The sequence below is a fragment of the Streptomyces sp. 1-11 genome (assembly GCF_007176755.1).
Classification (GTDB): domain Bacteria; phylum Actinomycetota; class Actinomycetes; order Streptomycetales; family Streptomycetaceae; genus Streptomyces.
In genome coordinates this window covers 170,856-227,509 of record NZ_BJTV01000013.1, presented here as the reverse complement: position 1 = coordinate 227,509, position 56,654 = coordinate 170,856, and the positions used below count along the sequence as shown (strand labels likewise).

The following is a 56,654-nucleotide window of genomic DNA, read 5'->3' as shown; positions in this document are numbered from 1 at the left end:
GCGCCGAGACCGAACGGCTGCGCGCCGAGGCGGAGTCGGCGAAGCGGGAGGCGGAGTCCCTGCACCGCAAGCTGCGTGCCGCGCTCAGCGACGTCAAGCGCGGTGAGGCCGCGCTGCGCAAGTCGCGGGGCGAGACCGAGACCGTGCGCGCCGAGGGGCAGGCACAGCTCTCGGCCGCCGAGAGCGAGTCGCGGCGGCTCAAGGCGCGCCTCGGTGAGGTCGAGGCGGCGCTGGAGGCCACCCGGCGGGCGGCCCGCGAGGGCCGCAGCGTCGAGGACATGCGGGTGCGGCTGCTGCTGGACACCCTGCTGGACGCCGCCCAGGGCCTGCGGCGCGAGCTCGCCCTGCCGCCGGTCTCGGTGCGGCCGGCCGAGACCGTGGACGCGGTCGAACCGGGGCGGATGACCCCGAAGGACATCGCGGCCCGGGCGCTGTCCGAGAACGACCCGGCGATCCTCGACCAGTTGCTGGCGCTGCCGCAGGCGCATCTGGTGGTCGACGGCTACAACGTCACCAAGACCGGTTATCCGCAGATGCCGCTGGAGAAGCAGCGGCTGCGCCTGCTGGGCCAGCTCTCCGCGCTCGCCGCGCAGACCGGCGCCGAGGTGACCTGCGTCTTCGACGGCGCCGAACTGGCCGCGCCGGTGCTGCTCGCGCCGCCGCGCGGGGTGCGGGTGCTGTTCTCCAAGCCGGGCGTCACGGCGGACGAGCTGATCCGGCAGCTCGTGCGCGCCGAGCCGCCGGGCCGTCCGGTCATCGTCGCCTCCACCGACCGGGAGGTGGCCGACGGGGTCGCCCGCGCCGGTGCCCGTCCGGTGGCCTCTGCGGTACTTCTGAAGCGACTGTCCTGAACGTGCAATGCGCATATGCATTGCCCGAATTGGACGTATCGTCACGCAACGTAGTGTCAATCCGGCATCACCGCACGTGAGTTGTGTGCAAAGAATGCGTTGCGTCACCGGGTTTTTCGCCGCAGGGATTTGAACTGATCACAACTGGGTCACTAGGGTCTGGCTCGAACCTCCGAACGGGTGATCACTCACAAGAAGGAGATCGTCCCTCGTGGCGTCCCACCGTCGACCCAAGCAGCCCAGCCGCACGCGTGTCACCGTGCTGACCACCGCGGCCGCGGCCGCCGTCGTGCTGAGCGCGAACGCCGCCAACGCCGCCCCGAGTGAGAAGCTCGGCAAGGACGAGGTCAAGGCGAAGGTCGACACGCTCTACGAGCAGGCCGAGCAGGCCACCGAGAAGTACAACGGGGCCAAGGAGAAGCAGCAGAAGCTGCAGAAGGAAATCTCCACCATCCAGGACAACGTGGCCCGGGGCCAGGAGGAGCTGAACAAGCTCCGCGACGGCCTGGGTTCGCTGGCCACCGCGCAGTACCGCTCCGGCGGCATCGACCCCTCGGTCCAGCTCTTCCTGTCCGCCGATCCGGACGACTACCTCGACAAGGCCTCCACGCTCGACCAGTTGAGCGGTCAGCAGGTCGAGGCGCTGAAGAAGATCCAGGACAAGCAGCGCCAACTCGCCCAGGAGCGGGCCGAGGCCACCGAGAAGCTCAAGGACCTGGCCGCCACCCGCACCGAGCTGGGCAACAAGAAGAAGGAAGTCCAGGGCAAGCTCGCCGAGGCGCAGAAGCTGCTCAACACCCTGACCGCCAAGGAGAAGGCGGCCCTCGCCGCCGAGCAGCAGCGCGCCAACCGCTCCTCCACCGACCGTGTGGACCTGGGCAACGACACCTCCGCCTCCGGCCGGGCCGCCGCCGCCTTCTCCGCCGCGCAGAGCAAGATCGGCACCCCGTACGTCTACGGCGCCTCCGGTCCGTCCTCCTTCGACTGCTCGGGTCTGACCTCCTGGGCCTACGCCCAGGCCGGCGTCTCCATACCGCGCACCTCCGAGGCCCAGGCGGGCTACGGCGCCCACCTGTCGATGAGCCAGCTCCAGGTCGGCGACCTGGTCTTCTTCTACGGCGACCTGCACCACGTCGGCCTCTACGCCGGCAACGGCCAGGTGCTGCACGCCCCGCACACCGGCGCCGTGGTCCGCTACGAGTCGATCAACAACATGCCCTTCCAGTTCGGCGTCCGCGTCTGACCCCGTCCGGCGCCTGCTCCAAGACGCCCGAAAGGGCGAATCCCGAGTACCGCGACTGACCCCCCGCCCCGCCCTGACCTGCGTCAGCGGCGGGGCGCGGTGGTCACGGGGCCGTTGACGCCCTTTGGCCGCCGTCCTCCCGCACGGTTACTGTCTGCCGCGTTTCCCCGGCGCGGGGGCCTCCCCGTCCCCCGCGCCGGGGGACCGCTCCTGTCCGCCAGCAGAAGGACCGCCGTGGGTTCCCATCGCCGTCTCGCACCGTCCGGGTTCGACCGGGGCGCATCGACCGCCCTGTGCGCGTTGTCGGCGGCGGTCGCCGCCCTCGGGGCCGTACCGGCCGACGCGGCGCCGCACCGGAACACGCGCGCCGAGGTGGACCGCCTCTACGAGGAGGCCGAGAAGGCGACCCAGGCCTACGACAAGGCCGACGAGCGGGCCGACGCGCTGCGCCGCGAGGTCCGGGTCGCGCAGGAGCACATCGCGCGCCGCCAGCAGCGCGTCAACACCATGCGGGAGCGGCTGGGCTCGCTGGCCGGCGCCCAGTACCGCTCCGGCGGCCTCGACCCGGCCGTCGCCCTGCTCCTGTCCGACGACCCGGACGACTACCTCGACCGCGCCTCCACCCTCGACCGCATCGGCGCCCAGCAGGCCGGGCAGCTCAGGGAGTTGCGGACGCAGCTGCGGCAACTCGCCCAGGAACGCGCCGAGGCCGCCGGGAAGCTCGCGGAACTCCAGCGCGACCGCAGGGCCGTCGACACCCACAAGCGGATCGTGGAGCGCAAGCTGGCCCGGGCCCGCCAACTGCTCAACTCCCTGCCCGCCGCCGAACGCGCCGCCTACGGCCGGGCCTCCCGCGACGGCCGAATCGACCTGCCCGGGCTCTCGGACCTGGCCGGCGCCGTCGCCCCCGACGCCCGCGCCGCGGCCGCCGTCGCCGCCGCCCGGTCCGCGCTCGGCCGCCCCTACGTGTGGGGCGCCAGCGGGCCGTCCGGCTTCGACTGCTCGGGGCTGATGCAGTGGGCGTACGCGCGGGCCGGCGTCCATCTGCCGCGCACCTCCCAGGACCAGCGGCACGCCGGCCGGCAGGTCCCGCTGTCCGAGGCGCGCCCCGGCGACCTGGTCGTCTACCGCTCCGACGCCAGCCACGTCGGCATGTACGTCGGCGGCGGCCGGGTGATCCACGCGCCCCACCCGGGGGCGCCGGTGCGCTACGACCCGGTCGGGATGATGCCGATCGCCTCCGTCACCCGCCCCTGACCTCCGCCGGCGCGCCGTACGATCGGCGGGTGACTGTTCGTGGACGGGCGCCGCGGACCTGGCGCGCCGCGGCGGCGGGGCTCTGCCTGCTGTTCCTGCCGCCACTGGCCGGGTGCGCCGGGCGGACCGCCGCCGACCCGGTCACCGCCGAGGTGCAGCGGGTCCTCGACCGGCGCTCCGCGGCCCTGCTCGGGCACGACGAGACGGCCTTCGGCGCCACCGGCGCCCGCACCGCCTACGTCCGGCTGCGGGCCCTGCCGCTGGCCTCCTGGGCGTACCGGGTGACGGCACTGCGCCACGCCGGCTCCGGCGCGACCGCCGACACCGAGCTGCGCTACCGGGTCGCCGGCTACGACAGCGCGCCGGTCACCGTCCGCCGCACCCTCACCCTGCGCCGCGACGGCGGCCGCTGGTACGTCACCGGGGACCGGCCCGCCGCGAAGACCGGGCAGCAGCTCTGGGACCAGGGCCGGGTCACCGCCGTCAGCGGCGCGCACAGCCTGGTCCTGGGAACCGGCCGCAGCGCCGCCGAGCTGCGCCGCTACGCCCGGCTCGCCGACCGCGCCGTACCGGCCGTCTCCGCGGCGTGGGGGACGGCCTGGACGCGGCGGCTCGTCGTGCTGGTCCCGCGGAGCCTCGCGGGCATGGCCGGCCTGCTCGGCTCGCCCGCCTCCGGCTACCGGGGCATCGCCGCGGTCACCACCGGCGAGGCGGGCAGCCCGGGGCGGACGCCCGCGGACCGGGTGGTGGTCAACCCGGAGGCGTACGCCGTGCTGGGCGAGGTCGGCAAGCAGGTGGTGCTCACCCACGAGACCACCCACGTGGCCACCCGGGCGCAGACCACCGCGGCCACCCCGCTCTGGCTCTCCGAGGGATACGCCGACTGGATCGGCTACCTCGGCACCGGACGCACCCCGGCCGAGGCCGCGCCGGAACTGGCCCGCGCGGTCCGGGACGGCAAGGCGCCGGCGGCCCTGCCCACCGACCGGGACTTCGCCTTCAGCGGCGATCCCACCCGCCTCGCCCAGGCCTACGAGGGCGGCTGGCTGGCCTGCCGGATGATCGCCGCCCACTGGGGCGAGAGCCGCCTCGGCGCCTTCTACCGGGCCGTCGGCGCGCACGGCGAACGCGCGGGCGCCCTCGCCGACGCCCTGCACAGGGTCCTCGGCACCACCCCGGAGGCGTTCACCGCCCGGTGGCGCGCGTACGTGCGGGATCAGCTGGGCTGAGCGGCACGGGACCGGCGGGCGCCGGGACGGTGGCGCGCCACAGGGCCCGGGCCGCGGTGAGGGCGGCGGCGAGCAGCAGGCCGTTGCGCAGGAGCAGCAGGGCGACGCCGTAGGTGTCGCTCACGATGACGTGCGCGAAGCCGATCGGGAACTCCAGCAGCGTCACGAAGGCGGCCGCCAGGACCAGTGCGGCGGGCCTGCCGGTCCGGCTCGCCCGGTGGCACCCGCACACGGCGGCCAGGCCGACCAGCCACACCAGGTACTGCGGGCTGATCACCCGGCTGGTGACGGTGAAGAGCAGTACCGCGGTGAACGCCGCGTCCGCGGGCGTGTGCGGCTCGAACCGGGTCGCCCGCACCCGCCACAGCAGCAGCCAGCCGAAGGCGCCGGCGCTGAGCACCACGGCCGCCTTGCCGACCGCCCCGACATACGGGCCGAGGAACTCCACCGAGCCGTAGTTCAGCACCACCTCGCCCGGCCAGCCGAAGCGCCGGGCCACATGCAGGACCAGGCCGCCCAGCGACTCCACCTCGGTGCCCCGGTCGCGCTGGAAGGCCAGGAAGGCGAAGGCGCCCGGCATCGCCACCGCGAACAGGGCCGCGCCGCCGCCCGCGGTCACCGCCGCCGCGCACCACGTCCGCAGCCGTGCGGCGCCCACCAGCAGCAGGGCGGGCCACACCTTCAGCAGGGCCCCGAACGCCGCCAGCGCGCCCATCAGCCGGGGGTGGCGGGTCCCGGCGGACAGGGCCGCCACGGCCACCGCGGTCACCATCAGGTCGTAGCGGGCGTACGCCGTCGGGCCGAGCAGCGGCAGACCCGCCACCCAGATCCAGGCGCCGCGCGAGGACCGCCCCGGGCCCCGGCCCGCGTGCGCCAGCAGCCCGAACACCACCAGGTCGGCCAGGCAGCTCAGGACGAAGAAGGCGGCCGCGTAGCCGAGGAACGGCAGCAGGTCGGGGGAGAGCACCGCGAGCGCGGCGGCGGGCGGGTACTGCCAGGTCACGTCGTCCAGCGGGAACGTGCCCCGGCGCAGCACCCCGGCCCAGCCCTGGTAGATCACCGACACGTCGGTGGTGACATCGGCACCGGGCAGCGAGAACACCCGGAAGACCAGGAGCAGCAGCACCAGCCGGGTCGCGCACCAGGCCCACGGCAGCGCCGCCCGCCGTCCGCCCGTCGTCCTCACGCGTGCTCCCGTCCGTCCGCGGCCCCTGGCCGGCCGGCCACGGCCGCCCGGCCCGTCACGGGCGCGCGGTAGGGTCGGCGGCGATGCACAAGACCCTCATCGTCACCAACGACTTCCCGCCCCGGCCGGGCGGCATCCAGGCGTTCCTGCACAACATGGCCCTCCGGCTGGACCCCGAGCGGCTGGTCGTCTACGCCTCCACCTGGAAGCGCGGACAGGAGGGGGCCCGGGCCACGGCCGCCTTCGACGAGGACCAGCCCTTCACCGTCGTACGCGACCGTACGACCATGCTGCTGCCGACGCCCGTGGCGACCCGCCGGGCGGCCGGCCTTCTGCGGGAGCACGGCTGCACCTCGGTGTGGTTCGGGGCGGCCGCGCCGCTCGGTCTGATGGCGCCGGCCCTCCGCAGGGCCGGCGCCGAGCGGCTGGTGGCGACCACCCACGGCCACGAGGCGGGCTGGGCCCAGCTCCCCGCGGCGCGGCGGCTGCTGCGCCGGATCGGCGAGTCCACGGACACCCTCACCTACCTCGGCGAGTACACCCGCTCCCGGATCGCGGCCGCCCTCACCGAGGACGCGGCCCGGCGCATGACGCAACTGCCGCCCGGGGTCGACGAGAAGACCTTCCACCCGGACTCCGGCGGCGCCGAGGTACGGGCGCGGCTCGGGCTCACCGAGCGGCCGGTGGTGGTGTGCGTCTCCCGGCTGGTGCCGCGCAAGGGCCAGGACACCCTCATCCGCGCCATGCCCCGCATCCTGGCCGCCGAGCCGGACGCCGTGCTGCTGATCGTCGGCGGCGGCCCCTACGAGCGGGACCTGCGCCGGCTGGCCCGGGAGACCGGCGTCGACGCCTCGGTGCGCTTCACCGGCGCCGTGCCCTGGTCCGAACTGCCCGCGCACTACGGCGCCGGCGACGTCTTCGCCATGCCGTGCCGCACCCGGCGCGGCGGGCTGGACGTGGAGGGCCTCGGCATCGTCTACCTGGAGGCCTCCGCCACCGGGCTGCCGGTCGTCGCCGGGGACTCCGGCGGCGCGCCGGACGCGGTGCTGGACGGCGAGACCGGCTGGGTCGTACGCGGCGGCGAACCGGCCGAGGCGGCCGAGCGGATCACCGCCCTGCTCGGCGACGCCGGGCTGCGCCGCCGGATGGGCGAGCGCGGCCGCCAGTGGGTCGAGGAGCGGTGGCGCTGGGACCTGCTGGCGGACAGGCTCAAGGACCTGCTCCAGGCCTGAGACGACGGCGGCCTGCCTCCGGCGGCGAGGCCGCTCTCGCGGCGGGCCCTGGACGGACGCGGGCCGGCGGGCGCCTGCCGGCCGGCTGTGGGCACGGACGCCGTCGGCGCGGGGCCCCGCCGGGGACCCGCGCCGTGACGCGCTCTCAGCAGGCGGCCTACTTGGCGTAGATCGCCTCGATCTCGTCCGCGTAGTCCTTCGCCACCACGTTCCGCTTGAGCTTCAGGGACGGGGTGAGGTGGCCCGACTCCTCCGTGAACTGCTCGGTCAGGACGCGGAACTTGCGCACCGACTCCGCCTTGGACACCGCCGCGTTGCCGTCGTCGATCGCCGACTGGATCGCCGCCCGCAGCTCGGGGTCCTTACGCAGCGACGCGGCGGTGGAGCCGGCCGGCTTGCCGTGCTCCTCGGCCCAGCGGCCGAGGAACTCCTCGTCGAGGGTGACCAGCGCGCCGACGAACGGCCGCCCGTCGCCCACCACCATGCACTCGGCGACGAGCGCGTGCGCCCGGATCCGGTCCTCGATCACGGCCGGGGCCACGTTCTTGCCGCCCGCCGTGACGATGATCTCCTTCTTCCGGCCGGTGATGCGCAGGTAGCCGTCCTCGTCCAGGGTCCCTATGTCGCCGGTGTGGAACCAGCCGTCGGCCAGCGCCTCGGCGGTCGCGCCCGGGTTGTTCCAGTACTCCTTGAACAGGTGCTCGCCGTGCAGCAGCACCTCGCCGTCGTCCGCTATCCGGATCACCGAGCCGGGCAGCGGCTGGCCGACCGTGCCGATCTTCTGCCGGTCCCAGGGGTTGAACGCGGTCGCCGCGCAGGACTCGGTCAGGCCGTAGCCCTCCAGCACCGTGAAGCCGATGCCGCGGAAGAAGTGGCCGAGCCGCTCGCCCAGCGGGGCGCCGCCGGAGATCGCGTACTCGCCGCGGCCGCCGAGGACCGCGCGCAGCTTGCTGTAGACCAGCCGGTCGAAGACCTTGTGCTTGATCCGCAGGCCGAGGGCCGGGCCGGAAGCGGTGTCCAGCGCCTTGCTGTAGGCGATCGCGGTGTCCGCCGCCTTGTCGAAGATCGCGCCCTTGCCGTCCGCCTGCGCCTTGGCGCGGGCGGTGTTGTAGACCTTCTCGAAGACGCGCGGCACACCGAGGACCAGGGTCGGCCGGAACGCGGCCAGTTCGTCGGTGAGGTTCTTGATGTCCGGCACGCAGCCCAGCTTGATGGGCGCCATCATCGGGGCGATCTGCACCAGCCGGCCGAAGACGTGCGCCAGCGGCAGGAAGAGCAGCACCGAGCACTCGCCGGTGCGGAACAGCGGGCGCAGCCGCTCGACGATGTTGCCGCACTCGGCGAAGAAGCTGCGGTGGGTGAGCACACAGCCCTTGGGGCGGCCCGTCGTGCCGGAGGTGTAGACGATCGTCGCCGGGTCGTCGGCGCGGGCGAGCGAGCCGCGCTCCTCCACGGTCGCGTCCGCGACGTCCTGGCCGAGCCGGGCCAGTTCCTCCAGGCCGCCGGCCTCGATCTGCCAGACGTGCTTCAGCGCGGGCAGCGAGGCGCGCACCGACTCCACGGCGGCCGCGTGGCCGTCCAGCTCCACGACACAGGCGGTCGCGCCCGAGTCGGACAGGATCCACTGCACCTGCTCCGGCGAACTGGTCTCGTACACCGGCACGGTCACCGCGCCCGCGCTCCAGATCGCGAAGTCCATCAGCGTCCACTCGTACCGGGTGCGGGACATCAGCCCCACCCGGTCGCCCGGCTGCACACCGGCGGCGATGAGGCCCTTGGCGGCGGTGCGCACCTCGGCGAGGAACCGGGTCGCCGTCACGTCCTGCCAGACACCGCCCACGTTGCGGGCGATCACGGCGACGTCGGGATGCTGCGCGGCGTTTCTGCGGACGATGTCGGTCAGGTTGCCGTCGGCAGGGACCTCGTACAAAGCCGGAAGGCTGAACTCGCGCAAGACTGCTGCTCCTCATAGGGCGCCGGCGCCACGACTCTGTGTGATGCGACGGTGCGGTCCAAGGCTCGGGAGTGCTCCGGGAACCACATGCCGATTCACATGTTGAAATCCAGAGCACGACTGGACGGCCCGGACGTTACCCGCCGGTATGGCCTCTACGACAGGGGGTCCCGGTGAGATGTTCGCTGCGTCACACAGGTTGGCGTTCCTTCGCGCACAGTAGTCCACGGCACAACCGACCGGCGAGTAACCGCAGGCCGGACCGGCACTGTTCACAAGGGCCGCGCGCCGCCTACCCTTGATCACCATGGCAACCACACCGGCCGGCGGCCGACGCACCCGCGTCCACGTGGTCAGCGACGTGCACGGCAACGCCCGTGACCTCGCCCGGGCCGGCGAGGGGGCGGACGCCCTGATCTGCCTCGGCGACCTCGTCCTCTTCCTCGACTACGCCGACCACTCGCGCGGCATCTTCCCCGACCTGTTCGGCGAGGAGAACGCGGACCGCATCGTCGAGCTGCGCACCGCCCGCCGGTTCGAGGAGGCGCGCGCCTTCGGGGCCCGGCTGTGGGCCGGGATCGGCACCGACCGGGCCGCCGCGATCGAGCGTGCGGTGCGCAAGCAGTACGCCGAGCTGTTCGCCGCGTTCCCGACGCCGACGTACGCCACCTACGGCAATGTCGACATGCCGCCTCTGTGGCGGGAGTACGCCCGGCCCGGCACCACGGTGCTGGACGGCGAGCGGGTGGAGATCGCCGGCCGGACCTTCGGCTTCGTCGGCGGCGGACTGCGGACGCCGATGCGCACGCCGTACGAGATCGACGACGAGGAGTACGCGGCGAAGATCGAGGCGGTCGGCGAGGTGGACGTGCTGTGCACCCACATCCCGCCGGAGGTGCCCGAACTGGTCTACGACACGGTCGCGCGCCGCTTCGAGCGGGGGAGCAGGGCGCTGCTGGACGCCATCCGCCGCACCAGACCGCGGTTCGCCCTGTTCGGGCACGTCCACCAGCCGCTGGCGCGCCGGATGCGGATCGGCGCGACCGAGTGCGTGAACGTGGGGCACTTCGCGGGCACCGGCCGGCCGTGGGCCCTGGAATGGTGACGGAACGCCGACGCGGACGGGGTGAAGGCGGCTGGTCGGGGGCGCGGTAGCCTTCACGCTGCACACACGTGCGCGGTCCGCGCACGGCAAGAGTCTCTTCGGTCCGCATCTGGAGGAGCCACGGCGATGGCGGAACACACCAGTTCGAGCATCACGATCGAGGCGGCTCCGGCCGACGTCATGGCGGTGATCGCCGACTTCGCCCGCTACCCGGACTGGACCGGCGAGGTCAAGGAGGCCGAGGTGCTCGCGACCGACGGCCGGGGCCGGGCCGAGCAGGTCCGCCTCGTCATGGACGCCGGCGCCATCAAGGACGACCAGACGCTGGCCTACACCTGGACCGGGGAGCACGAGGTCTCCTGGACGCTGGTGAAGTCCCAGATGCTGCGTTCGCTGGACGGCTCCTACCTGCTGAAGCCGGCCGGGCAGGGCGCCACCGAGGTGACCTACCGGCTCACCGTCGACGTCAAGATCCCGATGCTCGGCATGATCAAGCGCAAGGCCGAGAAGGTCATCATCGACCGCGCCCTGGCGGGCCTGAAGAAGCGCGTGGAGTCGGACCGCTGAGCGCCGGCGCGGGTCCCGCCGAGGCCGCCCGCGGACCCGGGGCGGAGGCCTCCCGCCGCCCGCGGCTCCGGCGCCCCCGGGGACGCCGCCCGGCCGCGGCACCGGCAGCCGCCGCCGCGCCCTTCCGTTACCGTTCACCCTCATGCGCACCCTCCTGATCACGGGCCCGGGCGGCGGCGGCCGTACGACCGTCGCGGCCGCCACCGCACGGCGCGCCGCGGCCGCAGGCACCCGCACCGTCCTGCTCGGCGCGGACCACACCGACACCCTCGGCGCGGCGCTGGGCACCGGGACAGGACCGGTCCCCGCCGAGGCCGCCGGGAACCTCACCGTCTGGCGCCCCGACGCGGCCGACCGCTTCCGGCAGGACCTCACCGCCTTCCAGACCCGCGCCGCGAACGTCCTGGACCTGCTCGGCGCCGCCCGGCTGGACGCCGAGGAGGTGACCCCGCTGCCCGGCGCCCAGGAACTCTCCTTCCTGCGCGCCCTGCGGGACGCCGCCCTCTCCGAGCGCTACGACCTCCTCGTCGTCGACCTCCCGCCCCTGCCGCAGGCCCTCCCGCTGCTCGCCCTCCCGGAGGAACTGCGCCGCTACCTGCGCCGGCTGCTCCCGCCCGAGCGGCAGGCGGCCCGCGCCCTGCGCCCGGTCCTCGGCCGGCTGGCCGGCGTCCCGATGCCCGCGCAGTGGCTGTACGAGACGGCGGCCCGCTGGGACACCGAACTCGCCGCGGTGGAGGCCGTGCTCACCGACCGGCACACCACCGTGCGCCTGGTCGCCGAACCCGGTCCGGCCGGCGCCGACGCGGTCCGCACCGCCCGCCTCGGCCTCGCCCTGCGCGGACTGCGCACCGAGAGCCTGGTCGCCAACCGGGTGCTGCCCGACACCGTGCCCGACACCTGGCTCGCCGGGCTCCTGGCGCAGCAGCGCAAGACGCTCGCCGAGTGGCAGGCGGAGCACGACGTCCACTGCGTGCCGCACCTCGGCCGCGACCCGCACGGCGCCGACGACCTCGACGCCCTCGCCGTCCCGGGCGTCAACCAGGCGCCCGCCCCGGTCGAGTGGCCCGTCACCGACTCCCTCGCCGTCGACGGGGTGCTGGTCTGGCACATCCCGCTGCCCGGCGCCGTACGGGAGGACCTGGACCTGATCCGGCGCGGCGACGAACTCGTGGTGAGCGCCGGCCCCTTCCGGCGGATCGTGCCGCTGCCCTCCGCCCTGCGCCGCTGCACCGTCGCCGGCGCCGGGCTGCGCGAGGGCGAGCTGCGCGTCCGGTTCGCGCCCGACCCCGGGCTGTGGCCCGCGGCGGACCGGTGAACGGGTGGGCCGTTCGGGTAACGTCGTAGGGGCGAACCGTAGTCAGGAGTCCGCCATGAGCGAAGAGCGCCCCACATCCGACCCCGCCGCGGAGGTCCACGAGGAGGGGGCGACCGACGCCGACGCCTGGGCCACGGCCTGCGCCGAGGACCTCGCCGCCGAGAAGGCCCGCCGCCACTCCGATCAGGGCCCGCCCCCGGGCTCCGCCGCCGATGAGCTGCGCAGACTCGTGGACACCGTGGCCGACAGGCTGTCCGGCCTGCAGTCCCCGCTCCTCGGGGGCCTCGCCGGCCCCGCCGCCCAGCAGGCGGTACGGCAGGTCGTCCAGCAGGCGAAGGCCGCCGTGGAGCCCGTCCTGGAGCGCAACCCGGACGTGTTCGACCACCTCGCCGCGGCCGGCAACGAACTGCTGGCCGCGTACCGGTCCGCCGTCCACAACCAGGAACGCCGCTGGACCACCGGCGCCTCCGGCCCGAAGGGCGAGGGGACCGACGGCCCCGGCCGGGGCGAGGACGGCGGCCCGGGGGAGCGCATCGACCTGGACTGAAGCCCTCCCACGGCGGGGCCTCGGGTACGGTTGGCCGTAGCGGGGCTCGACCGAACTGAGGGATTCATGGGACTCACCATCGGCGTCGACATCGGCGGCACCAAGATCGCGGCCGGCGTGGTCGACGAGGAAGGCAACATCCTCTCGACGTTCAAGGTGCCGACCCCCACCACGCCCGAGGCCATCGTGGACGCCATCGCCTCGGCGGTGGAGGGCGCGCGCGCCGGGCACGAGATCGTCGGCGTGGGCATCGGTGCGGCCGGTTACGTGAACCGGCAGCGCTCCACGGTCTACTTCGCGCCCAACATCGACTGGCGCAACGAACCGCTCAAGGAGAAGGTCGAGGCCCGCGTGGGCCTGCCCGTCGTGGTCGAGAACGACGCCAACGCCGCAGCCTGGGGCGAGTACAGGTTCGGCGCGGGCAAGGGCCACCGCAACGTCATCTGCATCACCCTCGGCACCGGCCTCGGCGGCGGCATCATCATCGGCAACAAGCTGCGCCGCGGCCACTTCGGCGTCGCCGCCGAGTTCGGCCACATCCGCATGGTGCCGGACGGCCTGCTGTGCGGCTGTGGTTCGCAGGGCTGCTGGGAGCAGTACGCATCCGGCCGCGCCCTGGTGCGCTACGCCAAGCAGCGCGCCAACGCCACCCCCGAGCGCGCCGAGGTGCTGCTCTCCCTCGGCGACGGCACCCCCGACGGCATCGAGGGCAAGCACATCTCCATGGCCGCCCGGCAGGGCGACCCGGTGGCCGTCGACTCCTACCGCGAGCTGGCCCGCTGGGCCGGCGCCGGACTGGCCGACCTGGCCTCGCTCTTCGACCCCTCGGCGTTCATCGTCGGCGGCGGGCTCTCGGACGAGGGCGACCTGGTCCTGGACCCGATCCGCAAGTCCTACAAGCGCTGGCTGGTCGGCGGCAACTGGCGTCCGGTGGCCGACGTGATCGCCGCTCAGCTCGGCAACAAGGCGGGCCTGGTGGGCGCCGCCGACCTGGCCCGGGAGCCCGACCCGATCATGTGACGAGCGTGTACGGCAGTGCCCGCCGATCCTGTCCCGGGACGGCGGGCACCGTCGTATGTTGATCACCATGGCAACCCCGACGCTTCCCGACTCCCGCACCGAACCGGACGGTTCCGCCGTCATCCGGGTCCTCGCCTACAACGTCCGCTCGATGCGCGACGACACCGACGCGCTCGCCCGGGTGATCACCGCCTGCGCCCCCGACCTGGTCCTGGTCCAGGAGGCCCCGCGCTTCTTCCGCTGGCGCAAGAAGCTGGCCCGGCTCGCGGCCGCCTCCGGCCAGGTCGTCCTCACCGGGGGCGCGACGGCCGCGGGCCCGGCGGTCCTGTGCTCGCTGCGCGCTACGGTCGAGCGCACCGAGGACGTGCTCCTGCCGCTCACCCCGGGACTGCACCGGCGCGGCTTCGCCACCGCCGTCGTGACGTTCGGCGCCGCCCGCCTCGGAGTCCTGAGCTGCCACCTGAGCCTGCGGCAGGACGAGCGGCAGGCACAGGGCGGGATGCTCCTGGACCGGCTCGCCGCACTGGGCGTGGAGCACGCCGTCGCGGGCGGTGATCTCAACGAGCGTCCCGACGGCCGCACCTTCCGGCGTCTCGCGGCCGCCCTCCAGGACTGCCGGGCCGTCAGCCCCTGGGGCGGCGAGTTCACCTCCACCGCCGCCGACCCGCACCAGCGCATCGACGCCCTCTTCGCGACCGGGGGCGTCGAGGTCCTCGGCTGCGGGGTGCCCCTGGGCCTGCCGGGCGTGCGCGAGGACGACCTGAGGGCGGCCACCGACCACCTGCCGGTCCTGGCCGCCCTCAGGATCCCGGCCTCCTGACGCGGGGCCGGCGGGCAGTGGGTCAGACCACGGCCCCGCGCCCCGGGTCGTCGTCGCCGTCCTCGTCCGTCCGCATCCGCGTCACCAGCGTCACGAAGCCGCCGAGGAAACCGCCGATGCCCAGGGTCGCCAGGTACCAGGTCATCTGCCAGCCGAGCAGCACGGCCAGCAGGAGCAGCACCGGCCCGCCGACGACCCCCAGCCAGGCGAACCTGGCGGTCGTGTCGGCGGTCGGCAGCGGCGGCGGCTCGGGCGGCACGAAGTGGCCCTCGTCGTCCTCGCCGAGGTCGTCGTCGGACGGCTCGGCCACCCGGTAGTCGCGCGGGCCCACCCCGGGCGCGAACGCCACCGAGCTGCCCAGCGGCCGGTCGGAGCGCGGCTCACCGGGCCCCTCGGCGCCGTCGGCGCCCCCGTCCGGGGCTTCTTCCTTCTCGAGCAGCGCGAGATCCTCGACCGGCTTGAAGGGGCGGCTGCCCGGCGGGTCCGGCGGCTCGGCGCCGTAGCCCGCGACGATCGCCTGCCAGGCGGCCTCCTCGTCGAAGGGCACCCCCTTCTCGTCCGGCTCGCGGTCCCCGCGGTCGGAGTCGTGCTCAGCCAACTGCGGCCGTCCCTTCCTTGCCGGTACTGGGTGCGAGCCGGCCGATGAAGGCGAGGCTCTCCTCGAAGACCCGGTCCGCGTCCTGGTCCAACGTCGCGACGTGGCGACTGTGTTCCAGCACGGTCTCGGTGACGTCCCGGGAGGACACCCGGCTCAGCACGCGCGCCGAGTCGGCCGCCGGGACCACGGGGTCGTGGGCGCTGCGCAGCAGCAGCAGCGGCTGGGTCACCTGGGGCAGCTCGCCGTCCAGCCGGCGCAGGAACACCCGCAGGGAGTCCGCCGCGTGCAGCGGCACCCGGTGGTAGGCCTGCTCCGCCGCGGCTTGAGGGGCCGTGTCACCGGCGACGCGCCTCGCCGAGCGCACCAGGTGCCGGGCCACCGGAAGGGCGTACGCGGACAGGCCGTGCACCCGGTTCGCCGGGTTGACGGCCACGACGCCCGCGACCGCGTCGCCGTGCTTCGCGGCGAGCCGCAGCGCCAGCGCGGCGCCCGTCGAGAGGCCGCCGACGAACACCCGGGAGCAGCGGCCGGCGAGCAGCCGCAGCTCCCGGTCCACCTCCGCGTACCAGTCCTGCCAGCCCGTGACCCGCAGGTCCTCCCAGCGGGTGCCGTGCCCGGGCAGCAGCGGCAGCGACACGGTCAGACCGTGCGCCGCGTGGTGCTCCGCCCAGGGGCGCAGCGACTGGGGCGAGCCGGTGAAGCCGTGGCAGAGGAGGAGTCCCACCTCCCCGCCCTCGTGGCGGTACGGCTCGGCTCCGGGGAGAACCGGCACCTTTCGGGCTCCTGTTCCTGGGAAAAGGCGTGAAGAACTGGCGGATGTGGTTCACCGTACGCGACCGCACCGACACCGACCAGGGTCGTCGGGCCCATTGGCGGCACTCCGGGTTATGGTCTGACCCACGGAAACAGGAGGCACGCGGGTGTTGTACGGCACGATGAAGGTCGCCATCGGAGGGCCGCTGAAGGTCGCCTTCAGGCCCTGGGTGGAGGGCCTGGAGAACATTCCGCCCGTGGGCGCCGCCATCCTGGCGAGCAATCACCTCTCGTTCTCGGACTCGTTCTTCCTGCCCGCGGTCCTCGACCGCAAGGTCACCTTCATCGCCAAGGCCGAGTACTTCACCACCCCCGGCGTCAAGGGCCGCCTCACCGCGGCCTTCTTCAAGGGCGTCGGACAGCTCCCGGTGGACCGGTCCGGGGCGCGCGGCGCCGGCGAGGCGGCGATCAAGAGCGGCATAGAGGTCCTGGAGCGCGGAGAGCTGTTCGGCATCTACCCCGAGGGCACCCGCTCGCCCGACGGCCGGCTCTACCGGGGCAAGCCCGGCGGCCTCGCGCGCGTGGCGCTCGCCACCGGCGCCCCGGTCATCCCGGTCGCCATGATCGACACCGAGAAGATCCAGCCGCCCGGCCAGGTGATGCCCAAGCTGATGCGCCCGGGCATCCGCATCGGCAAGCCCCTGGACTTCAGCCGCTACGCCGGCATGGAGCACGACCGGTTCGTGCTGCGGGCGGTGACCGACGAGGTCATGTACGAGATCATGAAGCTCTCCGGCCAGGAATACGTCGACATCTACGCGACCGCCGCCAAGCGGCAGATCGCGGAGGCGGCGAAGGCGGCCAAGGAGGCGGAGAAGGCGGAGAAGAAGCAGACCGGGAGCTAGCGGGGGATCGGGGGGCGGCGCCATGCCCAGGCGCGAGCGGGTCATGAGGATGTCGGTCGAACTGCCGCTGTGGCGCGCGCTGACCGGCTACCGGGTGCTGACGACGCTGTACGCCATCGGCCTGTGCGCCACCGCGTACGACCACTTCGTGCGCCCCTGGATCGCCGTCGGCTACTACGCGGTCCTGGTCGTGTGGACCCTCGCCACCCTGCCCAGGGTGGCGAACGCGGCGAGCTGCACCCGGGGCTTCCTGGCCGCCGACCTGACCGTCGCGCTCACCGGCATCCTGCTCACCCCGCTCGCCGACAACCACGAGCGGATCGCGGGCGGCGGCCCGACCCTGCCGTCGATATGGACCGCGGGCGCGGTGCTGGCCTACGCGCTCAAGGGCGGCTGGCGCTGGGCCGCCGTGGCGTCCACGGCCGTCGCCGCCGCGAACCTGGTGGAACGCGGCGGCCCGGCCCGGGACACCGTGCACAACGTGATCCTGGTCTGGGTGGCCGCCATCGCCATCGGCTACGTCGTGGAGGTCGCCCGCGCCTCCGAGCGCACCCTCGCCCGCGCCCTGGAGATCGAGGCGGCGACCCGGGAGCGCGAGCGGCTCGCGCGGGACATCCACGACGGCGTGCTCCAGGTGCTGGCGATGGTGCAGCGGCGCGGCGCCGACCTCGGCGGTGAGGCCGCCGAACTCGGGCGGCTGGCCGGGGAGCAGGAGGCGGCGCTGCGCACGCTGGTCTCCGGCGGCCTGCTGCCGGTGTCCCGGGTCTCGGAGGACGCCGCCGACGGAGCCGTCGTACGCGCCGTCGAGGAGCCGTACGACGGTGAACCGGACGGCCCGGTCGACCTGCGCCCGCTGCTCGCCCGCCACGCGGGCGCACGGACCGGCCTCGCCGAGCCCGGCGCCCCGGTCGAACTGCCGGGACCGGCCGCGCGGGAACTGGCGGCGGCGGTCGGCGCGGCCCTGGACAACGTGCGCCGGCACGCCGGAACCGGGGCCCGCGCCTGGATCCTGGTCGAGGACGAGCCGGACGAGATCGTCGTGACCGTACGGGACGACGGCCCCGGCATCCCCGAGGGCCGGCTGGCCCAGGCCGAGGGCGAGGGCCGGCTGGGCGTGGCCCAGTCGATCCGCGGCCGGCTGCGCGACCTCGGCGGCAGCGCCGAGCTGATCTCGGTGCCCGGACAGGGCACGGAAGTCGAACTGAAGGTACCGAAGGGCGCCCTGCGGGCGCCGGGGGAGGCGGAGCGGCGATGACGCAGCAGCAGGACCCGATCCGGGTCATGGTGGTCGACGACCACCCGATGTGGCGCGACGCGGTGGCCCGGGACCTGACCGAGTCCGGCTTCGAGGTGGTCGCCACCGCCGGCGACGGCGAACAGGCGGTCCGCCGGGCCAGGGCCGCGGCCCCGGACGTCCTCGTGCTGGACCTCAACCTGCCCGCCAAACCCGGTGTGACGGTGTGCAAGGAACTGGTCGCCCACAATCCCGCGCTGCGCGTCCTGGTGCTCTCCGCCAGCGGCGAGCACGCCGACGTGCTGGAGGCGGTGAAGTCCGGCGCCACGGGCTACCTGCTGAAGTCGGCCTCGACCGGGGAGCTGCTGGACGCGGTGCGCCGTACCGCGGCCGGCGACCCGGTGTTCACCCCGGGCCTGGCCGGACTGGTCCTCGGCGAGTACCGGCGCCTGGCCGCCGAGCCCGCGCCCGCGCCGGACGGCGACGGCCGGCCCGGCGCGCCCCGGCTCACCGACCGGGAGACCGAGGTGCTGCGGCTGGTCGCCAAGGGCCTGAGCTACAAGCAGATCGCCGAACGCCTCGTCATCTCCCACCGCACCGTGCAGAACCACGTCCAGAACACCCTCGGCAAGCTCCAGTTGCACAACCGGGTCGAGCTGGTGCGGTACGCGATCGAGCGCGGCCTCGACGAGGAGTGACACCGGCCGGCCGCGCGGCCCGCCGACAATTCACCGGAATCGCCCTCCCCGCCTCTCGCCGTGTGACGCGCATCACCATTACCGTGAGTGAGCGTCAGGTAACCGCGGTGAAGGGACGTGTGGCATGCGGGTCGGAGTGCTGACCGGAGGCGGTGACTGCCCGGGACTCAACGCCGTCATCCGGGGCGTCGTCCGCAAGGGCGTGCAGGAGTACGGCTACGAGTTCGTCGGTTTCCGGGACGGCTGGCGGGGACCGCTGGAGAACTACACGGTGCGCCTCGACATCCCCGCGGTGCGCGGCATCCTGCCCCGCGGCGGCACCGTCCTCGGCTCCTCGCGGACCAACCCCCTCAAGGTGGAGGGCGGTATCCGCCGCATCAAGGAGAACCTGGCCAAGCAGGAGGTCGAGGCGCTCATCGCGATCGGCGGCGAGGACACCCTCGGCGTCGCCGCCCGGCTCTCCGACGAGTACGGAGTGCCCTGCGTCGGTGTGCCGAAGACCATCGACAACGACCTGTCCGCCACCGACTACACCTTCGGCTTCGACACCGCCGTCGGCATCGCCACCGAGGCCATCGACCGCCTGCACACCACCGCCGAGTCCCACATGCGGGTGCTGGTCTGCGAGGTGATGGGCCGTCACGCCGGCTGGATCGCCCTGCACTCCGGGCTGGCCGGCGGCGCCAACGTCATCCTCATCCCCGAGCAGCGCTTCGACCTCGACCAGGTGTGCGCCTGGATCACCTCCCGCTTCAAGGCCTCGTACGCCCCGATCGTCGTCGTCGCCGAGGGCGCCATGCCCAAGGACGGGGAGATGGTCCTCAAGGACGGGTCGACGGACTCCTTCGGGCACGTGCGGCTGTCCGGGGTCGGCGAGTGGCTGGCGAAGGAGATCGAGAAGCGCACCGGCAAGGAGGCCCGGACGACCGTGCTCGGGCACATCCAGCGCGGCGGCACGCCCAGCGCCTTCGACCGCTGGCTCGCCACCCGCTTCGGCCTGCACGCCATCGAGTGCGTGCGCGACGGCGACTTCGGCAAGATGGTCGCCCTGCGCGGCACCGACATCGTGCGCGTCCCCATCGCCGAGGCCACGGCCCGGCTCAAGACGGTGGACCCGAAGCTCTACGAGGAGGCCGGGGTGTTCTTCGGCTGACGGCGCGCCGGCGCCCGCGCCGGGGGCCCGGGGGCCGGACCGCGGTCCCCGGGCCCCCGGCCGTCAGCCCGCCCTGCTCGCCCCGCGCAGCCCGCCGACCAGCTCCCGCACGACCGCCGCGCCGTTCAGCGTCAGCACCGACTCCGGGTGGAACTGCACCCCGGCGAACCCCGGGCCGCGGACCGCGTGCACCTCGCCGTTCTCGGCCCGGCTCACCTCCACGTGGTGCGCGGCCAGTTCCCGGGCGGCCTCGTCGTCGCAGCGGGCCGTGAAGCTGTTGTAGAAGCCGACCGTCTCCGGCCGCCCGAACAGGTCGATCGTGGTCTGCGCCCCCTGGTGGGGGACCTCCTTGCGGACGATCTCGAGACCCAGCTCGGCCGCGATCAGCTCGTGCCCCAGGCAGACCCCGAGCACGCCGTGCCGGTGCTCCCCGATCAGGGCGGCGGTCAGGTCCCGCAGGAAGCGCATCTTCGGGTCGGCCGGGTCGGACGGGTCGCCCGGGCCCGGCCCCAGCACCACGGGGCCCTCGTGCGCGAGCACGGCCTGCCGCAGCCCCGGCTCGTCATAGCGCCGGACGGTCACCTCGAGCCCGGCGGAGCGCAGCACGTGCGCGAGCATCGCCGTGAAGGTGTCCTCGCCGTCGACCACGAACGCGTGCCCGGTGAGGGTCCCGGTCCGCTCCTGCATCCGCAGCCAGAACGGGGCGAGCGAGGCCCGGCGCCCGTCCAGCGCGGCCCGCACCCGGGGATCGTCGGCCAGCCGGGGGCGGGTGCCGGGCGTGCGCGGCGCCGACGGCCGCACCCCGAGGGCCGCGAGCACCCCCGCCGCCTTGGCGTGCGTCTCCGCCACCTCGCCCGCCGGGTCCGAGCCGCGCACCAGCGTGGCGCCGACCGGGACGCGCAGCCGCCCGCCGGCGGCGATGTCGGCGGTGCGGATCAGAATGGGGGAGTCCAGCGTCTGGGCGCCGCCGGAGTCCCGCCCGAGCAGGGCCAGCGCGCCCGCGTAGTAGCCGCGCCCGCCGGCCTCGTGCCGTTCGACGACCCGGCACGCGTTCTGCACCGGCGACCCGGTGACCGTGGCCGCGAACATGGTCTCCCGCAGCACCTCCCGGACGTCGAGGGAGGACTTGCCGCGCAGCTCGTACTCGGTGTGCGCGAGGTGCGCCATCTCCTTCAGGCGCGGCCCGACGACCACCCCGCCCATGTCGCCGACGGTGCACATCATCTTCAGTTCCTCGTCGACGACCATGGACAGCTCCTCGATCTCCTTGCCGTCGGCGAGGAAGTCCAGCAGATGCTCCGGGGTGGGCCCGCCGGCCGGGTAGCGGTAGGTCCCGCTGATCGGGTTCATCACGACCGTCCCGCCCGACATCCGCACGTGCACCTCGGGGCTGGCGCCGACCAGCGTCCGCTCCGGGGTGTGCACCAGGAACGTCCAGTACGCGCCCCGCTCGCCCTCCAGCAGCCGCCGGAACAGCGCCAGCGCGTCCGCCCGCCCGAACCCGGGGATCTCTCCCTCGTACGTCCGGCGGATCACGAAGTTGGCGCCCTCGCCCCGGCCGATCTCCTCGCGCAGCACCCGCCCGACGATCTCGCCGTACTCCTCGTCGCCGACGTCGAAGCCCCCGCCCTCGACCCGCACCTCGTGGCGCGGCAGCGAGCGCAGGGCCTCGTCGAGCGGGATCTCGTACGACTCCTCCGGGGTCAGCACCAGCAGCGGGGTGCCGTCGTCCCGGACGTCGAAGCCGCGCTCGCGGATCTGCCGGAACGGCACGAGCGCGAGACCCTCGTCGGGCAGGTCGGCCAGCCGGTCCCGGGCGGTGACGGGGCCGAGCAGCAGTTCCACCGGGTGCTCCTCGCGCCCGGGAGTGCGCCGGCGCAGCAGGGCGAAGGGGCGGGGTTCGGACAACAGGTCCTGCAGGTTCACGGGTGGGGCTCCTTCTCGGTCGTCTGTCGGACGGAGAGGAACGGCCCCGGAAAACGCCGAAGGCCGCCCCTCGGGCGGCCTTCGCGAAGTCTTGCGTACGCGCAGTCAGTGGGCCGCCGGAGAAGCGGTCCACCACCAGTTCTGGGTCGAATGCGCGAACATGCCGGGAACCCTACCGCACCGGGCGGACGCGCACGGCGCGATCGGCGTCCACGGGGCGATCAATGCGTCTCATCTTTCGAGCCGGACGAAGAACATGGGACACGACCCCGTAATGTTTAGAAGGTGACCGTGAACGCTAAGACCAGCGCGAGCGCTGGCAACACCTGGCGAGACCTGCCCGCGGCGCAGCAGCCCGAGTACCCCGACCCCGAGGCTCTGCGCGCAGTGATCGCGGACCTCGAGTCGTATCCGCCGCTCGTCTTCGCGGGCGAGTGCGACCAGCTGCGCGCCCGGATGGCGGCCGTCGCCAAGGGAGAGGCGTTCCTCCTCCAGGGCGGCGACTGCGCCGAGGCCTTCGACGCGGTGTCCGCCGACCACATCCGCAACAAGCTCAAGACGCTGCTCCAGATGGGCGCCGTCCTGACCTACGCCGCCTCCGTGCCCGTGGTGAAGGTGGGCCGGATCGCCGGCCAGTACTCCAAGCCGCGCTCCAAGCCGACCGAGACCCGGGACGGCGTGACGCTGCCGACCTACCGCGGCGACTCCGTCAACGGCTTCGACTTCACCGAGGAAGCCCGCGTCCCGGACCCCGAGCGGCTGAAGCGCATGTACAACGCCTCGGCCTCCACGCTGAACCTGGTGCGCGCCTTCACCACCGGCGGTTACGCCGACCTGCGCCAGGTGCACGCCTGGAACCAGGACTTCGTGCGGTCCTCCCCGTCCGGGCAGCGCTACGAGCAGCTCGCGCGGGAGATCGACAGCGCGCTGAACTTCATGCGGGCCTGCGGCACCGACCCGGAGGAGTTCAAGACCGTCGAGTTCTACTCCTCGCACGAGGCGCTGCTGCTGGACTACGAGTCCGCCCTGACCCGGGTCGACTCCCGCACCGGCAAGCTCTACGACGTCTCCGGGCACATGGTGTGGATCGGCGAGCGCACCCGGCAGCTCGACGGCGCGCACATCGAGTTCGCCTCGCGGATCCGCAACCCGATCGGCATCAAGCTCGGCCCGACCACCACGGCCGAGGAGGCGCTGCGGTACATCGACCGCCTCGACCCCGAGCGGGAGCCGGGCCGGCTGACCTTCATCGTCCGCATGGGCGCCGACAAGATCCGCGACCGGCTCCCGGAGCTGGTCGAGAAGGTCACGGCGTCCGGTGCCACGGTGGCCTGGGTGACCGACCCGATGCACGGCAACACCTTTGAGGCGGCCTCCGGCCACAAGACCCGCCGCTTCGACGACGTGCTCGACGAGGTCAAGGGCTTCTTCGAGGTCCACAAGGCGCTCGGCACCCACCCGGGCGGCATCCACGTGGAGCTGACCGGGGACGACGTCACCGAGTGCGTGGGCGGCGGCGACGAGATCTTCGTCGACGACCTGCACCAGCGCTACGAGACGGCCTGCGACCCGCGGCTGAACCGCAGCCAGTCCCTCGACCTCGCGTTCCTGGTCGCGGAGATGTACCGGGACCAGTGAGCGATCTGGGGCGCGGATCACAGCGGATCCGCGCCCCTCGCGCTTTCACGCCCCCGACGGGATGGGTTAGGTTAGGTTTGCCTCACCGGAAAACGGGACGGCAGTACATCAGCGATCCCGTCGGGAGGTGAACCCGCGTGTACGTCTGCAGCTGCTTCGGCATCACCGAGGCCCAGGTCAAGCAGCACGCGGAGGACGGCGCCTGCACCCCCCGCCAGATAGCCTCCGCCTGCAAGGCGGGCACGGACTGCGGCGGCTGCGTACGGCGTATCCAGGCGCTGCTCGGCCGGGGCGCCTGCCCCCGCCGGGAGCTGATCGACCGGCGCGCGCCGGCCCTCGAGGCGCTGGACGACGCGGCCTGACACCGCCGTCCGCGGCGGCTCAGCGCGTGGAGAAGCCGCCGGTGCCCGGTCCGGAGGGGTCGGGCTGGCTCTGCTCGATCACCGTCGACAGGTAGAGCGCCTCACCGAGCTTGTCCACGAGTTCGAGCTGGGTGTCCAGGTAGTCGATGTGGTGCTCCTCGTCGGCCAGGATCGCCTCGAAGACGTTCGCCGACGTGATGTCGTCCTTCTCGCGCATGAGCTCGACGCCCCGGCGCAGCCGGTCGATGGCCTCGACCTCGATCTGCCGGTCGGCCCGGAACATCTCGGCCACCGTCTGTCCGACCTGCACATGGAAGAGCCGCTGGTAGTTCGGCAGGCCGTCCAGCAGCAGGATGCGGTCGGTGAGGACCTCCGCGTGCCGCATCTCGTCGAACGACTCCGCCCGGGTGTACTGGGCGAGCTTCGTCCATCCCTTGTGGTCCTGCAGCTTGGCGTGCAGGAAGTACTGGTTGATCGCGGTCAGCTCGGCGGTCAGCTGCTCGTTGAGCAGTTCGATGACCTCGGGGTCGCCCTGCATCGCGATGGACTCCTTCGGGTGGTCGAACCAGGTGGCTAGCGCCGCATGATTTCACCGGCCGGGAGGATCTTCCAGTAAGTGCGTACTTAGTACGTAAGTGGCGTCTTGATGGCATCTGTCCGATCCGGGTGGGTGGTCAAGGGCACCGCCCGGGGTCTGTCAGGATGGATACATGGGTCATCCGGTGGAGCGAGCGTCTGGAGAAGCGGCAGGGTCCGAGCTTCCGCCGGGGCAGCGGCTGCAGCGTGGCTGGCCGGTCACGCACTACGGTCCGGTGCCGAAGTTCCGGCCCGAGCGCTGGGAGTTCCGGGTCTTCGGCGCCACCGCCGACGGCGACAAGCACACCTGGGACCACGAGGAGTTCACCGCGCTGCCGTACACCACCGTGGTCGCCGACCTGCACTGCGTGACGAAGTTCAGCATGGTCGGCGCGGAGTGGGGCGGCGTCCCGGCCCGGGTGATCCTCGACCTCGCCCCGCCGGCCGCCGACGTCACCCATGTGATGGTGTGGGCGGAGTACGGGTTCAGCTCCAACCTGCGGCTCGCCGACTTCGCCTCCGGCCGCACCGTCTTCGCCACCCACAAGGACGGCGAACTGCTCACCGCCGAGCACGGCTTCCCGGTCCGCCTGATCGTCCCGCACCTGTACGCCTGGAAGGGTCCGAAGTGGGTCCGTGGCGTGGAGTACATGACCGCCGACCGGCGCGGCTTCTGGGAGGAGCGCGGCTACCACAACGTCGGCGACCCCTGGAAGGAGCAGCGCTACTCCTACCAGGAAGAGCCCGGGGAGGGCCCCGAGCTCTGATCCCGGCGTTCGTGGACGGTGTTCGCGCGGTCCCGGCGCCCCGGCCGGGTCAGTGGTGGTACCGGTGCACCACCGCGTGCCCCTTGCCCCGCCCGATCGTCCACTTGTTGACCGGGGTGGTCACGACGAACGCGATCACCAGCGAGACGGCCAGCGAGACCCAGAACAGCGCGTCGGCGAGCGTGGCGTCCATCGCGGACGGCCAGACCAGGATCGTCCCGTTGTCGATCAGCTCCATCACGGCGATGGACAGGGTGTCGGCGGCCAGGGCCACCCGGACGGCGGTCCGCAGGTCGACGCCGGCCCGCAGGACCCCGCGCATGGTGAGCGAGTAGCCGAAGAGGAAGGCCAGGACGACGGCCAGCAGCGTGGTCGGCAGGTTCCCCCAGCCGAACGCGGTGCCGACGACCATGCCGAGCACCTCGCCGATGGCGCAGCCGGTGAGGCAGTGCAGGGTGGCCTGCGCGGCCATCGGCCAGCTCGCCGCGCCGTGGCCGTGTCCGGACCCGTGGCCGGACCCGTGGTCGTGTCCCGGGCCGTGCTGGTGGTGGGTGTGCGCCGTGTGCTCCATGAGGTCCCCCAATGCCGGACGGACGGTTCCCGTGTTCAGGGGAACCGTATACCCCCTAGGGGTATTCCGTACCGGGTCGGGAATCCCGGAGTCTCTTCAGCCGCTCCACGTCCGCCGCGTGCCCCTCCTTGCCGCCGGGGGTCTCGATGACCAGCGGTACGCCCGCCGTCGACGGGTGGGTCATCAGCGCGCGGAACGGGTCCTCGCCTATGTGACCGGCGCCGATGTTCTCGTGCCGGTCCTTGTGGGCGCCCGCCACGTCCTTGGAGTCATTGGCGTGGATCAGCTTCAGCCGGCCCTCGCCGACGGTGCCGACCAGCAGATCGAGGGTCTGGTGCATGCCGCTGGGGCCGGTCAGGTCGTGCCCGGCGGCGAAGATGTGACAGGTGTCCAGGCAGACGCCGAGCTTCGGGTGGGCGTCCAGCGCCTCGAAGTACGGTCCGAAGTCCCAGGTGCGCGAGCACAGTGAGGCGCCCTGCCCGGCGGTCGACTCCAGCAGCAGGAAGGGGTCGTCGTCGTGGGTCAGCTCGTCCAGCAGCGGCAGCAGACGGGCGCGCACCTGCTTCAGCGCCACATCCCGCGCCCGTCCGCCGGTCGCGCTGCCCGTGTGCACCACCACGCCGAGCGCCCCGATCTCCCGGCCGCGCCGCAGCGAGTGCCTGAGCGACTCCACCGAGCGCTCCACCGTCGCCTCGGTGTGCGAGCCGAAGTTGATCAGGTAGGGGGCGTGCACGTACGCCGGGACCGACTCCGCGGCGCAGGCCTCGCGGAACGCCTCGTCCTGCCGCGGGTTCCCGGCCGGCGTGGCCCACCCGCGCGGATTGGCGACGAAGACCTGCACGGTCTCGGCCTTCAGGTCGCGGGCGTAGGACAGCCCCACCGAGTGCAGACCGCCGGCCACCGGAACGTGACCGCCGATCGGGTTGCGGGCGGGGCCGGCAGGGGGCTCGGCGGCGGAACGGGACGGATGGGATGTCACCCGTTCAGGGTGTCATGCCGTCCCCCGCCGCCGGCCCGCGGTCCCCGGTGACCCCGCTCACCGGCTCAGCGGATGGTGATCGTGATGGTCGACCCCTTGGGCGCCTTGCCGCCCGCGTCCACCGACTGCTTCTTCACGGTGTCGCCGAACAGCCCGAGCAGGCCGCGGTCCTCGCTCACCTGGAAGCCGGCGGCCTCCAGCCGCTGCCTGGCGTCGTCCACGCTGGAGCCGACCACGTCCGGCACCGTCACCATCTCCGGGCCCTTGGACAGGGCCAGCGTCACCGTGTCGCCCTCGGCGGCCCGGCCCCCGGCCCCCGGGCTCTGCCGGGCGACCTGGCCCTTGTCGTACTCGGACGTGACCCGCTGCGCGGCGATCCGCACCTTCAGCCCCGCGTCCTGGAGGTCCTGCCGGGCGGTGTCCGGGTCCTCGCCGGTGACGTCCGGCACGTCGACCGGGCTGCCCTTGCTGACCAGGAGCGCGATCGCCGAGCCCGCGTGCCGCGCGGTGCCCGTCTCCGGGTCGGTGCCGACCACCGAGCCCCGCGCCACGCTGTCGCTGAAGTCGCGGCTGACCATGCCCGGCTCGAGCCCGGCGGACTTCAGCCGCGAGCGCGCCTCGGCCAGCGGCACCCCGCGCAGGTCGGGCACCTTCACGATCCTGGGTCCACGGGAGATGACCAGGGTCACGGAGCCGTTGCCCCGGATGCGGGACCCGGCCGTCGGGTCGGAGCTGACGACCGTGCCGTTCTTCACCGTGTCGTTGAACTCGCGCTTGACCTCCTTGACGTGGAGGCCGGACTCCTTCAGCCGCGCCGTCGCCTGCTCCTCGGTCTTCGCCAGCAGCGGCGGGACCTTGGTGAACTGCCCGGAGTTGATGTACCAGACCCCGGCGCCCACGCCGAGGAACACGAGCACGGCGGCGACGAGGGCGGCCAGCCCGCGTCCCGGGCGCAGCGGCCTTCGCCGCGCGGGGACCGGCGGGCTCTGCAGCCGGCTGGTGTGCCGGACGTCCGCCGGGCCCTCGTCCTCGTTGACGGGCAGCGGCCGGGGCACGGTCAGCGATCGCGGGATCACACTCGTACGGTCCCCGGCGTTGTCGTGCTCCGCGGTCAGCGCCTGCGGCGGCACGGCGTCGAGCTGCCCGGCGCTGAGCCCGGCACGCGCCCGCAGCACCTGGCCGAGCAGGGCCGCGGCGTCGTCCGGCCGGAGCTCCGGGGTGCGCGCGGTCGCCGAGGCGACCAGCTCGTCCAGTTCCGGCGGGAGCCCCGGCACGAGCGCCGAGGGCGGGGGCACGTCCTCGTGGATGTGCTTGTACAGGATCCGCGCGGGGGAGTCCCCGGAGTGCGGCTTGCCGCCGGTCAGCATCTCGTAGAGGACGACACCGCAGGCGTAGACGTCGACGCGGGGGTCGGCGGCGCCCTGCTCCACCTGCTCGGGCGCGAGGTACGACACGGTGCCGAGGACGGAGCCCGTGGTGCTGGTCACCGTGTCCACCGAACGCACCAGCCCGAAGTCGGCGACCTTGACCCGGCCGTCGTCGCCTATCAGCACGTTCTCGGGCTTCATGTCCCGGTGCACGAACCCGGCCCGGTGCGCGGCGCCGAGCGCGGCCAGCACCGGCTCCAGGATGTCCAGCGCCGCCCGGGGCTGCAGCGCCCCGCGCTCGCGCAGCACGTCCCGCAGGGTGCATCCGGCGACGTACTCCATCGCCAGGTACACGTAGCCCCGGTCCGTGCCCTGGTCGAAGACCTGCACCACGTTGGGGTGGGCGAGCCGGGCGACCGACTTGGCCTCCCGGATGAACCGGTCCACGAACGACCCGTCGGCCGCCAGGGCCGGGTGCATCACCTTGAGCGCGAGGACCCGGTCCAGGCGGGTGTCCAGGGCCCGGTAGACCGTGGCCATCCCGCCGACCGCGATCCGCGCGTCCACGCGGTAGCGTCCGTCGAGCACCTGCCCGACGAGCGGGTCCTGAAGGGTCGTATCCACGCAGGCGAGTGTACGAGGACCGGCGGACACCGCCCCACGCTGCGCCATTCCGGTGACGGACTGCAGCAGACCTGTGACGGTCCCGGAGGCGGGCGGGCCGTCCCCCGCGGGGGACCGGTCAGACGGAGTCCGGGAGCGCGCCGGACCGGAAGGCGGGCCGCTCCGGGTCCAGGTCGGCGCGGCCGGCGGTGGGCGAGGAGGCCTCCGCGAAGTGCCTGCGCGGGATCCGGCCGGCCAGCCGGGCCAGCCGCCCCGCCTCCACCGCGTGCCGCATGGCCGCGGCCATCGTCTCGGGCCGCTGGGCCCGCGTCACGGCGGAGGCGAGCATCACACCGGCGCAGCCCAGCTCCATCGCGAGCGCGACGTCCGAGGCCGTGCCGGCGCCCGCGTCCAGGATCACCGGCACGCGCGCGTGCTCGACGATCAGCTGGAAGTTGTGCGGGTTGCGGATGCCGAGCCCGGAGCCGATCGGGGAGCCGAGCGGCATCACCGCCGCACAGCCCACGTCCTCGAGCCTGCGCGCCAGCACGGGATCGTCGTTCGTGTACGGCAGCACCGTGAAACCCTCGTCGACCAGCGTCTCCGCCGCGTCCAGCAGCTCCACCGGATCCGGCAGCAGGGTGCGCTCGTCGGCGATGACCTCCAGCTTGACCAGGTCGGTGCCCAGCGCCTCGCGCGCGAGGCGGGCCGTCAGCACGGCCTCACCCGCGGTGAAGCAGCCCGCGGTGTTCGGCAGCACCCGGATGCCGAGCCGCCGCAGCACCGACAGCACCGAGCCGCGCACCCCGGGATCGACCCGCCGCATCGCCACCGTGGTCAGCTCCGTGCCGGAGGCGACCAGCGCGCGCTCCAGCACCTCCAGGCTGGGCGCGCCGCCGGTGCCCATGATCAGCCGGGACCCGAGGGGCAGCCCGCCCACCAGGAAGGGATCGTCGGTCATGGTCAGCCTCCCTGTACGGCGGTGAGGACCTCGACGCGGTCGCCGTCGCGCAGCGCGGTGGCCGCCCACCGCCCGCGCGGTACGACCGTCTCGTTGACGGCCGCGGCCACCCCGGAGGGCGCCGCGGTCAGGGACCGCACCAGCGCGTCGAGCGCGGTGCCCGGGACGATCTCCCGGCGCTCGCCGTTGACCGAGACACAGATGCTCATACGGGCTGCTCCACGGGTACGGCGCCGAAGCGCTCCGGGGTGAACGGACGGGCCGCGTCCGGCAGCTCGCCGCCGGCCAGCAGCGCGGCCATGACGTCCCCGGTGACCGGGGTGAGCAGCACGCCGTTGCGGTAGTGGCCGGTGGCCAGCAGCAGCCCGTCGAGCGAGGAAGGGCCGAGCAGCGGTGCGTTGTCGGGGGAGCCGGGGCGCAGGCCGGCCCCGGTCTCGGTGAGGGGCAGCTCGGTGATCCCCGGGACCAGCTCGTGGGCGTCGCGCAGCAGCTCGTACACACCGCCGGCGGTCACCGTGGTGTCCCAGCCCAGCTCCTCGCTCGTCGCGCCGACGACCAGCTCGCCGTTCTCCCGGGGCACCAGGTAGACCTGGCTGCCGCGCACCACGGCCCGCACGGTGCGGCTCAGGAAGGGCGCGTACCGCCGGGGCACGGTCAGCCGCAGCACCTGGCCCTTCACCGGCCGCACCGGGGGCAGCGCGTCGTCCGGCACGCCCGCGAGCCGCCCGCTGAGGCTGCCGCCCGCCAGCACCACCCGCCCCGCGCCCAGCCGGGTGCCGTCCGCCGCGGTGACCCCGGCGGCCCGGCCCGCGGCGACGTCGAGCCGTTCGGCCCAGCACCGGTGGAACACGACCCCGGCCCGCTCGCAGGCCGCCACCAGGGCGGACGCCAGCCGCCTGGGATCGATCTGGTGGTCGCCGTCGACCCGCAGCCCGCCGCGCACCCCGGGCGCGAGCATGGGCTCCAGACGCCGGCACTCCCGTCCCGACAGCCACACGGAGTCGAGTCCCGAGCGCCGCTGGAGGGCGTGCAGCTCCCGCAGGTGGGCGCGGTCGTCCGAGTCGAGCGCCACGGCGAGCGTGCCGCAGCGCCGGTAGCCCAGGTCGTGGCCGGTGAGTTCGGTCAGCTCGGCCGCGAAGTCCGGGTAACGGCGGGCCGACTCCAGGTTCAGGGCGAGCAGTCTCTCCTCGCCGTGGTGCAGTTCGGTGACCGCGGCCAGCATCCCCGCCGCGACCCGCGCGGCCCCGCCGCCGGGCTCGGGGTCCACCACGGCCGTGGCGAGCCCGCGCTGCGCGGCACGCCAGGCCGTGACCAGGCCGATGATCCCGCCCCCGATGACGAGGACGTCGGACGTACGTGACGGCATGGGCGTCCAGCCCCTCCCTTCGCCGGCATGACCCGGATCAGGTTCGTACGGTCGGAGGCCGCCAGCCTCCCTCTCAGCCCGGTGCGTCCGGGCTCCCGCGAGTGCTTGTACGGTGGCCACCCTAGCCCTCGGCGCCCCGACCACGTAAGGAGCCCCGCCCCATGGCCCGCTCGCTCGACGGACTCGTCCTCGCCCCCGTGGCGGACCAAGCACCGGGCCAGGTGGGCACCCGCACCCGGTTCGCCTACCACGAGCGGGACGGCGAGATCTGGGCCGAGTACGCGGGCGGCGACGTGGTGCGCGGCCACCTGGTGGGCACCCGGGAGGGAGACCGGCTGGACTTCCGGTACGTGCAGCTCAAGCGGGACGGGACCACGTCCTCGGGGCACTGCGCTTCGACGGTCGTGGAGCTGCCCGACGGGCGGGTGCGGCTGGAGGAGACCTGGGAGTGGGAGTCGCAGCCGGGCGCCGGCACCAGCGTCGTGGAGCAGGTCACCGGGCACGCCCACTGACTGACGTTCCGTCAGTTGTCTAAGGTGATCGGGTGAGCGAGCAGACAGCACAGCAGGGCGCGCGGCGGCGGGTGGTCGTCGCCGGCGCGGGCATGGCCGGGGTGCAGACCGCGGTGGCCCTGCGCGAACAGGGCTTCACGGGCACCGTCACCCTGATCGGCGCCGAGCCCCACCAGCCCTACGACCGGCCGCCGCTGTCCAAGGCCGTGCTCCTCGGCACCGCCGAGGGCTCCGCCTTCGACGTGGACTTCGAGTCCCTCGGCATCGAACTCAGGCTCGGCTGCGAGGCGCTGGGCGTGCGCCCCGCCGACCACGAGCTGGACACCGAGGCCGGCCCGGTGCCCTACGACGTGCTGGTCCTGGCCACCGGCGCCGAGCCGGTCACGCTGCCCGGCGCCGAGGGCGTGCCCGGCGTGCACCTGCTGCGCACCCTGGACGACGCCGAACGGCTGCGCCCGGTGCTGGCCCGGCAGCACGACATCGTGGTCGTCGGCGCCGGCTGGATCGGCGCCGAGTTCGCCACGGCCGCCCGCGAGGCCGGCTGCGCCGTGACCGTGGTGGAGGCCGCCGACCGGCCGCTCGCCGGTGCGCTGCCCGCCGAGGTCGCCGCGCCCATGACCGCCTGGTACGCCGACAGCGGCGCCGAACTGCGCACCGGCGCGCGCGTGGAGCGCGTCGAGCCGGGCTCGGTGCTGCTCGCCGACGGCACCCGGCTGCCCGCGGGCGCCGTCGTGGTCGGCATCGGCGCCCGCCCCGCCACGGGCTGGCTGGCCGGCTCCGGCATCGAGCTGGGCGCGCACGGCGACGTCCTGGCCGACGACCGGCTGCGCACCTCCGCCGAGGACGTCTACGCGGTCGGCGACTGCGCCTCCTTCCCGTCCGCCCGCTACGGCGCCCGGCTGCTGATCCACCACTGGGACAACGCCCTGCAGGGACCGCGCACCGTCGCCGCGAACATCCTCGGCGAGATCCCGGGCGTCTACGACCCGGTGCCGTACTTCTGGTCGGAGCAGTTCGGCCGGTTCGTCCAGTACGCGGGCCACCACGCCGCCGCCGACCGCATGGTCTGGCGCGGCGAGCCCGAGGGGCCGGCCTGGTCCGTGTGCTGGCTGCGCGAGGACCGGCTGGTGGCCCTGCTGGCGGTCGGCCGGCCGCGTGACCTGGCCCAGGGCCGGCGGCTGATCGAGGCGGGCCGCCGCATGGACCCCGAGGCGCTGGCCGACCCCGCGAGGCCGCTGAAGAGCGCCGCGCTCGGCTAGGGTCTTTCCGACCGGCTCCGGCGGCATTGCGTCCCCCGCGCGGACCGGCCTGGCTTCCGACTGTCGGTGGCGGATGGCAGGCTAGATCCCGTGACCGAGATTGACGCAAAGATCGATGCTCTCGTCCCCGCCTGGCTCACCCTCCCCGACATCGCCGAACAGTTCGGCGTCGAGGTGACGCGTGTGCGGCAGCTGGTCAAGGACGGCCAGCTCATCGCCGTGCGCCGAGGTGAGAACCGGGCGCTGCACGTCCCCGCCGCCTTCATCGACGGGGACAAGGTCGTCAAGGGCCTGTCCGGCACCCTGACGCTCCTGCGGGACGACGGCTTCACGGTCGAAGAAATGATCGAATGGCTGTTCACCCCCGACCCGACCCTGCCCGGCACCCCCGCGCAGGCACTGAGCGAGAATCGCGGCACGGAGGTGAAGCGGCGCGCCCAGGCGCTCGCCGTCTGAACCGACCCGCACCGCGCGGTGGCGTACCGGCTCCGGCCCGTACGCCACCTCTTTGCACGCCCATGGACACCGACCACGGGGGGACCCACGCATGACCGACACCGCCCGCGACAGGCTCGCCGACGCCCGCCTGTACCTCTGCACGGACGCCCGCAGACGGCAGGGTGACCTCGCCGAGTTCCTGGACGCGGTCCTGGCGGGCGGTGTCGACGTCGTGCAGCTGCGCGACAAGGGTATGGAGGCCGCCGAGGAACTGGAGCACCTCCAGGTCCTCGCCGACGCCTGCGCCCGGCACGGCAGGCTGCTCGCGGTCAACGACCGGGCCGACGTCGCCCACGCCGCCCGCGCCGACGTGCTCCACCTGGGCCAGGGCGACCTGCCCGTACCCGCCGCCCGCGCCGTCCTCGGCGACGGCGTGCTGATCGGCCGTTCCACCCACACCGAGTCCGAGGCCGCCGCGGCCGCCGTCCAGCCGGGCGTGGACTACTTCTGCACGGGCCCGTGCTGGCCCACCCCGACCAAGCCCGGCCGCCCCGCCCCCGGCCTCGGCCTGGTGCGGTACACCGCGGGCCTGGGCACCGACCGCCCCTGGTTCGCCATCGGCGGGATCGACCTAGGCAATCTGGAGCAGGTGCTGGACGCGGGCGCCCGCCGGGTGGTCGTGGTCCGCGCGATCACCGAGGCCGACGACCCGGGCGAGGCCGCGGCCCGGTTCGCCAAGCGGCTGCGGCAGGGCTAGGGCCAGGGCTCGGCAGACAGGCCCTGGCCGCGCGAGCGACGGCGCCGCCGGCGGGGCGTGATCGGCCGCGCTGTCCGGATCACTGTCCAAGGGGTGGACGAGGAAGCGGCAAATCGGGCAAATGACCGGCGTGCGGTTGGGGGACCGCCCACCCCTGACTAACCTGCGGGTATGGCCCTAGGAACCGCATCGACCAGGACCGATCGCGCACGCACTGTGCGTGACATCCTCGCCGCCGGCAAGACGACGTACTCGTTCGAGTTCTACGCGCCGAAGACGCCCCAGGGCGAGCGGAACCTGTGGAACGCGCTGCGCCGGGTCGAGGCGGTGGCGCCGGACTTCGTGTCCGTCACCTACGGCGCCGGCGGCACCACCCGCACGACCACGGTCCGGGAGACCCAGCAGATCGTCGTGGACACGACGCTCACGCCGGTCGCCCACCTCACCGCGGTCGACCACTCCGTCGCCGAGCTGCGCAACATCATCGGCCAGTACGCGGACGCCGGCATCCGCAACATGCTGGCCGTGCGCGGCGATCCGGCCGGCGACCCGATGGGCGAGTGGGTCCCGCACCCCCAGGGCCTGACGTACGCGGCCGAACTCGTCCGGCTCATCAAGGAGTCGGGTGACTTCTGCGTCGGCGTCGCCGCGTTCCCCGAGATGCACCCGCGCTCCGCCGACTGGGACACCGACGTCCGCCACTTCGTCGACAAGTGCCGGGCGGGCGCCGACTACGCCATCACACAGATGTTCTTCCAGCCGGAGTCGTATCTGCGGCTGCGCGACCGGGTGGCGGCCGCGGGCTGCGAGACCCCGGTCATCCCGGAGATCCTGCCGGTCACCAGCGTGCGGATGCTGGAACGGGTGCCCAAGCTCAGCACCGCGCTGTTCCCGGACGCCCTGAAAGAGCGCATCCTCACAGCGAAGGACGATCCGGCGGCGGTACGCTCCATCGGTATCGACTTCGCCACGGAGTTCTGCGCGCGGCTGCTGGCCGAGGGAGTGCCCGGACTGCACTTCATCACGCTCAACAACTCCACGGCGACCCTGGAAATCTACGAGAACCTGGGCCTGCACCACCCCCCGCAGGCCTAGACCGGCCGCACCGCGATACGACACACTGCGTAGCGGCCACTGGGAGAGGGGCGTACATGGGCTGGACGGTCCTCTACATCGCGTTCGGCGTCGTCGCACTGTGGCTGCTGGGCGAGGTGCTGCTGCAGTACAAGGCGCGGCTGCGCTGGCGGCTGCTCGCCTTCGCCGGCTTCCTCGGTGTCGTCGTCGGTGTGCTGATGCCGTCGGTCGTCGTCATCGGCGCGGGCGCGATCGCCTTCGCGCTCGGCCAGACCTACGTCACGCTGTCCTTCCGGCGCGGCTTCGCCTCCGGCTGGGCGGTCAAGCGCCCCGAGGACGAGCCGGAGAGCGGCGGCAGCAAGCGCCGCCGCGGCAGGGCCGAGCGCCGGGAACCGACGCTCGAGGTCTCCGGCCCGGAGGCGGGCGGGGGTCACGACGACGCCGGCTACGGCCACGAACAGCCCGCCCACGCCGACGAGTACGACCACGACGACGTCTTCACCCCGGCCCGCTCCGCCGAGCCGTCCGCCGACGGGGCGGGCACCGTCTACGAGCCCCAGCCCCTCCCGGACGACACCGGCTCCTACGGCATCTACGGCGACACCGCCTACGCGGGCGCCGCCCAGGCCCAGGGCGCCGACCAGAACTACGCCTACGGCTACGCGGGATACGGCCAGCAGGACTACGGCTACGACCAGGGCGGCCAGCAGGGATACGCCAACTACTCCGACCCCTACGTCGGCGCCCAGGGCTACGGCGACGCCTCCTACGACGCCGGCTACGGCCAGCAGCAGTACGGGCAACAGGGCTACGGTCAGGACCCGTACGCCGGCGGCGGCTACGGCGAGACCCCGGCCGGCGGGGTCTGGGTGCCGCAGCAGCGCAGCGACGAGAGCCACGGCGGCGAACTCCCGCAGGAGCAGCCGTACCCGTACCAGGGCGACGGGCAGCAGCACGGCGCCGGGTACGACGAGCAGTACCGCTTCTGAGGCCGCGGCTCCCGGCTCACCGGGAGCCGCGGAACTCCGGTCCCTCCACGATCAGCCCGGCCACCAGCGCCCCCGACATCCCGGCGTGCGGCAGCCCGCCGCCGGGGTGGGACCAGCCGCCCACCCGGTACAGCCCGGGCAGCCGCGTGGTGTTCGCCGGGTGCAGAAAACGGCCCCCGCCCGCGGCGAGCGCGGGAGCGGGCACCGCCCCGGACCGGGCGCCCGTCTCCCGCTCCGTGTGCACGGGGGTGCGCACCTCGTGCCAGAGCAGCCGCTCCCGCAGCCCGGGCACCGCGCGCTCGGCGGCTTCGACCAGGAAGTCGGTGTAGGACCGGACCGTGCCCGCGTCCTCCCAGGCGGCCTCGGCCGACACCACGGCGGACACCACCACGGACTCGTGCGCGCCGTCCGGTGCGAGCGCGGGGTCGTCGGGGCGCAGCACGGTCACCGTGGGACACACCGGCCGGTCGCCGCCGGGCGAGGCCAGGAAGTCCAGCTCGCTCTGGGCGTCCGGGGCGTGGACGACCGTGCGGTGGACGGCTCCGGGTTCCCGGCCGCCCCGCAGGGCCAGCAGGGCCGTGAACCGTCCGGGCGTGGGCAGGACCGGATCACCGGGCCGCACGTCCCCGTCCGCGTCCAGCGGATGCTCCGTCAGGGCCCGCAGCCGCGCCGGGTCCACGTCCGCCACCACGTGGTCCGCCTCCACCAGCGAACCGTCGGCGAGCTCGATCCCCGCCGCCCGGCCGTCCTCCCGCAGGACCCCGGTCACCTCGGCGCCGAAGCGGAACTCCACTCGCCGCTTCAGGCACCGCTCGTACACCGCCCGCGCCAGCTCCCGGATGCCCCCGCGCACGTACCAGGTGCCGAAGGCGTGCTCCATGTACGGCAGCACGGCCGCGCTCGCCGGGGCGGTCCGGGGGTCGAGGCCGTATCCGAGCACATGGCTCTCCAGGAGGGCCGCCAGACGCTCGTCGCGCAGCTCCCAGGCGCCGATCTCGGCCAGGGTGGCCGCCCGGCGGGTGCGCAGCAGCCGCTTGTGCGGGACCGACGGATACGGCTCACGTTCGGCCAGCACCTGCCAGTTCGGCCACAGCGGCTCCTCCAGCAGCGGCCGCCGGGTGCGGTCCCACGCCTCCCGGGCCCGCACCAGGAAGTCCCCCCAGCGCTGCCCGGCCCCCGCGCCCAGCGCCTCGTCCAGGGCCGCGACCACACCGGCGCGGGAGGCGTTCGGCAGGGCCACCTCGGTGCCGTCCGCGAACACGTGCCGCGCGGACGGGTCGACCTGGACCAGCTCGACGACGTCCTCCAGCGGCTCCTTGCCGGTCTTGACGAACAGATCCCGGTACACGGCGGGCAGCGGCAGCAGCCCCGGTCCCGTGTCGAAGGCGAACCCGTCCCGCTCGAAGCGGCGCACCGCTCCGCCGTAGGTCTCACTACGCTCGTACACCGCCACCCGGTGGCCCGCGACGGCCAGCCGGGCAGCGGCCGCCATCGCGCCCATCCCGGCGCCGATCACCGCAATCCGTGCCATGACCGCGACTTTATCCACCGCTGCCGGCGGTCCGGCCGACGGGCGGTGCGAACCGGGTCAGCCCGGCGGTCCGGGCACCCGGGAGGCGAGCCGCCGCTCCTCGCGCCGCCGGGTCCGGCGCCGCAGGAAGCGCCGGATGCGGGAGACCAGGAACCACAGCGTGACCAGCCCGCCGGCCAGCAGCACCGCCGCGACGACGGCGGCCGCCACGGGATGGAACATCGCGAACGACACGACGCCGGCGACCCCCAGGTCCTCGGCGACGCTCAGCACGAAGTTGCTGAACGGCTCGGGTGAGGAGTTGACCGCCATCCTGGTGCCGGCCTTCACGCCGTGGCTGGCCAGTGCCGTCGAGCCGCCGAGCAGCCCGGCCGCCACGTCCGGCAGCGAACCGCTCTGCCCGGCCAGCAGCGCCCCGACCCAGGCGCCCGCGAGCGGCCGCACGACGGTGTGCGCGGTGTCCCACACCGAGTCGACGTAGGGGATCTTGTCCGCCACCGCCTCGCACAGGAACAGCACGGCCGCCACGATCAGCACCTCGGGACGCTGCAGCGTCTGCGGGACGTCGTCGCTCAGCCCGGTCCGGCCGAACACGCCGAGCAGCAGCACCACCGCGTAGGCGTTGACGCCGCTGGCCCAGCCGCTGGTGAACACGAGGGGGAGTACCGACACCCGAAGGATGGTAGCCATCCGGCGGCCCGCCGTCCCGGGCCCGCGCAACCCGGTACTGAGTATCCGTACTCAGACGGCCGGATGAGTACGCGCGCGGATGGGCCGCGGCCGCCGGAGACGGGAGAGTGGAGGCACGGCAGGGGGCGCGGACCGGTACCGCCGGCACGGGGCGGCGGAACGGCGCCCGCGCCCTGGCCGCTCCTTCCGCCGATCCGTCGGCGGAAGCGAGGCACGGGGGACCCGCGGCGGACCACCACGGGGGACCATCGGGGGAGAACCGTACGGGTGAGGCACGGGGGCGTACGGGGGAAGCGGGAAGGCGCCGGCCCGGCAAGGGGGCGGCGCCTTCTCCGTGCTTCCGGCGGCGGCTCAGCCCTTCCCGCTCACCCGCCCCTGCAGCAGCCGGGACAGGGCCGCGTGGACGTCGTCCAGGGAGCGCTCGGGCTGGAACGACTTCCAGTCCAGGGCGGCCACCAGCACCATGCCGACCAGCGCGGCCGCCGTGAGCTGGACGTCGATCTCGTCGCTGAACTCGCCGGCCGCCACGCCCTCGCGCAGCACCCCCTCCACGACGGCGACGGCCTCCTGCCGGACCACCATCAGCGTGGACTGCCAGGCGCGGTTGGTGCGCCACAGCTCGGCCACGTAGAGCTGGGTGAAGGCCGGGTAGCGGTCGATGAAGACCAGGCCCGCGCGGACCATCGCGTCCAGCGCGTCCACCTTGCCGCCGCCCTCGGCGGCGGTCCGCTCGGCCGCCTCCCTGAGGGACGCGGTGAGCAGGCCCACGCCGTGCCGCAGCAGCTCCTCGAAGAGGACCGACTTGCTCGCGAAGTTGTAGTAGACCGTGCCCTTCGCGACCCCCGCCCGCTCGGCGATCTCGTCCACGGTGGTGGCGGAGAAGCCCTGCTCGGCGATGAGCGTGACGGCCGCCTCGTAGAGCTTCTGCCGGGTGGCCTCGCGGCGGGTGCTGCCGCCGGACGTGGCGCTGCTGCTTTCCATGGCCCCGATTCTCACAGGTGCGCGCGCGTGCGGGGGCCGTGCGGGGATCACAGGCTCAGTTCCGGGTGCAGCCGGTCCAGCGTCCACACCTGGCGGCGCCGGGCCGCGAGGGCGGTCAGCGCTACGGCGCCCGCCGTGAAGGCGGCCAGCACCCAGCACGCCTGCCAGACCGGGCCGAGCCCGCCGCCGGTGATCAGCCGGCGCAGGGCCTCCACGATGTAGCTCATCGGCAGGAACGGGTGGACGGCGTTGAAGAAGCCCGGGCTGGTCTGCACCGGGTAGGTGCCGCCCGCCGAGGTGAGCTGGAGCATCAGCAGCGCCAGCACCAGGATCCGGCCGGCCGCGCCGAACCGGGCGTTCAGCCACTGCACGATCGCCGCGAAGCAGGCCGCCACCAGGAACAGGAACCCGACCGTGCCGGCCGCCCGCTCCATCCGCAGCCCGATCGCCCAGTGCAGCACCGCCATCAGCGCGGCCGTCTGCAGCACGCCCACCGCGACCACCGGCAGCCAGCCGGCCAGCGCGATCCGCCAGGCCGGCGAACCGGCCGCCAGGGCACGCCGGTTGAGCGGCGGGATCAGCATGTACGCCACCATCGCGCCGACCCACAGGGACAGCGGGATGAAGTACGGGGCGAAACCGGTGCCGTAGTTGGGCGCCTTGTGCAGGTCGTGGGAGGCGAGCTGGACCGGGTCGGCCATCACACCGGTGCGCTGGTCGCGGTCCTGCTTGTCGTAGTCGGGGATCTTCTTCGCGCCGTCGTGCAGACCGCCGGCCAGCTTGCCGGAGCCGTCGACCAGCTTGTACATGCCGCCGCTGAGCGCCTGGGCGCCCGATTCGGCGGTGCCGATGCCCTTGTCGAGCTTCGCCGCGCCGGTGCCGGCGGTGCCGATCCCGGCGTGCAGCTTCTTGGCGCCGGCGGCGACCTCGGCTGCGCCGTCGTTCAGCTTGTTGATCTTCTTGACGGCGTCGTCGACGTCCTCGTAGAGGTGCGGGGCGCGCTCGGCCAGGGCCTGGGCCTGCTTCTGGAGCGTGTCCAGGTTGTCCCGCATGGTCTTCAGGTCGCCGTCCTGGTCGGCGATCAGGGTGTTGAGGTCGTCGGCGACGGTGGCCACGTCGGCCGCCGCCTGCCTGGCCTTCTTCAGGTCCGGGCAGGCCGGGTCGGGGACCGCCGCCTTCTCGCAGCGCGCCGCGTAGACCTCGTCCAGCACGTCGGCGGAGGCGTGGGCGGCCTTGGCGGCGGCCGGGGCCGACTTCACCAGGACCCCGAGGTTGCGCCGGACGGTCCCGGCCGAGTCGGCGACCAGCCGGGCGGTGTCCCCGATGGTCTTCTCGTTGTCCTTCAGGAACGGTCCGGCCTGCTTGTAGACGCCGTTGACGTCGTCAGCGAGCGTCTGGGTGCCGTCCGCGACCTGCCGGGAGCCGGTCTCCAGCCGGCCCGCGCCCGAGTCGAGCTTCCTCAGCCCCTTGGCCAGTGCGCCGCTGCCGCTCTTGGCGTCCTTCAGGCCTGCCGCGAGGTCCTTCGAACCCTTCTCCGCCTTGCCGATGCCGCCCTTGAGGCGGTCGGCGCCCCGGGCGGCCGTCACGGTCTCGCCGTGGATGTCGGAGAAGGAGATGAAGATCCGGTCCAGGAACGTCCGGGACGCCTTGGTGGACGCGGCCGTGCGGACCTCGCTGAAGACGGTCCGGGAGATCTGGCCGACGATGTAGTTGTTGGCGTCGTTGGTGCGCACCCTGAGCGCGCTCGTCTCGGGGGAGTCCCCGGAGCTGGACGCTATCCGGCGGCTGAAGTCGGCGGGCATGGTCAGCGACAGGTAGTAGGTGCCGTCCTCCACGCCCCGGCGGGCCTCGGCGTCGCTCACCTCGTGCCACTCGAAGGTGCGGCTGTCGCGCAGCCCGGACACGATGTCGTCGCCGGCGGTGACCTTCTTCCCGCCCGCCGTGGCGCCCTTGTCGTCGTTCACCAGGGCCACCGGGATGCGGTCCAGCCGGCCGTAGGGGTCCCAGAAGGACCACAGGTACAGGGCGCCGTACAGCAGGGGCAGCACGAGCAGCGCGACCAGGGCGGCGCGCGGCAGCTTCCCCCGTCCGAAGCGCCTCAGCTCAAGCGCGGCCAGCCTGGGCGTGCGCATCAGCCTCGTCCTTCCGGTCGTTGTTGTCGTTGTCGCTGTCGCTGTCGCTGTCGTTGTCGCTGTCGCTGTCGGAACCGGGTGCCGGGGCGCCGTCGGCCGTGGGCTCCGGGGTGCTCTCGCCGGGGGGTACCGGGGCGCCGTCGGCGCCGGTCTCCGGGGTGTTTCCGTCCCCGGCATCCTCGGCCTGCCCGGTCGGCCGGGCGGTGACGGCGAGGCAGTCGGCGGGGGCGGTGCGGCACACGGCCACCACCGTCGTCCCCACGCGCGTGAGGGACCGCAACAGGTCCCAGATCTCCTCGCGTTCGGTGTCCGAGAGCTTCATGTCGACGTCGTCCACGCCGAGCAGCCGCGGCCGGCCGAGCAGCGCCAGCGCGACGGACAGCCGCAGTTCCGCCGGCCGGTCCAGGTCGCGCACCGCCGTGCGGGAGCCCTTGGGCAGCGTCTCCAGGTCGAGTCCGGCGGCGGCCAGGGCGGCGTCGACGCGCAGCCGGGCCTCGTGGACCCGGTCCCGGCGGGGCCGCAGCGCCTCTCGCAGCGAGTCGCCGAACCGGCGCTGCAGCAGGGCCCGTTCACGCAGGTGCTCGCCGACGGTCAGGGCCGGCTCCAGGTCGGTGACACCGGCCACGTTGGCCACGGCGCCGATCCGGCGCACGGCGGCCATGTGCCGGGGGAGTTTGAACCCGGCCACCGCGGCCACTCCCTGAGTGGGTTTCATCCGCCCGGTGAGCGCGAGCAGCAGACACGTGCGGCCGGAGCCGGACGGTCCCTCGATCGCGATCAGCGAGCCGGGCTCCGCGTCGAGCGTGACGTCCCGGAAGACCCACCCCCGCGGCCCCTTGAGCCCGAGGCTCCCGACGGTGAGGTGCGCGCCGTCCACAAGCCTCCCCCTTGCCTGTTCCGTTTTTGCACTGACTGGTCAGTACAAAAGTACTCCGAACCCCTGACCGAAGCAAAAGAGCAGGTCAGATCGGATTGTCAGTGCCATACCTCACGATGGGCACATACGGCATCCGTGCCGTCACAGACGACAGGAGGTTCGTCATGGCCAACCAGTCCGCAGCCGCCCACCGGCGCCGCGCCACCGGCCCTGCCCCCTCACTGACCGGCCCGGCGGGCGACGTGCACCCCGTGCTCCGCCGGGCCACGGCCCCGCCCGCCGCCCTCGACCTGCTCGCCCAGGCCCGTGCCGGACTCGAGGAGGCCGGCCGGCTCGCCACGCCCAACGAGCGCTACGCGACCGCACACCTCGCCGCCCTGCGCACCGCCGCCGCGGTGCTCGCGGCCCGGGGCCGTCCCGAGACCTCGCCCCGCCGCCGGGCCCGTATCCGCAGCGCCTGGGAGGTGCTGCCCGAGATAGCCCCCGAACTCGACGAGTGGAGCGCGCTCTTCGCCTCCGGCGCCGCCCGCCGGGCCCGCGCCGAGGCGGGCATCCAGGGCGCGGCGGGGCAGCGGGACGCCGACGACCTGATACGCGACGTGGCGATGTTCCTCCGCCTCGTCGAGCGGCTGCTGGTGCTCCAGCCCGTCCTGCCCCAGCCCCGCCACGACCCGGAGGAGCCACCGGGCCCACCGGTCCGCGAAGACCTCCCCGACGCGGGCTGACCTCGGCCGTCCGCCCCGCGAGACGGACCCGGCCCGCCCCACCGCGATGAGTGGGCGGAGCGGCGGAGGCAATAGGGTGGAGATGCCTGAGGCCTTCCCTCCACCCGCGTCCGGGCCGGGGAGGCACCCCGTTCTGCGCCGCCGGCAACAAGGCGGCGCCGCGCCGAGGAGTCAACTGCCGTGTCGGACCCGATGCGCCCCCGTTCCTCCCTCCGTACCGCAGTGGTCTGGGAGGTCCTCCAGGACGCCCTCGACCGCCGGGTCAAGGCCACGGGGCGGGAATCGCTGGACGTCCTCGACACCGGGGGCGGCAGCGGCAACTTCGCCGTGCCCCTGGCCGGCCTCGGCCACCGGGTCACCGTCGTCGACCCCAGCCCCAACGCGCTGTTCGCGCTCGAACGCCGCGCCGCCGAGGCCGGTGTCGCCGACCGGGTCCGGGGCGTCCAGGGCGACGCCCACGGCCTGTTCGACGTGGTCGAGCGCAGCGGCCACGACGTGGTGCTGTGCCACGGCGTCCTCGAGTACGTGGACGACCCGGCCGAGGGCGTGCGCAACGCGGTGGCCGCCCTGCGCTCCGAGGGCGTCCTCAGCCTGCTCGCCGCCGGCCTCGGCGGCGCCGTGCTCGCCCGGGCCCTGGCCGGCCACTTCAAGGAGGCCAAGCAGGCGCTCCAGGACCCCGAGGGCCGCTGGGGGGCCGGCGACCCCGTGCCGCGCCGCTTCACCGCGGAGCAGCTCACCGCGCTGGTGGAGGGCGCGGGCCTGCGGGTCGGCGCTGTGCACGGCGTACGGGTCTTCGCCGACCTCGTGCCCGGCGTCCTGGTGGACACCGAACCCGGGGCCATGGACGCGCTGCTGAAGCTCGAGGCGGCGGCGGCCGAACTGCCCGCGTTCCACTCGGTCGCCACCCAGCTCCACGTGCTCGGTGAGACCAGGGGGTCCGCCGGGGCCTGAGCGCTCCCGGTGACCCGCCGCTGATCAGGGGCTCGGCGGCGGATGGAGTACGCCACAAGCCACCCGATCGAGCGGTTTGCGCCGTATGATCGAGGTACACCGTCCGGCATGACGGGTCGGCCGCCGGGGAATGGAAGCCTCAGCGAGCCGGGACGGCCAGGATGGATTCCGGTTGGCCAATTGGCGCAGAGGGGCGGGTTTCACGGGGGCGATTCCCTGCCTATCCTGAAGGGACCCCCCGGGTCGCCCCGGCGACTGCACGATGAGGAGGACTCCGTGCCGCTCTCGGAGCACGAGCAGCGCATGCTCGAGCAGATGGAGCGAGCGCTGTACGCCGAAGATCCCAAGTTCGCGTCGGCGCTTGAGGGAAGTGGGCTGCGGACGTACACCCGGCGGCGGGTCTACCAGGCGGTCGTGGGCTTCCTCGTGGGTATCGCGCTCCTCATGGCCGGAATGGTCGCGCAGCAGATCTGGGTCAGCGTGGTGGGCTTCCTCGTGATGCTCGGCTGCGCCGTGCTGGCCGTCACCGGCTGGCGCAAGGCCCCCAAGCCGGGCGAGCGGCCCGCGGGCGCCCCGCGCCGCCAGGTACGGCAGAAGCGCTCCATGATGGACCGGATCGAGCAGCGCTGGCAGCGCCGCCGCGACGAGCAGCAGGGCCACTAGGACCTCACCGGTCGGACCGGGCACCTGACGGCAGCGGCCGACATCGGACATCCGTGAGGGGTGACCACCAGCCGGTGGTCACCCCTCACGGATGTCCTGGAGCGCCCTGCGGCTTCGGCGGCTCGCGGCGGCTCCGGGGCTTGGCGGCTCCGGTGCCCCCTGGCTACGGGGTCCGGCGGCTTCGTGGCCTGGCGGCTTCGGTGCTCGCGGCTCCTGAGCGCTGCGGCTCCAGTGCCAGGCGGTTTTAGTGCCCCGCGGCTCCTAGCCCTGCGGCTTCGGCGCCCTGCGGCTCCTTAAGCCCTGCGGCTCCAGCGCCCGGCGGCTCCAGCGCCCCGAGGCCCCGGGGCCGTCTCAGCCCCGCTGGCCGGACGGTCGGCGCCACCCCGGCCGGGCGGCCACCAGGCGCTCTCTGAGCGCCGTCCACCGGTCCGACGCCGCCCACAGCACCCGCACCGCCGACCGCGGCGCGAACCGCGCTCGCAGCCTCGTCCGCCGGCGCACACCGCCGTTCAGGGCGGTGATCACCCGGCGCACGTCCTCGGCGAGGCCCGCCACCGGTCGCGGCCTGGGCGCGTACAGCACCTGCTCCACCGCGTCCGCCACCCGGTGCACCGCGGCCCCGGCGGCCGCGTCGAGACGGCCCAGCCGCACGATCCTCGCCGCCGCGCTGCGCGGGGTCAGCGACTCGTCCGGCAGGATGCCCAGGTCCCAGGCGCTGTCGGTCAGCTCCTGCCAGGCCGACAGCGCGTGGGCGGCGGCGCCCTCCCCGGTCCGGGCGTGCCCGCCGAGCCGTACGGCCCGCAACCGCGCCCGCCACAGCAACGGCAGGAAGGGCACCGCCAGCACCGCCAGGACACCGAGCCCGATCAGGGCGAGCCACAGCAGGTCCCAGCCGCTGCCGCCACCGCCGGGACGCGCGACCGCCGCGGCCGGGCTGTCGCACGCCTCCAGCTTGCGCAACTGCGCCGAGCAGCTCTCGCTCGGCGAGGCCACCGCCGAGGGCGCCTCGGACGCCCCGCGCGACGGCAGTGCCTCGTCCGGCTGCGACGTGCCCGGCGTGTCCGACTGGGTGTAGGACGGCACCGTGCCCCGGGTCGGGGTCGGTTCGAAACGGGTCCAGCCCACGCCCTCGAAGTACAGCTCGGGCCAGGCGTGCGCGTCCTTCAGGGACACCGAGACCGAGCCGTCCGCCTGCGGGGTGCCGGGCGCGAAGCCCACCGCGACCCGGGCCGGGATGCCCAGCGTGCGGGCCATCGCGGCCATCGCGAAGGAGAAGTGCACGCAGAAGCCCTGTTTCTTCCGCAGGAAGTTCGCGATCGCGTCCGGGCCCTGGCCGACCTCGACCTCGGTGTCGTACTGGAAGCCGCCGTTCACCGCGAACCAGTCCTGCAGCTTGACCGCCTCGTCGTAGTGGCTGGACGAGCCCGCGGTGATCTCCTCGGCGGTCCTCGCCACCACCTTCGGCAGCCTGGACGGCACCCTGGTGTACTCGCGCCGCAGGGCCGCGGGCGCCGGGGGCGCGGCGGCCAGCTCGGCGGCGGACGGCCGCACGTCGAGGCTGCGCACCTCGTAGACCTCGCCGCGGGTGTTCTGGCCGTGGTCGCCGACGAGCGTCATCCCGACCGGCTCGTACCGCCAGTTCCCGCTGATGCTCACCCTGCTCGGCGGGTACGGCATCGGCAGCCAGTCCTGGGCGTACCAGTCCGCCGCGGTGATCCTGGTCCGCACCGTGGTGCGCTTGACGTCCGCGTCCAGTCCTGCGGGCGCCGGGAGGGCGTCCGGCACCGCGACGATGTGCCGCTGGGACGGCTTCCAGGTGGTGCCGTCGAAGTCGTCCAGGGACACGATGCGCAGGTACATGTCCGACAGGTCGCCCGCCGTGGTCCGCAGCGACAGCACCTGGCGGTCGTTGTCCACGTTCAGGCTGTCGCGCAGCGACACCAGCGGGTTGACCGCGGAGATCGTGCCGCCCCCGCCCTTGCCCGCGCCGACGCCCGTCCCCGCCGCGTCCAGCAGCCCGCCCTGGATGGAGAACAGGGGGATGGCCGGCACCAGCACGGCCACGCCGAGCGCCACCGCGCCGAGCCGGCGTCCGGTGCGCACCGGGGCCACCGCCCCGCTCTCCGCCATGCCCGGCTCACCGGGGGCGCCCCCGAAGACGCGGCCCCACTGGGCCAGCCGGTCTCGGCTCTCGGCGAGCAGCAGCATCAGATAGCCGGCCGCCGCGAACAGGAACGCCAGCCAGTCGCTGCCGCTGTCGGAGAGCCCGGCGGCCACCGAGTACAGCGCGAGCAGCGGCAGCCCGGCCGGGGCGGCACTGCGGAAGGTCACCGCCAGGGTGTCGACCAGCAGCCCGATCACCAGGACCCCGCCGATCAGCATCAGTTCGATGCCGTCGGTGAGCGGCGCCGGTATCGCATACCGGCTGACGTCGTCCGAGCCCTGCTGGAGCAGCTCGCCGAAGTAGCGGAACGCGTCCGGGCCCGGGACGAGCCCGCCGAGCGCCTGCCGCCGGGCGAAGAACAGGGTCAGCAGCATCAGCGTGACCAGGGCCTGCGCGGCCACGGTCAGCGGCCGTGCCAGCGGCACCCGCCGGGCCGCCGCGCCCACCCCGGTCTGCACGGCGACCAGCAGCACCGTCGTGAACAGCCACGTCGGCTGGTCGACCAGGGGCAGCAGCGAGCACGCCGTCATCAGCGTGGCCGCGGCGGCGCACAGGGCCAGCCGGGCCCGCCCGCTCATCACAGTGCCTCCCCGCCGACGCCGGTCAGGCCCGCGCGCTCCCGGTCCGCCTGCCGCCACAGCTCGTCCAGCGACGCCCCGCGCGGCACGCCCACCGCCGTCCAGCCCGCCTCGCGCAGCATCCGCAGCCGCTCCTGGTGCCGGTCGCCCGGAGCCGGCACGTCGGCCGGCTCCCGCACCCACGCGTCCGGGTCCAGCACGAAGGCCACCGCGCCGCCGCTGCGCTGCCGCATCCCGGCGACCACCGCGGCCTGCTCCTCGTCCAGGTCGCCCAGGAAGGCCACCAGCAGCCCCTCGTTCCCGCCGCGCAGTGAGTCGTGCGCCCGGGAAAGGCCCGTGCCGTCGGAGTGGTCGATCACCGCGAGGGTGTCCATCATCAGCCCGGCCGCGTCCGCGCCGTCCGGGCCGGTGCCCGCGAAGCCGTCGGCTCCCTCGCCGGGCACCGAGGTGCCGCCGTCCGTCAGCAGCCGCACCGAGAACCCCTGTTCGAGCAGGTGCACCAGGACCGACGCGGCGGCGGAGACGGCCCACTCGAACGCCGAGTCGGGCCCGGCGCCCTCGTAGCCGATCGCCCGGGTGTCCAGGAGCACCGTGCAGCGCGAGCGCCGCGGCTGCTCCTCGCGGCGCACCATCAGCTCGCCGTAGCGCGCGGTGGAGCGCCAGTGGACCCGGCGCAGGTCGTCGCCGTACCGGTAGCCGCGCGGGATCACGTCGTCCTCGCCGGCCAGGGCCAGCGACCGCTGACGGCCGTCGCCGTACCCCTTCGCCTCGCCGCTGAAGCGGACCGGGGTCAGGGGCTCGGTGCGCGGTATGACGGTCAGCGTGTCGTACGTCGAGAACGACCGGGTCAGCTCGCACATCCCGAACGGGTCGGTCAGGCGCAGCTGCAGCGGGCCCAGCGGATAGCGGCCGCGCAGGTCGGAGCGGACCCGGTAGGACACCTCGCGGCGCCCGCCCGGCTCCACCCGGTCCAGCACGAAACGGGGCCGGGGGCCGAGGACATAGGGCACCCGGTCCTGGAGCATCAACAGGCCGGTGGGCAGCCGGGAGACGTTGTCCATCCGCAGGTGCACGCGCGCCTCGCCGGCGGCGGGCACCCGTGCGGGGGAGAGGCGGCGGCTGCCGGCCACCCGGTAGCGTGTGCGATACAGCACGGCCGCGCAGAGCAGCGGCAGCACCGCCAGCAGCAGCCCGACCCGCAGCAGATCGCTCTGGCCCAGCACGTAGGCGCAGACCGCGGCCGCGATCCCGGCCGCGAGGAAGGAGCGCCCGCGCGTGGTGAGCCCCGCCAGGGCGGTGCGGACGCCGCCCGCCTCACCGCGGTCGGCCTCCACCCGCCCCGTCCCCCCGGTGCTCATCACAGACCCCGGGGAGGCTGCTGGGGATAGGCGGGCATGGTCCGGCCCAGCGATCCGAAGCCGCCGTGCTGCCGCGACGAGGCGGGCACGGCGGTGCCCTGCAGGATCTCCAGCACCACCTGTTCGGCCGTGCGCCGGTTGAGCTGGGCCTGCGCGGTGGGCAGCAGCCGGTGGGCGAGCACGGCCACCGCGAGGTCCTGCAGGTCGTCCGGGAGCGCATAGTCCCGGCCGGCGAGGGCGGCGGACGCCTTGGCGGCGCGCAGCAGGTGCAGGGTCGCGCGCGGGGAGGCGCCGAGTCTGAGGTCGGGGTGGCTGCGTGTGGCCGCGACCAGCTCGACCGCGTACCGGCGCACCGCCTCGGACACGTGCACCCCGCGCACGGCCTCGATCAGCTTCACGATCTCGTGCGCGTGCGCCACCGGCTGCAGGTCCTCGAGCGGGCTCACCCCGCCGTGCACGTCGAGCATCTGCAGCTCGGCCTCGACGCTCGGGTAGCCGACCGAGACCCGGGCCATGAAGCGGTCGCGCTGGGCCTCGGGCAGCGGGTAGGTGCCCTCCATCTCGACCGGGTTCTGCGTGGCCACCACCATGAAGGGGCTGGGCAGTTCGTAGGTCTGCCCGTCGATGGTGACCTGCCGTTCCTCCATGGACTCCAGCAGCGCCGACTGCGTCTTCGGCGAGGCGCGGTTGATCTCGTCGCCGATCACGATCTGCGCGAAGATGGCGCCCGGCTTGAACTCGAAGTCCCGGCGCTGCTGGTCCCAGATGGACACACCGGTGATGTCCGAGGGCAGCAGGTCGGGCGTGAACTGGATGCGCCGCACCGAGCAGTCGATGGACCGCGCCAGCGCCTTGGCCAGCATCGTCTTGCCCACGCCCGGGACATCCTCGATCAGCAGGTGTCCCTCGGCGAGCAGTACGGTCAGCGAAAGCCGTACGACCTCGGGCTTGCCCTCGATCACACCCTCCACCGAACTGCGGACACGCTCCACAGTGGCGGTCAGATCAGTGAGGCTCGCTCGATCGTCATAGGTCGTCACCCGGCCCTCCTCGGCCCGTTCTTACTCGGGCCGACGCTCTGCGCTGCGAAACCGGCCCACCCCGAAACACGGGCACCGCGCCGGAACAGTTCCACGCGACACCACACCCCGCATTCTTGCCGCCGTTACCGATTCGTGTCACCGCCTGTGGACAACTGCCCGCGCCATGTCGGTCCCACGGCCTCTCCGGCCGCCGTTCCACAAGGCGCGGCGGCACGAGCGCCGCCCGCGCGGGGCGGGGGTGGTCGTGGCGGGCCGGGCCCCGTCAGGCGGGGTCGATCTCGCGCAGCCGTCCGGTCCTGACGTCGAACACGAAACCGCGCACGTCGTCGGTGTGCAGCAGGAACGGCGAGGTCCGCACCCGCTGCATCGACTGCCGCACATCCTGGTCGACGTCCCGGAAGGCCTCCACCGCCCACGCCGGACGCTGGCCCACCTCGAGCTCCAGGTCGTGCCGGAACTCCTCGGTGATGGCCTCCATGCCGCACCCGGTGTGGTGGATGAGCACCACGCTGCGGGTGCCCAGGGCGCGCTGGCTGATGGTCAGGGACCGGATGACGTCGTCGGTGACGACCCCGCCCGCGTTGCGGATCGTGTGGCAGTCACCGAGCTGCAGGCCGAGGGCCTTGTGCAGGTCGAGGCGGGCGTCCATGCAGGCCACCACGGCGACGCGCAGGACGGGGCGGGCGTCCATGCCGGGGTCGGCGAACTCGGCCGCGTACCGTTCGTTGGCCGCGAAGAGACGGTCCGTGACGGTGCCGTCACCCGCTATGGTCGCGTCGGATCCGGTGTGAGCGTCTGCAGAAGTCGTCATGCCCAGACCGTACTGGTCGTCCCCGGTCCGGGCCCGCTGTGCAGAGCGGACAAAGAACGCCATTGTGGCTTGTTGTGAGCGACTCCACACGCAGCGCGAACCGTGGACACACCCGGTCGGGCGACGCGCAGGCCGGTTGATTGACCGCGAGACACGGTGGACTAAAGTGACGCGAAGCGGGAGGCGCGATCCTCCCTGCTGGTGAATCCCCCGGAGACCCCGGCCCTCACCCGGACCGTCTCCCCACGTGCGCGGCGCGTACGTACGGCTCGGCCTCCTCCCGCTCCCGGCCGGCTGACGCTTCCGGCGCCGGCGGGCCTCCCCTTCACGGAGCGGGCGGGGACCCGGCGGTGCGTACGGCCCGCCGGAAACGAGAGGCCCCCTTGAGCCAGAGTCGACACGTCCCGGTGATGCTCCAGCGGTGCCTGGACCTGCTGGCGCCCGCCCTGGAGCGGCCGGGAGCGGTGGTCGTCGACTGCACCCTCGGCCTCGGCGGCCACAGCGAGGCGCTGCTGACCCGGTTCCCCGAGGCCCGGCTGATCGGCCTCGACCGGGACAAGGAGGCGTTGCGCCTGTCGGGTGAGCGCCTGGCGCCGTACGGGGACCGGGCCACGCTCGTGCACGCGGTGTACGACGAGCTGCCCGAGGTCCTCGACCGGCTCGGCACCCCGCGCGTGCAGGGCGTGCTGTTCGACCTCGGCGTGTCCTCCATGCAGCTCGACGAGGCCGGCCGCGGCTTCGCCTACGCCCAGGACGCCCCGCTCGACATGCGCATGGACCAGACGGCCGGCATCAGCGCCGCCGAGGTCCTCAACACCTACCCGCCGGGCGAACTGGTGCGCATCCTGCGCGCGTACGGCGAGGAGAAGCAGGCCAAGCGCATCGTCTCGGCGATCGTCCGGGAGCGCGAGAAGGAGCCGTTCGACAACAGCGCACGGCTCGTCGAGCTGATCCGGGACGCGCTGCCGCAGGCCGCCAAGCGCACCGGCGGCAACCCCGCCAAGCGCACCTTCCAGGCCCTGCGCATCGAGGTCAACGGCGAGCTGTCCGTCCTGGAACGGGCGGTCCCGGCGGCGGTCAGGGCCCTCGCGGTCGGCGGACGCGTCGCCGTGCTGTCGTACCACTCCCTGGAGGACCGGCTGGTCAAGCAGGTCCTCGCGGCCGGGGCCGCCTCCACCGCGCCGCCCGGGCTGCCCGTCGTGCCCGAGCGCTACCAGCCCCGGCTCAAGCTGCTCACGCGCGGTGCCGAACTTCCCACCGAGGAAGAGGTCGCCGAGAACCGCCGGGCCGCCCCGGCCCGGCTGCGCGGCGCCGAGCGCATCAGGGAGGACGCCGAGTGAGCGGATCGGGTCGGTCGGGTTCCCGTACCCGCCTCTCGGCGCCCCGGAGCCACCGGAGGCCCAGTGAGTAGGAAACCCGAACTGAGGGGGAGGGCCGCCCGGCTCGCCGGGCTCCTGCCGGCCGGCCGCGCCCGCGCGGCCCGCGCCCCGTTCGTCCTGCTCGTCGTCCTGCTGCTCGGCGGCGGCCTCATCGGGCTGCTGGTGCTGAACTCCGCGCTCAGCGAGGGCTCGTTCCGGCTCGACGCCCTGCGCAAGCAGACGAAGAACCTCACCGACGAGGAACAGGCGCTCCAGCGGGACATCGACGGCTACTCGTCCCCCGACGCCCTCCAGCGCCGGGCCCGCGAACTCGGCATGGTCCCCGGCGGCGACCCGGCCTTCCTCGACCCCGGAGGCACGGTGAAGGGCGTGCCCGGCGCCGCGAGCCCCGAGCCCGCCGCCCTCACCGGTCCGGCGGCCCCGGAGACCGTCGACCCGTCCGCCCCGGCGCAGCCCGCCGGCACCCCCACGTCCACCGCCGCCCCGGCGCCCACCCCCGCGGCCCCCGCCCCGGAGACCACCGCCCCGGCCGCCGCGGTCGCACCGCTCTCCACCCTCCAGCCCGCGCCCACCCCGACCTCCGGCAGGTGACGGAAGTGTCCGACAGGGAACCGCCGCGCCGTCGCGTGCCCGGCCCCGCGAAGCCTTCCCCGGGGCCCCGGCCCCGCCCGGACCGGGCGGAACCCCGCCGGGAGCGGGGCGCCGTCCGGCGGCAGCCCGGGCCCGGCGCCCGCCCGGCGGCCCGCAGGCCCGTTGGGGCCCGGCCCATGCCCCCGCCGCCGCTCCGGCTCGGCCGGCCGAGGCCCCGGCTGCGCATGGTGGGCCTCGCCCTCACCCTGGTGATGAGCGCCTTCGTGGTGCGGCTGCTCCAGGTCCAGGCCGTCGACGCGCACGCGTACGCCGCCAAGGCCCAGGAGAACCGCTACGTCGTGCACACCCTGGCCGCCGACCGCGGCGGGATCACCGACCGCAACGGCGTGGCCCTCGCCATCAGCGAGGACGCGTACGACATCACGGCCGACCCCACCATGTTCAACCGCAAGCAGCTCAAGATCGGCGACGGGCCCGAGCAGGCCGCCGCCCTGCTCGCGCCGATCCTCGGCCAGAACCAGGACACGATCGTCCGCAAGCTGCGGCCCGCGAACCCGCTCTCCCGCTACGCCAAACTGGCCGTGCGCCAGACCCCGCAGGTCTGGAAGCAGATCAAGGACCTGAAGGCGGCCCTCGCCAAGAAGGCGGGCGCCGACGGCAGGACGCCCAACGTGCTGGCCGGCGTCTTCGCCGACCCCAGCAGCCAGCGGGTGTACCCCAACGGCGACCTCGCCGCCGGGATACTGGGCTGGGTCAACGCCGAGGGCCGGGGCGGCGGCGGCATCGAGCAGGAGCTGAACAAGCAGCTCTCCGGCAAGGACGGCAAGATCCGCTACGCCCAGTCCGGCGGCCGCGAGGTGCCCACCGCGGGCTCCAACGAGACCCCCGCGGTGCCCGGGAGCGACGTCGAACTCACCATCGACCGCGACATCCAGTGGGCCGCGCAGAACGCCATCTCCGAGCAGGTGAAGAAGTCCAGGGCGGACCGCGGTTACGTCATCGTCCAGGACACCCGCACCGGCCAGATCCTGGCCATGGCCAACTCGCCCGGGTTCGACCCGAACGACCTGTCCGGGGCCGACGCCGAGGCCATGGGCAACGCGGCCGTCCAGGACGCCTTCGAGCCCGGCTCCACCGCCAAGGTGATGTCCATGGCGGCCGTGCTGGAGGAGAACGCGGCCACGCCGCTCACCCATGTCGTCGTCCCCAACCGGCTGCACCGGGGCGACCGGCTGTTCCAGGACGACGTCGACCACGCCACCTGGTACCTCACCCTCAACGGCGTGCTCGCCAAGTCCAGCAACATCGGCACGATCCTCGCCACCGGCCAGCTGGGCAAGTCCCAGCCCGAGGCGAACAAGGTGCTCTACTCCTACCTGCGCAAGTTCGGCATCGGCCGGCCCACCGGGCTCGGCTTCCCCGGCGAGACCAAGGGCATCCTCGCCCAGCCGGGCGACTGGTCGACCTCGCAGCAGTACACGATTCCTTTCGGCCAGGGTTTCTCGCTGAGCGCCATGCAGGCCGCCTCCGTGTACTCGACGATCGCCAACGGCGGTGTCCGCGTCGAACCGACCCTGGTGCGCGGCACCCGGGGCGCCGACGGCCGCTTCACGCCCGCCGCCGAGCCCGCCAAGACCCGTGTGGTCAGCGCGAAGACGGCCAGGACCGTCGCCCAGATGCTGGAGTCCGTGGTGGACGACGAGCAGGGCACCGGCATCAAGGCCCGTATCCCCGGGTACCGGGTGGCAGGCAAGACCGGCACGGCGAACCGAGTGGATCCGGCCACCGGCAGGTACCGCGGGTACACCTCCTCGTTCGCCGGGTTCGCCCCCGCGGACAAGCCGCGGATCACCGTGTACTGCGCCATCCAGAACGCCACGTCGGGCAGCTACTTCGGCGGCCAGATCTGCGGCCCCGTGTACAAGCAGGTGATGGAGTTCGCCCTGAAGACGCTGCAGGTACCGCCGACCGGAGCGAAGGCCGCGAACCTGCCCGTCGACTACAAGCCCTGATCAGCACCTCGGAAAGACCAGGAACCACTCGTGACAACGATCACCCCCGAGCCCGGGAACCAGGGCACCCAGGAGCCCTCGCTTCGCTCCGGAGCCGGTGCGCCCGGTACGCTCACCGCCGTGCCACACGCTGATCAGTCCCCCACCACCCAGAAGGGCGCTTCCGTGACGTATCCGGGACCGCCGCGACCGGTTCAGGTCTCCGCCACACCCCTCGCGGAGCTGGCCGATCAGCTGGGTGCCGCCGCCGAGGGCGCCGCCGAGGTCACGGGCATCACCCATGACTCGCGCGCCGTCCGGCCCGGCGACCTGTACGCCGCCCTGCCGGGCGCCCGCCTGCACGGCGCCGACTTCGTCACCCAGGCCGCCGGCCTGGGCGCGGTCGCCGTGCTGACCGACCCGACGGGCGCCGAACGCGCCGCCGCGACCGGCCTGCCGGTCCTGGTCGTCGACGACCCGCGCGCGCGGATGGGCGAACTGGCGACCACGATCTACGGTGACCCCGGCCGCGATCTGCTCCAGATCGGCATCACCGGCACCTCGGGCAAGACCACCACCGCCTACCTGGTCGAGGGCGGTCTGAAGACCACCCGCACCACGGGCCTGATCGGCACCGTCGAGATGCGCGTCGGCGACGAACGCATCAAGTCCGAGCGCACCACCCCCGAAGCCACCGACCTGCAGGCCCTGTTCGCGGTCATGCGCGAACGCGGCGTCGAGGCCGTCGCGATGGAGGTCTCCAGCCACGCCCTGGTCCTCGGCCGGGTCGACGGCTGCGTCTTCGACATCGCCGTCTTCACCAACCTCAGCCCGGAACACATGGAGTTCCACTCCGACATGGAGGACTACTTCCGGGCCAAGGCACAGCTCTTCACGCCCCTGCGCAGCAGGCTCGGGGTCGTCAACACCGACGACGAGTACGGCCGCCGGCTCGCCCGGGAGGCCACCGTCCCGGTCGTCACCTACTCCGCCGAGGGGCATCCGGACGCCGACTGGCGCGCGCAGGACGTCCAGGTCGGGCCCATGGACTCGACCTTCACCGTGCTCGGCCCGGACGGCGAGCGGGTGCAGGCCAGGTCGCCGCTGCCCGGCCCGTTCAACGTGGCCAACACCCTCGCCGCCGTCGTCGCCCTCGCGGTGGCCGGCCTCGACCCGCAGGAGGCCGCCGACGGCATCGCCGCCGTGCCGGGGGTGCCCGGCCGCCTGGAGCGCGTGGACGCCGGGCAGGCCTACCTCGCCGTCGTCGACTACGCCCACAAGACCGACGCGGTCGAGTCGGTCCTCAAGGCGCTGCGCAAGGTCACCAAGGGCCGCCTGCACGTCGTCCTCGGCTGCGGCGGCGACCGTGACCAGACCAAGCGCGCCCCGATGGGCGCCGCCGTGGCCCGGCTCGCCGACACGGCCGTACTGACCTCGGACAACCCCCGCTCCGAGGACCCGCTGGCCATCCTCGCGACCATGCTCCAGGGCGCGGCCTCCGTGCCGGCCCACGAGCGCGGCGAGGTGCTCCTGTTCGAGGACCGGGCCGCCGCCATCGCCGCCACCGTCGCCCGGGCGCACGCCGGGGACACCGTGCTGGTCGCGGGCAAGGGCCACGAGCAGGGCCAGGACATCGCCGGAGTGGTCCGTCCCTTCGACGACCGCCAGGTGCTTCGCGAAGCTATCCAGAAGACCCAGGGATGAACTTGTGATCGCCCTCTCCCTCGCCGAGATCGCTGAAGTCGTCGGCGGGCAGACGCACGACATACCGGATCCGTCCGTCCAGGTCACCGGGCCGGTGGTCCGGGACTCCCGAGAGGTGGTGCCGGGCAGTCTCTTCGTCGCCTTCGTCGGCGAGCGCGCCGACGGCCACGACTACGCGCAGGCGGTCGTCGGGGCGGGAGCCGTGGCCGTACTGGCCTCCCGGCCCGTCGGCGTGCCGGCGATCGTGGTCGAGGACGTGCAGTCCGCCCTCGGCGCCCTCGCCCGCCACGTCGTGCACCGGCTCGGCGCCACCCTCGTCGCCCTGACCGGGTCGGCCGGCAAGACCAGCACCAAGGACCTCATCGCCCAGGTGCTGCGGCGCAAGGCGCCGACCGTGTTCACGCCCGGCTCGCTCAACAACGAGATCGGACTGCCGCTGACAGCGCTCAGCGCCACCGCCGAAACCCGTTTCCTGGTACTGGAGATGGGCGCCCGCGGCATCGGGCACATCCGCTACCTCACCGGCCTCACCCCGCCGCGGATCGGCCTGGTGCTGAACGTCGGCAGCGCCCACATCGGCGAGTTCGGCGGGCGTGAGCAGATCGCCCAGGCCAAGGGCGAACTCGTGGAGGCGCTCCCGGAGGACGGCGCGGCCGTCCTCAACGCCGACGAC

The 56,654-nt window shown here is 73.8% G+C and carries 54 protein-coding genes and 1 riboswitch (2 of these 55 cut by a window edge); of the genes, 32 read left to right on the top strand and 22 right to left on the bottom strand.

Translation table 11 applies throughout. The features are described 5' to 3' along the window. From TNCT1_RS26405 to TNCT1_RS26390, 4 genes are all read left to right on the top strand, one after another. Nucleotides 1-851, top strand: the 3' portion of a protein-coding gene (locus TNCT1_RS26405) for an NYN domain-containing protein (protein ID WP_143636546.1). Its footprint begins 493 nt before the window's first position; 851 of the gene's 1,344 nt are visible here — the last part of the coding sequence; its start codon lies off the left edge, out of view; its stop codon occupies nt 849-851. Between the two features lie 211 nt (nt 852-1,062). Beyond that, nucleotides 1,063-2,094 carry an NlpC/P60 family protein gene (locus tag TNCT1_RS26400; RefSeq protein WP_143636545.1) on the top strand — a complete coding sequence of 344 codons (1,032 nt, stop codon included), beginning with the start codon at nt 1,063-1,065 and terminating at the stop codon, nt 2,092-2,094. Between the two features lie 234 nt (nt 2,095-2,328). Continuing rightward, complete coding sequence (locus TNCT1_RS26395; RefSeq protein WP_143636543.1) at nt 2,329-3,351, top strand: NlpC/P60 family protein; 1,023 nt, start codon at nt 2,329-2,331, stop codon at nt 3,349-3,351. Nucleotides 3,352-3,380: 29 nt separating this feature from the next. Beyond that, nucleotides 3,381-4,580, top strand: coding sequence for a hypothetical protein (locus TNCT1_RS26390; RefSeq protein ID WP_143636541.1), 1,200 nt, complete (start codon nt 3,381-3,383; stop codon nt 4,578-4,580). On the opposite strand, the gene TNCT1_RS26385 is transcribed toward TNCT1_RS26390, so the two are convergent. Next, complete coding sequence (locus TNCT1_RS26385) at nt 4,537-5,766, bottom strand: glycosyltransferase family 87 protein (protein WP_143636539.1); 1,230 nt, start codon at nt 5,764-5,766, stop codon at nt 4,537-4,539. The genes TNCT1_RS26390 and TNCT1_RS26385 overlap by 44 nt on opposite strands. Before the next feature lie 83 nt (nt 5,767-5,849). On the opposite strand from TNCT1_RS26385, the gene TNCT1_RS26380 reads away from it, so the two are divergent. Further along, nucleotides 5,850-6,998, top strand: a complete 1,149-nt coding sequence (locus TNCT1_RS26380) for a glycosyltransferase family 4 protein (protein ID WP_143636537.1) — start codon at nt 5,850-5,852, stop codon at nt 6,996-6,998. 157 nt (nt 6,999-7,155) lie between these two features. Here TNCT1_RS26380 and TNCT1_RS26375 read toward each other — a convergent pair whose 3' ends face one another. Then, nucleotides 7,156-8,952 (bottom strand): long-chain fatty acid--CoA ligase, encoded by a 1,797-nt coding sequence (locus TNCT1_RS26375; RefSeq protein ID WP_143636535.1) that lies wholly within the window; start codon nt 8,950-8,952, stop codon nt 7,156-7,158. 307 nt (nt 8,953-9,259) lie between these two features. Between TNCT1_RS26375 and TNCT1_RS26370 the strand changes: the two genes are divergently transcribed. From TNCT1_RS26370 to TNCT1_RS26345, 6 genes are all read left to right on the top strand, one after another. Next, the gene (locus TNCT1_RS26370) at nt 9,260-10,057 is read left to right on the top strand and encodes a metallophosphoesterase (RefSeq protein WP_143636533.1); all 798 of its coding nucleotides are present in this window, start codon (nt 9,260-9,262) and stop codon (nt 10,055-10,057) included. Nucleotides 10,058-10,183: 126 nt separating this feature from the next. Next, complete coding sequence (locus tag TNCT1_RS26365; protein WP_143636531.1) at nt 10,184-10,624, top strand: SRPBCC family protein; 441 nt, start codon at nt 10,184-10,186, stop codon at nt 10,622-10,624. A gap of 142 nt (nt 10,625-10,766) precedes the next feature. Continuing rightward, a complete protein-coding gene (locus tag TNCT1_RS26360) occupies nt 10,767-11,939 on the top strand; it encodes an ArsA family ATPase (RefSeq protein ID WP_143636529.1) in 1,173 nt (390 codons plus the stop codon). Nucleotides 11,940-11,994: 55 nt separating this feature from the next. Beyond that, entirely contained in the window at nt 11,995-12,486 is a 492-nt protein-coding gene (locus tag TNCT1_RS26355; RefSeq protein WP_143636526.1) for a DUF5304 domain-containing protein, read from the top strand. 66 nt (nt 12,487-12,552) lie between these two features. Beyond that, nucleotides 12,553-13,506: an ROK family glucokinase gene (locus TNCT1_RS26350; protein WP_143636524.1), complete on the top strand. Its 954-nt coding sequence runs from the start codon at nt 12,553-12,555 to the stop codon at nt 13,504-13,506. A 67-nt stretch (nt 13,507-13,573) separates the two neighbouring features. After that, the gene (locus TNCT1_RS26345; protein WP_160160432.1) at nt 13,574-14,326 is read left to right on the top strand and encodes an endonuclease/exonuclease/phosphatase family protein; all 753 of its coding nucleotides are present in this window, start codon (nt 13,574-13,576) and stop codon (nt 14,324-14,326) included. Between the two features lie 22 nt (nt 14,327-14,348). Here TNCT1_RS26345 and TNCT1_RS26340 read toward each other — a convergent pair whose 3' ends face one another. Together TNCT1_RS26340 and TNCT1_RS26335 are read right to left on the bottom strand one after the other, a co-directional pair. After that, nucleotides 14,349-14,924 carry a hypothetical protein gene (locus TNCT1_RS26340; protein ID WP_143636520.1) on the bottom strand — a complete coding sequence of 192 codons (576 nt, stop codon included), beginning with the start codon at nt 14,922-14,924 and terminating at the stop codon, nt 14,349-14,351. Further along, nucleotides 14,917-15,696, bottom strand: coding sequence for a carboxylesterase (locus TNCT1_RS26335; RefSeq protein WP_143636518.1), 780 nt, complete (start codon nt 15,694-15,696; stop codon nt 14,917-14,919). The genes TNCT1_RS26340 and TNCT1_RS26335 overlap by 8 nt, the downstream gene beginning before the upstream one ends. Before the next feature lie 148 nt (nt 15,697-15,844). Here TNCT1_RS26335 and TNCT1_RS26330 point away from each other — a divergent pair, with 148 nt between their 5' ends. The 4 genes from TNCT1_RS26330 (at nt 15,845) to TNCT1_RS26315 (ending at nt 19,667) form a co-directional block, all read left to right on the top strand. Further along, nucleotides 15,845-16,582, top strand: coding sequence for a 1-acyl-sn-glycerol-3-phosphate acyltransferase (locus TNCT1_RS26330; protein ID WP_174266462.1), 738 nt, complete (start codon nt 15,845-15,847; stop codon nt 16,580-16,582). 22 nt (nt 16,583-16,604) lie between these two features. Continuing rightward, nucleotides 16,605-17,837: a MacS family sensor histidine kinase gene (gene macS / locus TNCT1_RS26325; protein WP_143636516.1), complete on the top strand. Its 1,233-nt coding sequence runs from the start codon at nt 16,605-16,607 to the stop codon at nt 17,835-17,837. Further along, nucleotides 17,834-18,514 carry a response regulator transcription factor gene (locus tag TNCT1_RS26320; protein ID WP_143636514.1) on the top strand — a complete coding sequence of 227 codons (681 nt, stop codon included), beginning with the start codon at nt 17,834-17,836 and terminating at the stop codon, nt 18,512-18,514. The genes macS and TNCT1_RS26320 overlap by 4 nt, the downstream gene beginning before the upstream one ends. Before the next feature lie 124 nt (nt 18,515-18,638). After that, complete coding sequence (locus TNCT1_RS26315) at nt 18,639-19,667, top strand: 6-phosphofructokinase (RefSeq protein WP_143636512.1); 1,029 nt, start codon at nt 18,639-18,641, stop codon at nt 19,665-19,667. A 63-nt stretch (nt 19,668-19,730) separates the two neighbouring features. Here the strand turns inward: TNCT1_RS26315 and TNCT1_RS26310 are convergent, their stop codons facing one another. Then, on the bottom strand, nt 19,731-21,593 hold the full coding sequence (locus tag TNCT1_RS26310; protein WP_143636510.1) for an anthranilate synthase family protein: 1,863 nt from the start codon (nt 21,591-21,593) through the stop codon (nt 19,731-19,733). A gap of 105 nt (nt 21,594-21,698) precedes the next feature. Beyond that, nucleotides 21,699-21,755: a trp operon leader peptide gene (locus tag TNCT1_RS36995; RefSeq protein ID WP_071659820.1), complete on the bottom strand. Its 57-nt coding sequence runs from the start codon at nt 21,753-21,755 to the stop codon at nt 21,699-21,701. A 123-nt stretch (nt 21,756-21,878) separates the two neighbouring features. Here TNCT1_RS36995 and TNCT1_RS26300 point away from each other — a divergent pair, with 123 nt between their 5' ends. After that, entirely contained in the window at nt 21,879-23,231 is a 1,353-nt protein-coding gene (locus tag TNCT1_RS26300) for a class II 3-deoxy-7-phosphoheptulonate synthase (protein WP_143636506.1), read from the top strand. A 137-nt stretch (nt 23,232-23,368) separates the two neighbouring features. Beyond that, a complete protein-coding gene (locus TNCT1_RS26295) occupies nt 23,369-23,593 on the top strand; it encodes a bacterioferritin-associated ferredoxin (protein WP_143636504.1) in 225 nt (74 codons plus the stop codon). Nucleotides 23,594-23,612: 19 nt separating this feature from the next. Here the strand turns inward: TNCT1_RS26295 and bfr are convergent, their stop codons facing one another. Continuing rightward, complete coding sequence (bfr, locus tag TNCT1_RS26290; RefSeq protein WP_143636502.1) at nt 23,613-24,131, bottom strand: bacterioferritin; 519 nt, start codon at nt 24,129-24,131, stop codon at nt 23,613-23,615. 172 nt (nt 24,132-24,303) lie between these two features. On the opposite strand from bfr, the gene TNCT1_RS26285 reads away from it, so the two are divergent. Next, on the top strand, nt 24,304-24,936 hold the full coding sequence (locus TNCT1_RS26285; protein ID WP_143636500.1) for a sulfite oxidase-like oxidoreductase: 633 nt from the start codon (nt 24,304-24,306) through the stop codon (nt 24,934-24,936). 49 nt (nt 24,937-24,985) lie between these two features. Here TNCT1_RS26285 and TNCT1_RS26280 read toward each other — a convergent pair whose 3' ends face one another. The 6 genes from TNCT1_RS26280 to thiO all read right to left on the bottom strand — a co-directional run bounded on the left by TNCT1_RS26280 (nt 24,986) and on the right by thiO (nt 30,783). After that, nucleotides 24,986-25,507, bottom strand: a complete 522-nt coding sequence (locus TNCT1_RS26280; RefSeq protein ID WP_143636498.1) for a DUF4396 domain-containing protein — start codon at nt 25,505-25,507, stop codon at nt 24,986-24,988. 55 nt (nt 25,508-25,562) lie between these two features. Further along, complete coding sequence (locus TNCT1_RS26275) at nt 25,563-26,486, bottom strand: deoxyribonuclease IV (protein ID WP_143636496.1); 924 nt, start codon at nt 26,484-26,486, stop codon at nt 25,563-25,565. A 65-nt stretch (nt 26,487-26,551) separates the two neighbouring features. Beyond that, nucleotides 26,552-28,477, bottom strand: coding sequence for a Stk1 family PASTA domain-containing Ser/Thr kinase (gene pknB / locus TNCT1_RS26270; protein ID WP_143636494.1), 1,926 nt, complete (start codon nt 28,475-28,477; stop codon nt 26,552-26,554). A gap of 118 nt (nt 28,478-28,595) precedes the next feature. Next, nucleotides 28,596-29,417: a thiazole synthase gene (locus TNCT1_RS26265; RefSeq protein ID WP_143636492.1), complete on the bottom strand. Its 822-nt coding sequence runs from the start codon at nt 29,415-29,417 to the stop codon at nt 28,596-28,598. 2 nt (nt 29,418-29,419) lie between these two features. Beyond that, the gene (thiS, locus tag TNCT1_RS26260) at nt 29,420-29,626 is read right to left on the bottom strand and encodes a sulfur carrier protein ThiS (protein WP_174266461.1); all 207 of its coding nucleotides are present in this window, start codon (nt 29,624-29,626) and stop codon (nt 29,420-29,422) included. After that, nucleotides 29,623-30,783, bottom strand: a complete 1,161-nt coding sequence (gene thiO, locus TNCT1_RS26255) for a glycine oxidase ThiO (protein ID WP_143636490.1) — start codon at nt 30,781-30,783, stop codon at nt 29,623-29,625. Before thiO ends, thiS begins: the two co-directional genes overlap by 4 nt. Beyond that, nucleotides 30,781-30,892, bottom strand: a riboswitch (TPP riboswitch). It overlaps the preceding gene by 3 nt. A 52-nt stretch (nt 30,893-30,944) precedes the next feature. Here thiO and TNCT1_RS26250 point away from each other — a divergent pair. The 6 genes from TNCT1_RS26250 (at nt 30,945) to TNCT1_RS26225 (ending at nt 35,812) form a co-directional block, all read left to right on the top strand. Then, on the top strand, nt 30,945-31,295 hold the full coding sequence (locus TNCT1_RS26250) for a hypothetical protein (RefSeq protein ID WP_143636488.1): 351 nt from the start codon (nt 30,945-30,947) through the stop codon (nt 31,293-31,295). Between the two features lie 32 nt (nt 31,296-31,327). Next, nucleotides 31,328-32,554, top strand: a complete 1,227-nt coding sequence (locus TNCT1_RS26245) for an NAD(P)/FAD-dependent oxidoreductase (RefSeq protein ID WP_143636486.1) — start codon at nt 31,328-31,330, stop codon at nt 32,552-32,554. A 90-nt stretch (nt 32,555-32,644) separates the two neighbouring features. Next, nucleotides 32,645-33,010 (top strand): Rv2175c family DNA-binding protein, encoded by a 366-nt coding sequence (locus TNCT1_RS26240; RefSeq protein WP_031166547.1) that lies wholly within the window; start codon nt 32,645-32,647, stop codon nt 33,008-33,010. Nucleotides 33,011-33,101: 91 nt separating this feature from the next. Further along, entirely contained in the window at nt 33,102-33,749 is a 648-nt protein-coding gene (gene thiE, locus TNCT1_RS26235; protein ID WP_143636484.1) for a thiamine phosphate synthase, read from the top strand. Nucleotides 33,750-33,920: 171 nt separating this feature from the next. Beyond that, a complete protein-coding gene (gene metF, locus TNCT1_RS26230; RefSeq protein ID WP_143636482.1) occupies nt 33,921-34,844 on the top strand; it encodes a methylenetetrahydrofolate reductase [NAD(P)H] in 924 nt (307 codons plus the stop codon). A gap of 56 nt (nt 34,845-34,900) precedes the next feature. Next, nucleotides 34,901-35,812 (top strand): hypothetical protein, encoded by a 912-nt coding sequence (locus tag TNCT1_RS26225; RefSeq protein WP_143636480.1) that lies wholly within the window; start codon nt 34,901-34,903, stop codon nt 35,810-35,812. 16 nt (nt 35,813-35,828) lie between these two features. On the opposite strand, the gene TNCT1_RS26220 is transcribed toward TNCT1_RS26225, so the two are convergent. The 5 genes from TNCT1_RS26220 to TNCT1_RS26200 all read right to left on the bottom strand — a co-directional run bounded on the left by TNCT1_RS26220 (nt 35,829) and on the right by TNCT1_RS26200 (nt 42,023). Next, entirely contained in the window at nt 35,829-37,343 is a 1,515-nt protein-coding gene (locus tag TNCT1_RS26220) for an NAD(P)/FAD-dependent oxidoreductase (RefSeq protein WP_174266460.1), read from the bottom strand. A gap of 57 nt (nt 37,344-37,400) precedes the next feature. Then, nucleotides 37,401-38,015, bottom strand: coding sequence for a DUF4126 domain-containing protein (locus TNCT1_RS26215; RefSeq protein WP_143636477.1), 615 nt, complete (start codon nt 38,013-38,015; stop codon nt 37,401-37,403). Nucleotides 38,016-38,384: 369 nt separating this feature from the next. Beyond that, a complete protein-coding gene (locus TNCT1_RS26210; RefSeq protein ID WP_143636475.1) occupies nt 38,385-39,014 on the bottom strand; it encodes a TetR/AcrR family transcriptional regulator in 630 nt (209 codons plus the stop codon). Nucleotides 39,015-39,061: 47 nt separating this feature from the next. Further along, nucleotides 39,062-41,146 (bottom strand): YhgE/Pip family protein, encoded by a 2,085-nt coding sequence (locus TNCT1_RS26205; RefSeq protein WP_143636473.1) that lies wholly within the window; start codon nt 41,144-41,146, stop codon nt 39,062-39,064. Further along, complete coding sequence (locus TNCT1_RS26200) at nt 41,118-42,023, bottom strand: ATP-binding cassette domain-containing protein (protein ID WP_143636472.1); 906 nt, start codon at nt 42,021-42,023, stop codon at nt 41,118-41,120. The genes TNCT1_RS26205 and TNCT1_RS26200 overlap by 29 nt, the downstream gene beginning before the upstream one ends. 164 nt (nt 42,024-42,187) lie before the next feature. Here TNCT1_RS26200 and TNCT1_RS26195 point away from each other — a divergent pair, with 164 nt between their 5' ends. From TNCT1_RS26195 to TNCT1_RS26185, 3 genes are all read left to right on the top strand, one after another. Continuing rightward, the gene (locus TNCT1_RS26195; protein ID WP_143636470.1) at nt 42,188-42,748 is read left to right on the top strand and encodes an SAV_6107 family HEPN domain-containing protein; all 561 of its coding nucleotides are present in this window, start codon (nt 42,188-42,190) and stop codon (nt 42,746-42,748) included. 180 nt (nt 42,749-42,928) lie between these two features. Beyond that, nucleotides 42,929-43,699, top strand: a complete 771-nt coding sequence (locus TNCT1_RS26190; protein WP_174266459.1) for a methyltransferase — start codon at nt 42,929-42,931, stop codon at nt 43,697-43,699. A gap of 276 nt (nt 43,700-43,975) precedes the next feature. Continuing rightward, a complete protein-coding gene (locus TNCT1_RS26185) occupies nt 43,976-44,362 on the top strand; it encodes a DUF3040 domain-containing protein (protein WP_143636468.1) in 387 nt (128 codons plus the stop codon). Between the two features lie 351 nt (nt 44,363-44,713). Here TNCT1_RS26185 and TNCT1_RS26180 read toward each other — a convergent pair whose 3' ends face one another. From TNCT1_RS26180 to TNCT1_RS26165, 4 genes are all read right to left on the bottom strand, one after another. Further along, on the bottom strand, nt 44,714-47,104 hold the full coding sequence (locus tag TNCT1_RS26180; protein ID WP_143636466.1) for a DUF3488 and transglutaminase-like domain-containing protein: 2,391 nt from the start codon (nt 47,102-47,104) through the stop codon (nt 44,714-44,716). Next, nucleotides 47,104-48,462, bottom strand: a complete 1,359-nt coding sequence (locus tag TNCT1_RS26175) for a DUF58 domain-containing protein (RefSeq protein ID WP_143636464.1) — start codon at nt 48,460-48,462, stop codon at nt 47,104-47,106. The genes TNCT1_RS26180 and TNCT1_RS26175 overlap by 1 nt, the downstream gene beginning before the upstream one ends. Next, a complete protein-coding gene (locus tag TNCT1_RS26170; protein WP_143636462.1) occupies nt 48,462-49,502 on the bottom strand; it encodes a MoxR family ATPase in 1,041 nt (346 codons plus the stop codon). Before TNCT1_RS26170 ends, TNCT1_RS26175 begins: the two co-directional genes overlap by 1 nt. Nucleotides 49,503-49,767: 265 nt before the next feature. After that, nucleotides 49,768-50,316, bottom strand: a complete 549-nt coding sequence (locus TNCT1_RS26165; RefSeq protein ID WP_143636460.1) for a carbonic anhydrase — start codon at nt 50,314-50,316, stop codon at nt 49,768-49,770. A 383-nt stretch (nt 50,317-50,699) separates the two neighbouring features. On the opposite strand from TNCT1_RS26165, the gene rsmH reads away from it, so the two are divergent. The 5 genes from rsmH to murF form a co-directional block, all read left to right on the top strand. Beyond that, nucleotides 50,700-51,656, top strand: coding sequence for a 16S rRNA (cytosine(1402)-N(4))-methyltransferase RsmH (rsmH, locus tag TNCT1_RS26160; protein WP_143636458.1), 957 nt, complete (start codon nt 50,700-50,702; stop codon nt 51,654-51,656). Nucleotides 51,657-51,719: 63 nt separating this feature from the next. After that, nucleotides 51,720-52,286, top strand: a complete 567-nt coding sequence (locus TNCT1_RS26155) for a septum formation initiator family protein (protein WP_143636456.1) — start codon at nt 51,720-51,722, stop codon at nt 52,284-52,286. Between the two features lie 5 nt (nt 52,287-52,291). After that, entirely contained in the window at nt 52,292-54,298 is a 2,007-nt protein-coding gene (locus TNCT1_RS26150; protein WP_308789292.1) for a penicillin-binding protein 2, read from the top strand. Between the two features lie 30 nt (nt 54,299-54,328). Further along, nucleotides 54,329-55,981 carry a UDP-N-acetylmuramoyl-L-alanyl-D-glutamate--2,6-diaminopimelate ligase gene (locus TNCT1_RS26145; RefSeq protein ID WP_174266458.1) on the top strand — a complete coding sequence of 551 codons (1,653 nt, stop codon included), beginning with the start codon at nt 54,329-54,331 and terminating at the stop codon, nt 55,979-55,981. Between the two features lie 4 nt (nt 55,982-55,985). Continuing rightward, nucleotides 55,986-56,654, top strand: the beginning of a protein-coding gene (murF, locus tag TNCT1_RS26140; RefSeq protein ID WP_143636452.1) for a UDP-N-acetylmuramoyl-tripeptide--D-alanyl-D-alanine ligase. The gene runs 738 nt beyond the window's last position; 669 of the gene's 1,407 nt are visible here — the first part of the coding sequence; it begins with the start codon at nt 55,986-55,988; its stop codon lies off the right edge, out of view.

Bases quoted from the DNA above. Each gene is read 5' to 3' on its own strand.
- TNCT1_RS26315 (WP_143636512.1), top strand. From the start codon at position 18,639: ATGCGGGTCGGAGTGCTGACCGGAGGCGGTGACTGCCCGGGACTCAAC.
- TNCT1_RS26360 (WP_143636529.1), top strand. From the start codon at position 10,767: ATGCGCACCCTCCTGATCACGGGCCCGGGCGGCGGCGGCCGTACGACC.
- TNCT1_RS26195 (WP_143636470.1), top strand. From the start codon at position 42,188: ATGGCCAACCAGTCCGCAGCCGCCCACCGGCGCCGCGCCACCGGCCCT.
- TNCT1_RS26205 (WP_143636473.1), bottom strand. From the start codon at position 41,146: ATGCGCACGCCCAGGCTGGCCGCGCTTGAGCTGAGGCGCTTCGGACGG.
- TNCT1_RS26220 (WP_174266460.1), bottom strand. From the start codon at position 37,343: ATGGCACGGATTGCGGTGATCGGCGCCGGGATGGGCGCGATGGCGGCC.
- TNCT1_RS26370 (WP_143636533.1), top strand. From the start codon at position 9,260: ATGGCAACCACACCGGCCGGCGGCCGACGCACCCGCGTCCACGTGGTC.
- TNCT1_RS26250 (WP_143636488.1), top strand. From the start codon at position 30,945: ATGGCCCGCTCGCTCGACGGACTCGTCCTCGCCCCCGTGGCGGACCAA.
- TNCT1_RS26365 (WP_143636531.1), top strand. From the start codon at position 10,184: ATGGCGGAACACACCAGTTCGAGCATCACGATCGAGGCGGCTCCGGCC.
- TNCT1_RS26265 (WP_143636492.1), bottom strand. From the start codon at position 29,417: ATGACCGACGATCCCTTCCTGGTGGGCGGGCTGCCCCTCGGGTCCCGG.
- thiE (WP_143636484.1), top strand. From the start codon at position 33,102: ATGACCGACACCGCCCGCGACAGGCTCGCCGACGCCCGCCTGTACCTC.
- metF (WP_143636482.1), top strand. From the start codon at position 33,921: ATGGCCCTAGGAACCGCATCGACCAGGACCGATCGCGCACGCACTGTG.
- TNCT1_RS26320 (WP_143636514.1), top strand. From the start codon at position 17,834: ATGACGCAGCAGCAGGACCCGATCCGGGTCATGGTGGTCGACGACCAC.
- macS (WP_143636516.1), top strand. From the start codon at position 16,605: ATGCCCAGGCGCGAGCGGGTCATGAGGATGTCGGTCGAACTGCCGCTG.
- TNCT1_RS26210 (WP_143636475.1), bottom strand. From the start codon at position 39,014: ATGGAAAGCAGCAGCGCCACGTCCGGCGGCAGCACCCGCCGCGAGGCC.
- TNCT1_RS26165 (WP_143636460.1), bottom strand. From the start codon at position 50,316: ATGACGACTTCTGCAGACGCTCACACCGGATCCGACGCGACCATAGCG.
- TNCT1_RS26380 (WP_143636537.1), top strand. From the start codon at position 5,850: ATGCACAAGACCCTCATCGTCACCAACGACTTCCCGCCCCGGCCGGGC.
- TNCT1_RS26225 (WP_143636480.1), top strand. From the start codon at position 34,901: ATGGGCTGGACGGTCCTCTACATCGCGTTCGGCGTCGTCGCACTGTGG.
- TNCT1_RS26285 (WP_143636500.1), top strand. From the start codon at position 24,304: ATGGGTCATCCGGTGGAGCGAGCGTCTGGAGAAGCGGCAGGGTCCGAG.
- TNCT1_RS26350 (WP_143636524.1), top strand. From the start codon at position 12,553: ATGGGACTCACCATCGGCGTCGACATCGGCGGCACCAAGATCGCGGCC.
- TNCT1_RS26355 (WP_143636526.1), top strand. From the start codon at position 11,995: ATGAGCGAAGAGCGCCCCACATCCGACCCCGCCGCGGAGGTCCACGAG.
- bfr (WP_143636502.1), bottom strand. From the start codon at position 24,131: ATGCAGGGCGACCCCGAGGTCATCGAACTGCTCAACGAGCAGCTGACC.
- thiO (WP_143636490.1), bottom strand. From the start codon at position 30,783: ATGCCGTCACGTACGTCCGACGTCCTCGTCATCGGGGGCGGGATCATC.
- TNCT1_RS26280 (WP_143636498.1), bottom strand. From the start codon at position 25,507: ATGGAGCACACGGCGCACACCCACCACCAGCACGGCCCGGGACACGAC.
- thiS (WP_174266461.1), bottom strand. From the start codon at position 29,626: ATGAGCATCTGTGTCTCGGTCAACGGCGAGCGCCGGGAGATCGTCCCG.
- TNCT1_RS26345 (WP_160160432.1), top strand. From the start codon at position 13,574: ATGGCAACCCCGACGCTTCCCGACTCCCGCACCGAACCGGACGGTTCC.
- TNCT1_RS26180 (WP_143636466.1), bottom strand. From the start codon at position 47,104: ATGAGCGGGCGGGCCCGGCTGGCCCTGTGCGCCGCCGCGGCCACGCTG.
- TNCT1_RS26175 (WP_143636464.1), bottom strand. From the start codon at position 48,462: ATGAGCACCGGGGGGACGGGGCGGGTGGAGGCCGACCGCGGTGAGGCG.